A 54,749-nucleotide genomic window follows, 5' to 3' on the forward strand; every position below is an offset into this window, starting at 1 on the left:
CTTCCAGCCACCCAGCTGGGACATACAATCCACTTCGGCCACGGCCGGCCCCGTTTTGTTGCCTCGAGAACAACAATTCTGCCGGGTCGGCCGTGCGCCTCTCTCCCCTCAGTTGGGAGAAGAACCATTTTTTTTGGACGCCTGTGACCGCCGAAAACGAGGGCCGTGGACGGCGTCGCCATCCACGGCCCCGGGCCGGCCTCCGCGCGCGGAGGCCGGCGGTCCTTCGATTGAAGACTGGCTCCGGATGCGCGGCCGGATCACTCCGGGCGCGGCGTGGCCGCCGTGCTCGGCGGCAGCACCGGCACGGTGACCTGCGGCTGGCGGCCGGTCAGCGTCTTCAGGAAGCGGGTGATGGACTCGACCTCGGCCGCGTCGAGCTCATGGCCCAGCTGGCTGCTGCCCATGATCGCCACCGCCTGGCCCAGGTCCCACACCTTGCCGCTGTGGAAGTAGGGCGCGGTCAGCTCGACGTTGCGCAGCGGCGCGGCGCGGAACACGTACTCGTCCGAGGCGGTGTTGGTCACCGCGAAGCGGCCCTTGTCGTCGGCCGGCAGCACGTCGGCGCCCGGGCGCTCGACCACGCCGAACGGGTAATAGGCTTGGCCGCCGAAGTTCGGCCCGGAATGGCAGGCCACGCAGCCCTTCTCGATGAACAGCGACAGGCCGCGCAGCTCGGCCGCGTCCAGGCTGTTCCTGCCAGCCAGGAACTGGTCGAAGCGCGAGTCGGGGGTCAGCAGGGTGGTCTCGAAGGCCTCCAGGGCGCGGGCCATGTTCTCGAAGCTCACCGGCTCGCGCTCGCCCGGGAAGGCGCGCTTGAACGCCTCCACGTAGGCCGGGATGCTGCGCAGGGTGGCCTCCACGCGCTCGGGCGTGTTGTTCATCTCCACGCTGGCCTGCACCGGGCCCTTGGCCTGCTCCTTCAGGTCGGAGGCGCGGCCGTCCCAGAACTGGGCGGCGTTGAGCACGGCGTTGAACACGGTGGGCGAGTTGCGCGGGCCCTTCTGCCAGCCGTGGCCGATCGAAGTCGGCACGTTGTCGGCGCCGCCGGTGGCGACGTTGTGGCAGGTGTTGCAGCTGATCACGTGGCTGCGCGACAGGCGCGGCTCGAACCACAGCGACTTGCCCAGTTCGATCTGCTCGGCGGTGATCGCCTGTCCGCGCACGCTGTCGACCTTCTTCGGGATCGGGCCGAACAGGGCCTTGGCGGTCTCGCGCAGGGAGGCCGCGTCGGGCGTATCGCCGGATGCGGCCGGCGCGGCCTGCAGGCCGGCGCAGGCCAGGGCAAGTGCGGTGGCCAGGGCGATGCTACGGGGACGCATTGGGGGGACTCCTGCTGGGGGGTCCAGGAGTGTTATCTATCAGCACGCGCCCGGGCGCATTGACCCCGATCAAGCCGCCTGGCGGCTATGCTTTTGGCACTGTCGCGCAGGGCTCCGACCCGTTCCGATGACCACGCGTGCCACGCGCCTGCTGCGGATGCTCGACGCGCTGCGCCAGCGGCGCGGGCCGGTGCGTGGCGCGCAGCTGGCCGAGCGGCTGGGCGTGAGCCTGCGCACGGTCTACCGCGACATCGAGGCCCTGCGCGCGCAGGGCGCGCGGATCGACGGCGACCCGGGCGTGGGCTACCGGCTGCGGCCGGGTTTCGTGATGCCGCCGCTGATGTTCCCGGCCGAGGAGCTGGAGGCGCTGGTGCTGGGCGCGCGCTGGGTGGTCGCGCACGCCGATCCGGAGCTGGCTGCCGCGGCCGGCCGCGCCCTGGACCGGATCGGCGGTGTGCTGCCCGGGCACCTGCGCCTGCAGCTGGACACCAGCGGCCTGTTCGCCCCGGAGTGGCGGCCGGCGCAGCCGGAGCCGTGGCTGCCGGCCCTGCGCCGCGCCATCCGCGACGAGCACGTGGTGCGGCTGCACTACGCCGACGCCGAGGGTCGCTGCACCGAGCGCCTGGTATGGCCCTTCGCCATGGCCTTCCTCGAGGACCGGCGCCTGATCGCGGCCTGGTGCGAGCTGCGTGGCGACTTCCGCCATTTCCGGGCCGACCGGGTGCGCGCCCTGGAGAGCACCGGGCGCCGCTACCCGGAGCCGCGCCACCGCCTGCTGCGGCGCTGGGAACAGGAACGCCTGCGCCACCACGAAGGCTGAGGGCGGTCCGCTGCTGACAGGAGCTGTCAGCAGGCACGGCCCACACTGCGCCCACCTCCCACCGACGATGGAGAAGCACGATGGGCAAGACGCTGACCTTCTACACCCACCCGATGTCGCGGGCGCGCATCACCCGCTGGATGCTGGAGGAGACCGGCCTGCCGTACGAGGAGGTCGTGCTCGACTTCGGCGCGCCGATGAAGTCGCCCGACTACCTGGCGATCAACCCGATGGGCAAGGTGCCGGCGATCCGCCACGGCGACCTGGTGGTCACCGAGAACGCCGCCATCTGCGCCTACCTGGCCGACCTGGTGCCGGAGAAGGGGCTGGCGCCGCCGCCGGGCTCGCCGGAGCGGGGCACGTACTACCGCTGGCTGTTCTTCCTCGCCGGGCCGGTGGAGGCCCTGTTCACCGCCAAGTACGCCGGTGCGCTGGCGCCGCCGTTCAGCGCCGGCTACGGCAGCGAGGCCGACGTGCTGCGCGTGCTGGAGCAGGCCGTGGCCGGGCGCACGCACCTGGTGGGCGACAGCTTCACCGCCGCCGATCTGATGATGGCGGCGTTCCTGGGGTATTACATGCGCATCGGCATGCTGGAAAGGCGGCCGGCCTCACAGCAGGGACTTGAGCCGGTACAGCGCCTCCAGCGCCTGCTTCGGGGTCAGCTCGTCCGGATCCAGCGCGGCCAGCGCCTCGTGCACGGCCGAGGGCGTGGCCGAGAACAGCGCGAACTGGCGCGGCTCGTCCAGCGCCTGCGGCCCCACCGCGGCGGCGTGGGTCTCGTGGCTGCGCTGCTCCAGCTCGGCCAGGCGGCGGCGTGCCTGCTGCAGGGTGGCCCTGGGCAGGCCGGCCAGCGCCGCCACCTGCAGGCCGAAGCTGCGGTTGGCCGCGCCTTCCTTGACCGTGTGCATGAACACCAGGCCGTCGCCGTGCTCCACCGCGTCCAGGTGCACGTTGGCGATGCCGTCCACGCCCGGTTCGCCGGCCAGCGCGGTCAGCTCGAAGTAGTGGGTGGCGAACAGGGTCCAGCAGCGGTTGACCATGGCCAGGTGGCGGGCCACCGCGTCGGCCAGGGCCAGGCCGTCGTAGGTGGAGGTGCCGCGGCCGATCTCGTCCATCAGCACCAGCGACTGCGGGGTGGCGTGGTGGAGGATGTAGCTGGTCTCGGCCATCTCCACCATGAAGGTGGACTGGCCGCGGGCCAGGTCGTCGCCGGCGCCGATGCGGGTGAGGATGCGGTCGATCGGGCCGATCACCGCGCGCGCGGCCGGCACGAAGCTGCCGATGTGCGCCAGCAGCACGATCAGCGCGGTCTGGCGCATGTAGGTGCTCTTGCCGCCCATGTTCGGCCCGGTGATCACCAGCATGCGCCGCGACCGGCCATCGCGGTCCTCGTACAGGTCCAGGTCGTTGGGCTCGAACGGCTCCTCGCGCACCGCCTCCACCACCGGGTGGCGGCCGCGCTCGATGCGCAGGCAGGGCGTGTCGGTCAGCTCCGGCTGCGACCAGTCCAGCGCCTGCGCGCGCTCGGCGAAGCAGGCCAGCACGTCCAGCTCGCTGAGCGCGGCGGCGCAGCGCTTGAGCGGCTCCAGGCGCGCGTTGAGCGCGTCCAGCAGCGCCTCGTACAGTGCCTTCTCCCGCGCCAGCGCGCGCTCGCGCGCCGACAGCACCTTGTCCTCGAAGGCCTTCAGCTCCTCGGTGATGAAGCGCTCGGCGCCGGTCAGGGTCTGGCGGCGGGTGTAGTGCACCGGCGCGCGCGCGGCCTGGGCCTTGCTGATCTCGATGTAGTAGCCGTGGACGCGGTTGTAGCCCACCTTGAGCGTGGGGATGCCGGTGGCCTCGCGCTCGCGCGCCTCCAGGTCCAGCAGGAACTGGTCGGCGTGGGTGGACAGCCGGCGCAGCTCGTCCAGCTCGGCGTCGTAGCCGTCGGCGATCACCCCGCCGTCGGCCAGCTTCAGCGGCGGCTGCGGCGCCACCGCGCGGGCCAGCAGCCCGGCGACCTCGCCGTGCTCGCCCAGCTCGGCCATCAGCGTGGCCAGGCGCGGCGAGTCCAGCGGTGCCAGCTGCGCGCGCAGCTCCGGCAGCAGGGCCAGGCCGTCGCGCAGGGTGGACAGGTCGCGCGGGCGTGCCGAGCGCAGCGCCACGCGGGTGAGGATGCGCTCCAGGTCGCCCAGGCCGCGGAAACGCTCGCGCAGGGCATCGTCGGCGCGCTGCTCGATCAGCGTGGCCACGGCGTGGTGGCGCTCGCCCAGACCCTGGCGGTTGCGCAGCGGGCGGTGCAGCCAGCGCCGCAGCAGCCGCCCCCCCATTGGCGTGATGGTGCTGTCCAGCACGCCCAGCAGGGTGTGGCGGTGGGCGCCGTCCACCCGGCTGTCCCGTTCCCGGTGGCGGCGGGTGGCCGCGTTCATCACGATCGCGTCGCCGGCCGTCTCCGCCGCGATCGAGGTCAGGTGCGGCAGGTTCTGCTTCTGCGTCTCCTCGACGTAGCCCAGCAGGGCGCCGGCGGCGGCGATGGCCAGCGGCATGTCCTCGATGCCGAAGCCGGTCAGGTCGTGCACGCCGAAGAAGCGCAGCAGCTGGCGGCGGCCGCTGTCCGGGTCGAACAGCCACGGCGCACGCCGCCGCGTGGCCCCGTCGAACAGCAGCGGCGGCCAGCCTTCCTCGTCCGGAAGCAGCAGCTCGGCCGGTTCCAGCCGGGCCAGCTCGGCATTGAGCGCGTCCTCGTTCTCCACCTGGTTGACCAGGAAGCGGCCGCCGGCCAGGTCGGCCCAGGCCAGGCCGTAGCCGGAGCGGCCGCGCGCCACCGCCATCAGCAGGGTGTCGCGGCGCTCGTCCAGCAGTGCCTCGTCGGTCACCGTGCCCGGGGTGACGATGCGCACCACCTTGCGCTCGACCAGGCCCTTGCTGGCGGCCGGATCGCCGATCTGCTCGCAGATGGCCACCGACTCGCCCAGCGCCACCAGCCGCGCCAGGTAGCTCTCGTAGGAGTGCACCGGCACGCCGGCCATCGGGATCGGCGCGCCGGCCGAGCTGCCGCGCTGGGTGAGGGTGATGTCCAGCAGCCGCGCCGCCTTGCGGGCGTCGTCGTAGAACAGCTCGTAGAAGTCCCCCATCCGGAAGAACAGCAGCAGGTCCGGGTACTCCGCCTTGGCGGCGAAGTACTGCTTCATCAGCGGGGGGTGCTCGGGCGCGGCGGACTTGTCGGAGGTCCTGGTCATCGGGACGCGGAAGGTGCGGGGCCGCCGATTGTAGCGGCCCGCGCCTCAGCGCCGCAGCGCGCGCTGTCCCGGCGGTTCGGGCAGGTCGCCGTCGGCCACGACCACACGGTTGCGGCCGCCGCGCTTGGCCTGGTACATGGCCGCGTCGGCGCGGGCCAGCACCCGTGCGTAGTCGGGGGGGCCGTCCTGCACCGCCACGCCGATGCTGGCGGTCAGCGGCAGGGGGCCGCCGTCGGGCAGCGGCAGCGGGTTCTGCTCCAGGGTGCGGCGCAGGGCGTTGGCGATGGCGACCGCCTCGGTGCGGCCGACCGAGCCCAGCACCACCACGAACTCCTCGCCCCCGTAGCGGAACAGGTAGTCGCTGCTGCGGGTGTTCTCCTCCAGCAGCTGGGCCACGTGCTGCAGGGCGCGGTCGCCGGTCTCGTGGCCGTAGCGGTCGTTGATCGCCTTGAAGTGGTCCAGGTCCAGCATCAGCACGGCGAACTGCCGGCCGGTGTTGGCCTGCAGCGCCACCTCGCGGCGCAGCACGGTCGGCAGGAAGCGGCGGTTGAGCAGGCGGGGCAGGGCGTCGCGGCCGGCCTCCAGGTCGCCGATGCCCTCGAACATCATCGCGACCAGGTGGCGGATGCGCCCGGCCCAGCCGCGCACGTCGTCCAGCAGCGCACGGCGCGCCGCCGCGTCGGCCGCCGGCAGGCGCTGGCGCAGCTCGGCGTCGATGCGCGCGGCCAGCTGCGACACCTCCCGGGTTTCGGCGGTGTCGCCGAAGCTGGCCAGGCCCTTGTGCATGAACCACAGGCCGAACTCCGAGCGGGAGAGCAGCAGCGGCTCCACCGGGCCGGGCTGCTCGGCGGTCAGCGCGTACAGCAGGGCGTTCTCCCACGACAGCAGCAGCGCGCGCTGGCGCTCGCGCTCGGTGCTGACGTTCTGGATCAGCGAGAACAGGCGGAAGGAGCCGTCCAGCTCGGCGGCCGCATCGCGCGAGCTGGCGTAGGAGCGGCCCATCGCCTCCAGGGCCAGGTCCATCAGCGCGTCCACCAGGATCACCGCCTCCAGGGCCTGCCCCTGGTCGCGCGCGCGGGCGCGGATGTCCTCGTACAGGCGCTGCTTGAGCAGGCGCATGCCGCGCCCGACCAGGTCCATCGGGATGCCGATGCGCGCATGCACCTGGCCGACGTGCTCCTGCAGCCGGTGCAGCGCCTCCGCCTCCGCCGGCGGCGAGGCCAGCAGCTGCAGCAGCCAGCGCCGCAGCGAGGGCTTGAGCCGCTCCTGGACCTGCCCGGGGTCGAGGAAGCGGCTGGCGCGCCGGTCGCCGAGCAGCTCGGCGTAGAACAGGTCGACCAGGGCGGGCGCGGTGGCGGTGGTGGCCTCCGCCACCAGCGTGCCGGCCGGCGAGCGCGTGCCGGCGATGTACTGCTCCCACCGGGCGAGCAGGCGCGGGTCGGCCGGAGGGCGTGCTTCGGAGGCTGTGGATCGGGAAGGCATGGCTGGGATTGTCGCCCGTGGCTCCGTCCCAGCGCCTGAACACTCCCCGTGGACGGGCTTGACACGGCAGGGAGCAGGGACCGGCGCGCGCGGCGGATGTAATAGTCTCCGCTGCCCGGATCGCCCATAGTCGCGCCCATGGACCACGACGTTGCCAAGCATCCGCGGCTCCAGGGCGCCGGCGTGCGGCAGGGGCCGGGTGGTTCCGGCCACGGGCACGGCCCCGGTGGCGGTGACCCCCATGACCACCACCACGCGGACGGGGACCACGTCCACGGTGACGGCCAGGCGGGCCACCACCATCACCATCATCATCACCACGGCCTGGGCGGGCACAGCCACGTGCCGGCCGAAATCCGCCACGAGAAGCCGCTGTGGTGGGCGCTGGGCCTGACCGCCACGGTGCTGCTGGCCGAGCTGGCCGGCGGCTGGCTGACCGGCAGCCTGGCCCTGCTGTCGGACGCGGCCCACATGGCCACCGACGTGCTGGCCCTGGCCATCGCCCTGGTGGCGGTGCGCCTGGCACGGCGCCCGCCGGACGCGCGCCGCACCTACGGCTATGCCCGCTTCGAGGCCCTCGGCGCGCTGGCCAACGGCAGCCTGCTGTTCGTGCTGGCCGGCTACATCCTGTGGGAAGCGGTGCAGCGGGTGCTGGAGCCGCGGCCGGTGGCCAGCGTGGGCATGCTGGCGGTGGCGGTGCTGGGCCTGGCCTGCAATCTGGTGGCGATGAGGCTGCTGCACGCCGGGGCGGGGCAGAGCCTCAACCTCAAGGGCGCCTACCTGGAGGTGTGGAGCGACATGCTCGGCTCGCTGGCGGTGATCCTGGCCGCGGTGCTGATCCGCCTCACCGGCTGGTACTGGGTGGACCCGCTGCTGGCGGTGCTGCTGGGCCTGTGGGTGCTGCCGCGTACCTGGGTGCTGCTGCGCGAGGCCGGCAACGTGCTGATGGAGGGTGTGCCACGCGGGGTGGACGTGGATGCGGTCCGCGCCAGCCTGCAGACCCATCCGCAGGTGGACAGCGTGCACGACCTGCACGTGTGGGCGCTGGCCTCGCGCACCCCGGCGCTGACCGCGCACGTGGTGGTGGCTGCCGGCGACCACGAGCGGGTGCGGCGCGAGCTGGCCGGCACCCTGCGCGAGCGGCACGGCATCGCCCACGTCACCCTGCAGCTGGAGTCCGGCCGCGAGGCCTGCGCCGGCTGTGACGGGCACGGGCACTGACCGGCCACCGGGGCGGCACCGGGGGGCACCGGGCAGACAGGCGCCGGCGTTTGGGCTAAAACGGCATGATCCCACCCCGCCCGGTCGCCCCGATGCAAAGCCCTTCCGATGCGCAGCTGCGCCAGCAGGCCCAGGCCCTGGGCGAGCGGCTGCGCGCCGCCCGCGACGTCCTGGTCACCGCCGAGAGCTGCACCGGCGGCTGGATCGCCAAGTGTCTGACCGACATCCCCGGCTCCTCGGAGTGGTTCGACTGCGGCATGGTCGCCTACAGCTACGAGGCCAAGCAGGCCCTGCTGGGGGTGCGCCCGCAGACCCTGGAGGAGCACGGCGCGGTCAGCCGTGAGACCGCCATCGAGATGGTCTCCGGCGCGCTGGTCCACTCCGGCGCCACCGTCGCGGTGGCGGTGACCGGCATCGCCGGCCCCGGTGGCGGCAGCCCCGGCAAGCCGGTGGGCACGGTGTGGATCGCCTGGAAGCGGCGCGGCGGCTACGCCCGCGCCGAGGTGTTCCACTTCGGCGGCGACCGCGAGGCGGTGCGCCGGCAGACCGTCGGCCGTGCGCTGCAGGGCGTGGAGGCGCTGCTGCCGTGAGGCCGCACCGCCGCCGCGGGGAGGTGCGCTGATGTGGGAGAGCCTGGGCACGGTCCGCGACCTGGGGCGCCTGCAGCAGATCGCCTCGGTGCTGGTGGCCTATGGCTTCAGCGACGTGGTCCGCCGCATCGGCCTGGCCGGCGCGCTGGAGCGTGCCGGGCGCATGCTGCACTGGCAGGACCCGGAGGCGCTGGCGCACATGCCGCCGCCGGTGCGGGTGCGCCGCGCGCTGGAAGAGCTGGGGCCGACCTTCGTCAAGCTCGGGCAGATGCTGGCCACCCGCGTGGACCTGCTGCCGCCGGAGTGGACCGCCGAGCTGGGCAAGCTGCAGAACGCGGTGCCGGCGGTACCGTTCGAGCAGATCCGACCGCAGCTGGTCGAGGACCTGGGCGCCGGGCCGGAGGAGGTGTTCGCCCGCATCGAGCAGACCCCATTGGCCGCCGCCTCGCTGGCCCAGGCGCACCGCGCCTGGCTGGCCGACGGCAGCGCGGTGGTGCTGAAGGTCCGCCGGCCGGGCATCCGCGACACCGTCGAGGCGGACCTGCGCCTGCTGGCGCGCGCGGCCGAGATCATCGAGGCGCGCGCCCCCGACCTGCGCCGCTACCGCCCGGCCCGGGTGGTGCACGAGTTCGCCCTGTCGCTGCGCCGCGAGCTGGATTTCGCCGGCGAAGGCCGCAACGCCGAGCGCATCGCCGCCAACTTCGCCGGCCACGACGGCATCGTCGTGCCGAAGGTGTACTGGCAGTGGACCTGCGAGCGGCTCAACGTGCAGCAGTTCCTGGAGGGCATCCCCGGCACCGACCTGGCCGCGGTGGACGCGGCCGGCCTGGACCGCAGGGCCCTGGCCCGCACCGGCGCGGACATCGTGCTGAAGATGGTGCTGGAGGACGGCTTCTTCCATGCCGACCCGCACCCCGGGAACATCTTCTACCTGCCGGACGGGCGCATCGGCGTGATCGACTTCGGCATGGTCGGGCGCGTGTCCGCCGGGCGCCGCTTCCAGATCGTGCAGCTGCTGCACGGGCTGGTGGCGCGCGAGCCGGAGGCGGTGGCCGCGGTGCTCGCCGAGTGGGCCGAGGGCAGCGGCGAACCGGACGAGGCGCGCCTGCAGGCCGACATCGGCGCCTTCGTGGACCAGTACCACGGGGTGCCGCTGAAGGACCTGCACATGGGCCAGATGCTGCTGGACGTGACCGCGATCCTGCGCGAGCACGGCCTGAGCCTGCCGCCGGACCTGGCGCTGATGGTCAAGGCCTTCCTCACCCTGGAGGGCATGGGCCGGCAGCTGGACCCGGACTTCGACATGGCCTCCGCGGCGGCGCCCTACCTGGAGCAGGCGCTGCTCAGGCACTGGCTGCCGTCGGCCGTGTTGCGGCGCGGCCGGCGCGGGCTGCGCGAGGCGCTGGCCCTGGCCGGGGACATGCCGCGCGAGGTGCGCCGGTTGCTGCGCATGGCCCGGCGCGGGCGCCTGCACATGCAGATGGACGTGACCACGCTCAAGGCCTTCGGCGACCAGGGGGACCGGGCCGCCAACCGCCTGACCATGGGCGTGGTCACCGCCGCGCTGGTGATCGGCTCCTCGATCGTGATGCACAGTGCCGGCGGCGGCGTGCCCAGCCGCTGGCTGCTGGCGCTGGGCGTGGCGGGCTTCGTCGGTGCGGTGCTGGCCGGGCTGTGGATCCTGCTGTCCATCTGGCGCAGCGGGCGCGGCTAGGCGGGAAGGGCGGGCTTGCGCGGCGGCGGCGTTAGCAGTATTACTACTAACCATGCAGCTGACCGACACCCAGCAGGCCATCCTGGCCATGATCGCCGAGCGGATCGGGAGCGAGGGCATGCCGCCCTCGCAGGCCGAGATCGCCCGTGCCTTCGGCTTCAAGGGCGTGCGCGCCGCGCAGTCCCACCTGGAGGCGCGGGAGGCCGCGGGGGCCATCGAGCGGCTCCCCGGCCGCGCCCGCGGCATCCGCCTGAAGGGGGCCCCGGTCCCGCCGCAGGGCGAGCTGCCCCTGCCCCAGGCCGCCGCCGACGCCCTGCGCTTGCCGATCCTCGGCCGGGTCGCGGCCGGCGCCCCGATCGGCGCCGACGTGCCCACCGACCTGGCCGAGAGCTTCGTGGTCCTGGACCGGGTGCTGTTCTCCCCGGCGCCGGACTACCTGCTGCGCGTGCGGGGCGATTCCATGCGCGACGAGGGCATCTTCGACGGCGACCTGATCGGCGTGCACCGCACCCGCGAGGCCCGCTCGGGCCAGATCGTGGTGGCGCGGGTGGACGACGAGATCACGGTCAAGCTGCTGAAGATCGGCAAGGACCGCATCCGCCTGCTGCCGCGCAACCCGGACTACGCGCCCATCGAGGTGCTGCCGGACCAGGATTTCGCCATCGAGGGCCTGTACTGCGGCCTGGTCCGGCCCAACCGCTGATGGCGGCGCGGCGCCCCGGCCCGGGATTTTCCGACGCCGCGGCAGGCCGGGCGACGATGGCGCCGGCCCGGCCGGGCGCTCAGGATCCGGTCTGCCGGGCGCCGTCGCAGCCTGTGCGACCGGGACGCCGCACACTTGCTCCCACCTGATCACTGACACCCCGAGGACATCCCGATGGACGAGAACAAGAAGCGCGCCCTTGCCGCGGCCCTGAGCCAGATCGAGAAGCAGTTCGGCAAGGGCTCGGTCATGCGCATGGGCGACCGCGCGATCGAGGCGGTCGAGGTCGTGCCGACCGGCTCGCTGATGCTGGACCTGGCCCTGGGCATCGGGGGCCTGCCCAAGGGGCGCGTGGTGGAGATCTACGGTCCGGAATCCTCGGGCAAGACCACCCTGACCCTGCAGGCCATCGCCCAGTGCCAGAAGCAGGGCGGCACCGCCGCCTTCATCGACGCCGAGCACGCGCTGGACCCGATCTACGCGGCCAAGCTGGGCGTGAACGTGGACGACCTGCTGGTGTCGCAGCCGGACACCGGCGAGCAGGCCCTGGAGATCGCCGACATGCTGGTGCGCTCCGGCTCGGTGGACATCCTGGTGGTGGACTCGGTGGCCGCGCTGACCCCGAAGGCCGAGATCGAGGGCGAGATGGGCGACCAGCTGCCCGGCCTGCAGGCGCGCCTGATGAGCCAGGCCCTGCGCAAGCTCACCGCCAACATCAAGCGCTCCAACACCCTGGTGATCTTCATCAACCAGCTGCGCATGAAGATCGGCGTGATGATGCCCGGACAGAGCCCGGAGACCACCACCGGCGGCAACGCGCTGAAGTTCTACGCCTCGGTGCGCCTGGACATCCGCCGCATCGGCTCGATCAAGAAGGGCGACGAGATCATCGGCAACCAGACCAAGATCAAGGTCGTCAAGAACAAGCTGGCGCCCCCGTTCAAGCAGGTGGTCACCGAGATCCTCTACGGCGAGGGCATCTCGCGCGAGGGCGAGCTGATCGACATGGGCGTGGACGCCAAGCTCGTGGAGAAGTCCGGCGCCTGGTACAGCTACAACGGCGAGCGCATCGGCCAGGGCAAGGACAACGCCCGCACCTACCTGCGCGAGAACCCGGAGCTGGCGGCCAAGCTGGAGGCCGAGCTGCGCGAGAAGTTCCAGCCGGCCCAGGCCGTGCGCGACGAGGACGGCCTGGGCGACGAATGAGGTGCCGGCCCCCCGCCGCGGTGCTGTCAGTGACGCCGCGGCGGGGGGCGGTGCCCTCACTCCGGGCGGGCCGCCGCCGCGCGGCCTGACCCGGCGGGCGGGAAGCTGATGGCCACCGATCCGCGGTTCCTGGAATACGTGCCGGAACAGGCAGCACCGGGCCCGGGCCTGTCGGCCCGGCGCATGTGCGGCGGGCACGGTCTGTACCTGGACGGCCGCTTCGCTGCCGGGGCCGCCGACGCCCCGCTGTTCCTCGGGCCCACGCGCGCCGGCCACGCCCTGCCGCCGGACGCGCCCGGCGCCCGGCCGCACCCCGGCGCCAGGGTTTCCATCCGCAAGCCGGCCGCCGGCCGGCCCCACCGTGGCAGAGCCGCGGCCTGCCGCGCCGTATCCTGAGCCGATGACCGATTCGCCTTCCCGCCGCCGGCCGCGTACTCCGCAGACCCCCGTCCAGCGCGCGCTGGGCCTGCTGGTGCGGCGCGAGCACTCGCGCAAGGAGCTGGCACGCAAGCTGGCCGCGCGCGGGGTGGATGCGGAGGAGGCCAGCGCCGCGGTGGAGCGCCTGGCCGGGGAGGGCTGGCAGAGCGACGAGCGCTTCGCCGAATTCCTGGTGCGCAACCGCGCCTCGGCCGGCTACGGGCCGCGCTACATCCAGGCCGAGCTGGCCACCCACGGCCTGGCCGGGGAGGTGGGCCGGGCCGCGCTGGAGGCCTTCGAGGGCGACTGGACGCAGATCGCCCGTGACCTGGTGGCCCGCCGCTTCGGGGCGGGGCTGGCCGAGGATCCGGTGCGGCGGCGCAAGGCCGCCGACCTGCTGGCCCGGCGCGGCTTCGACGCCGACGCCATCCGCGCCGCCACCCGCTGGGACCCGGACGAGTTCTGAGGGCGACCGCCCGGCCGCCGGCGCGGGCCGTTTCCGCGCGGTTCCGCCGTAGGCGCGCCGCGCTCTGCTACCCTTTGCAGGTCGATTTCATGTTCTTCCGGGCAGGCGCGGGCCGCCGTCCCGGCCGGACCCGTCCCCAGCCGAAGCCAGATGACCCCCACCACCTTCACCACCGCGCGCATCCGCGCCGACTTCCTCGAGTTCTTCCGGAACAAGGGCCACACCATCGTGCCGTCCGCGCCGCTGGTGCCCGGCAACGACCCGACCCTGCTGTTCACCAACTCGGGCATGGTCCAGTTCAAGGACGTGTTCCTGGGCGCGGAAAAGCGCAGCTACGTGCGCGCGGCCGACGTCCAGCGCTGCCTGCGTGCCGGCGGCAAGCACAACGACCTGGACTCGGTCGGCTACACCGCCCGCCACCACACCTTTTTCGAGATGCTGGGCAACTGGTCCTTCGGCGACTACTTCAAGAAGGAGGCCATCACCTGGGCGTGGGAGCTGTTGACCGGGGTGTGGAAGCTGCCGAAGGAGCGGCTGCTGGTCACCGTGTACCACACCGACGACGAGGCCTACGCCATCTGGCGCGACGAGGTCGGCCTGCCCGAAGACCGCATCATCCGCATCGGCGACAACAAGGGCGCGCCCTACGCCTCGGACAACTTCTGGCAGATGGCCGACACCGGCCCGTGCGGCCCCTGCACCGAGATCTTCTACGACCACGGCCCGGAGATCCCCGGTGGTCCCCCGGGCTCGCCGGACGAGGACGGCGACCGCTTCATCGAGATCTGGAACCTGGTGTTCATGCAGTTCGACCGCCAGCCCGACGGCACCCTGGTGCCGCTGCCGGCGCCCTGCGTGGACACCGGCATGGGCCTGGAGCGCCTGGCCGCCGTGCTGCAGCACGTGCACAGCAACTACGAGATCGACCTGTTCCAGGCGCTGATCCGCAAGGCCGCCGAGCTGACCGGCACGACCGACCTGGAGAACAAGTCGCTGCGCGTGATCGCCGACCACATCCGCGCCAGCGCCTTCCTGATCGTGGACGGCGTGCTGCCTTCCAACGAGGGTCGCGGCTACGTGCTGCGCCGGATCATCCGCCGCGCCCTGCGCCACGGCTGGATGCTGGGCGTGCGCCAGCCGTTCTTCCACAAGCTGGTGGACGCGCTCATCGAGCAGATGGGCGAGGCCTATCCGGAGCTGCCGGCCGCGCGCGACATGGTCGTGCGCGCGCTCAAGGCCGAGGAGGAGCGCTTCGCCGAGACCCTGGACTCGGGCATGCGCATCTTCGAGGAGGTGGCCGCGCGCGCCGAGGGCGGCGTGATCCCGGGTGCGGACGTGTTCCGCCTGTACGACACCTACGGCTTCCCGGTGGACCTGACCGCGGACATGGCGCGCGAGCGCGGCATGAGTGTGGACATGGCCGGCTTCGAGGCCGCGATGGAACACCAGCGCGAGGCCGCGCGCGCGGCCGGCAAGTTCGCCAACACCACCGGCCTGCCGGCCGAGCTGGTGGCGCAGCTGACCCCGACCGTGTTCCTGGGCTACGAGCGCCTGGACGCGGACAACCTGCGCGTGGTGGCGCTGCTGAAGGACGGAGTGCCGGTGCAGGCGGTGGACGAGGGCGGACAGGCCGTGGTGATCCTGGACCGCACTCCGTTCTACGCCGAGTCCGGCGGCCAGGTCGGCGACACCGGCGTGCTGGCCGCCTCCGGCGTCGAGTTCGCGGTGGAGGACACGCAGAAGTTCGCCGGCCAGTTCCACGGGCACATCGGCCGCCTGGTGCGCGGCGCGCTGAAGGTCGGCGACCTGCTGGCCGGCTCGGTGGACAGTGCCCGCCGCGCCGCCACCGTGCTCAACCACTCGGCCACCCACCTGCTGCACGGCGCGCTGCGCGGCCTGCTGGGCACGCACGTGGCGCAGAAGGGCTCGCTGGTGGCGCCCGACCGCCTGCGCTTCGATTTCTCGCACTTCCAGCCGGTGGCCGACGGGGAGCTGGCCGAGATCGAGCGCCGGGTGAACGCCGAGGTCCGCGCCAACCACCCGGTGGTGGTGCAGGAGATGGGCATGCAGGAGGCCATCGACGCCGGTGCCATCGCCCTGTTCGGCGAGAAGTACGGCGAGCGCGTGCGCGTGGTGAAGATGGGCCCGTCGGTGGAGCTGTGCGGCGGCACCCACGTGGGCCGCACCGGCGACATCGGCCTGTTCAAGATCGTGAGCGAGAGCGGCGTGTCCGCCGGCGTGCGCCGCATCGAGGCGCTGACCGGCCAGGCCGCGCTGGACCACGTGGCCGCCGAGGAGCGGCGCCTGCAACAGGCCGCCGGCCTGCTGGGCGGCAGCCCGGCCGACCTGGTGGAGAAGATCCGCCAGCTGGCCGAGAAGCAGAAGCGCCTGGAGCGCGAGCTGGAGTCGCTCAAGGCCAAGGCCGCCGCCGGCGCCACCGCCGACCTGGCGTCCTCGGCCGTGGACGTGGCCGGCGTGAAGGTGCTGGCCGCGCGCCTGGAGAGCTTCGACGCCAAGGCCCTGCGCGAAGCGGTGGACCGCCTCAAGCAGCAGCTGGGCGACGTGGTCGTGGTCCTGGCCGGCGCGAAGGACGGCAAGGCCGCGCTGGTGGCGGGCGTGAACGGCAGCGCAACGGGGCGGGTCAGGGCCGGCGAACTTCTGGCCCACGGGGCCGGTCGGATCGGAGGCAAGGGCGGCGGACGCCCGGACCTGGCCCAGGGTGGTGGCGAGGACGGGCCCGCCCTTGCCCTTGCGCTCGAGGAGGTGCCCGGCTGGGTCCGGGAGCGCCTGCAGTAGGGATCGGCGCGACTTGCGACTCTTGTCGGTGCGAGGGTGGGGGCCTTAGGATTCCACCCTTTGCCGGGCACTGCCGGGCAGTCCTTGCGATGGTTTAGCGCGGCTTCCCCCACCGAACCGACGCGCAGCGAGCCGAGGTTCGCCGGCGCCATGGAGACTGACCACAATGCTGATTCTGACCCGCCGCGTAGGCGAAACCCTGATGATCGGCGATTCGATCACCGTCACCGTGCTCGGGGTCAAGGGCAACCAGGTGCGGATCGGAATCACCGCGCCCAAGGACGTGGCCGTGCACCGCGAAGAGATCTACCAGCGCATCCAGCGCGGCGAGCAGCCGGCCTCCGGCGAGGCGGCCGGCGGCAGCGGCGAGTGACAGGAAAGGTTTGCCCGGCGACGCCGCAGCCTGTATCCTTTCGCGGCCCGCGGCGAAGCGCCCGCGGGGCCGATACGGAGTGATGCCCGAGAGGCCGAAGGGGCTCCCCTGCTAAGGGAGTATAGGGCCAAAAGCTCTATCGAGGGTTCGAATCCCTCTCACTCCGCCAGTTCAAGCCTTGAAAGCCCGCAGAGAGATGCGGGCTTTCGGTTTTCCGGGGCGTCCCATCCCACGTTTTGCGCCATGTCCGGCCGGCAGGTCTCCTGCGGCCAGGCCTGTGCCTGGCCGCATGTTCCTGGCCAGGCTGACTCCATGCCGCTGGTTGCAGCGGCTTTTTTGTTGCCCGCGACATGCCCCCTGCGTGGGCGCTGGGCCGTCGCGGTGCCGGTCGTGTCCGCGCGGCACTGCGCCCATCCTGTGCGCGCCTCGCGCAGCACCTGGTCGCCGGTGGCCCGGCCATGGCCGTCGTTGATGGACTCGAGGCGGTCGATGTCGGCGATGGCGACATCGTGCGTGCGCCCCGGCCGCGCGTGGCGCGCCCGACGGACACCCGCATGAGGCAGGCGTGGTTGTGGATGCGGGTCGGCGCGTCGCGCGTGTTCCCTCGTCCAGCCGCGCGTTGCACGAGGCCGGCGGAGCGGCACAGGCGCAGGCAGGGGGCGGCAGCAGCGCGGCGCGACCGGCACCGCGCCGCCTGGGCCCCGCGGCGTGATCCGGCAAGCCGGCGGGGCAAAAAAAAAGCTGCCGACGTTTCCGTCGGCAGCCTTCTGAAAAAGTGGCGCGCCCGGAGAGATTCGAACTCCCGACCGCCTGGTTCGTAGCCAGGTACTCTATCCAGCTGAGCTACGGGCGCGCTGCGAGGATGGAAATTATGCGGGATCCCGTGAGCGTTCGTCAACGGTCTGCGCCGCGGTCCGTGAAAAAAATTCGTGGACCAGTGCCCGGGCCAGGCGGGCCGGCTGCTTCATCCAGCCGAAGTGGTCCGCGGGCACGCCAAGTTTACGTGCATCCAGGTGGATGATCGAGGCCGTTGCCTGCGGCAGCTTGTCCAGCAGCGCCTGCAGCGAGCTGCGCGGGGCCAGCCAGTCGTCCTCCAGCACCACGCCGGCCACCGGCAGGCGCAGGCCGTGCATGCCGGCCTCCAGGTCGGCGTCCAGGCCCGCGGCGGCGTAGTGGTTGGTCAGGCCGACCCTGGCCCAGTCGGCGATCAGGCCGCGCGCCTCGGTGCCGCCGAAGCCGATGCGGCGGCCGTGCAGCGCGCCCTGGCGCCGTGCCAGCCACGGCAGGAAGCGGTAGGCCGCCGGCAGCAGCCAGCGGCGCGGACGCGGGAAACTGCGCCACCACGGGGTGCCGCTGGCCACCAGCCACAGACCGGCGAAGGCCCGTGGATGCTGACCGGCGAAGCAGCAGGCCAGCTGCCCGCCGAGGCTGTGCCCGCCCAGCAGCAGCGGCGCGGCGTCGCCGCCGTCCAGCGCGGCCAGGCTGGCCGGCAGGTCGAGGGCGAGCAGCTCGCGGTAGCCCCAGTCGCATTCGCGCGAGGCGCGCAGCGAGCTGCTGCCGTTGCCGCGCCACTCGTGCAGCCACACGGCGATGTCCAGCGCGGCCAGCGCATCGGCCAGCGGCAGGTAGTGGCGCGCGCCCACGCCCAGTGCCGGCAGCCACAGCAGGCGCGCGCGCGGCTGCCGGGGCAGTCGCGCCAGCAGGGTCCAGCGGTGGCCGTCCGCGGCCCGGACGGCGATCTCCCGGTCCTGTGCGCTCATCGGCCGGGCAGGGTGGCGAAATGGTCGAGCACGGCCACGTCGCCGCGACCGGGGCGGTAGTGGGCGCGCAGCGCGGCATGCACGTAGTCCACCGCGGCGGTGCAGGCCTGGCGCAGGGGCAGGCCGCGGGCCAGGTTGGCCGCCACCGCCGAGGCCAGCGTGCAGCCGGTGCCGTGCGCGTCCAGCGCCAGGCGCGGATGCGCGGTGCGCAGCTCGCCCTCGGCGTCGGCCAGGATGTCCACCACCTCGCCGCCGCCCTGCAGGTGCCCGCCCTTGAGCAGCACGGCCGAGGCGCCGAGCGCACGCAGCGCGGCGGCGGCTTCGGCCATCGCCTCCAGGTCCGGGATCTTCCGGCCCAGCAGCAGCTCGGCCTCGGGCAGGTTGGGGGTGGCCACCGTGGCCAGCGGCAGCAGGCGGGTGCGCAGCGCGTGCAGCGCGTCCTCCTCCAGCAGGCGCGCGCCGGAGGTGGCCACCATCACCGGGTCAAGCACCACGTGCGGCGGGCGGTGCTTCTCCAGCGCGCGGGCCACGGTCTCGATCACCGCGGCGCTGGCCAGCATGCCCAGCTTGACCGCGCGGATGTCGAAGTCCTCGAAGCAGGCGTCGATCTGCGCCTCCAGGAACTCCACCGGCGGCACGTGCACCGCGGTCACGCCGCGGGTGTGCTGGGCGGTGAGCGCGGCCAGCGCGGACAGGCCGTGCACACCGTTGGCGGCGAAGGCCTTCAGGTCGGCCTGGATGCCCGCGCCGCCGCCGGAGTCGGAGCCGGCGATGGTCAGGGCCGAGATCACGGTTGGGGTCTGCATGGCCTCATTGTGCCGCGCCAGGCGCGGATCGTGGGTGGTCCGCGGAGGCGCCGACGATGGACTGGGCCAGTTTCAGGGCGCGGTCGAAGTTGGAGGCCAGGCGCAGGCCGCCGGTCCAGCCCTCCATGCCCATCTGCACCAGCACCCGGTTCGGCTGCTCCTGCAGGCCGGAGACCACCAGCACGATGCCCTCGCGGTGGCAGCGCTCGGCCAGCTTGCGCAGGGCGTGCACGCCGCTGGCGTCGATCACCGGCACCAGGCGCATGCGCAGGATCAGCACCTTCGGCTTTTCGAAGAACTGGTCCAGCAGGCTGTCCAGGCGGTTGGCCGCGCCGAAGAACAGCGGGCCGCCGATCTGGTACGCCTCCACGCCCGGCGGCAGGCGCAGGCGCTGCTGCTCGTCGCGGGCGCGCGCGGCCGCATCGTCCAGGTCGTCGTCGGTGGCGCGCACGCCGGAGCTGATCTCCACCGACTCGGACATGCGGTACATGAACACCAGCGCGGCTACGACCACGCCGGCCTCGATGGCCACGGTCAGGTCGAAGAACACGGTCAGGAAGAAGGTCAGCAGCAGCACCACGCGGTCGCCCCACGGCGCCGACAGGGTGGTGCGGAAGTGCTCGTACTCGCTCATGTTCCAGGCCACCACCAGCAGCACCGCGGCCAGCGCGGCCAGTGGCACGTAGCGCATCAGCGGCGCCAGCAGCAGCATGAACAGCAGCAGGTAGCCGGCGTGCAGCATGCCCGACACCGGCGAGCGCGCGCCGGCACGGATGTTGGTGGCCGTGCGCGCCAGCGCGCCGGTGGCCGGCAGGCCGCCGAACAGCGCCGAGGCCGCGTTGGCCACGCCCTGCGCCACCAGCTCGCCGTTGGAGCGGTGGCGGCCGCCGGTCATGCCGTCGGCGACCACCGCCGACAGCAGCGATTCCACGCCGGCCAGGAAGGCGATGGTGAAGGCGCTGGGCAGCAGCTCGAAGGTGCGCTCGAACGGGATGCGCGGGAAGTCGAAGCTGGGCAGCGCCGAAGGCAGCTCGCCGAAGCGGCTGCCGATGGTGTCGGTGGGCAGGCCGAAGGCGGTGGTGGCCACGGTGCACACCAGCAGCGCGATCAGGAAGCCCGGCCACTTCGGCTTCCAGTAGCGCAGGCCGACGATCACCGCCAGGCCGAGCACGGTCATGGCCACGGTGGCCGGCTGGGTGGTGGCGATGTGCGCGGCGTAGGCGGCCCAGCGTTCGGTGAACTCGGCCGGCACCTGCTCCATCCGCAGGCCCAGCGCGTCCTTGACCTGCGAGGAGAAGATGGTCACGGCGATGCCGGCCGTGAAGCCGGTGATCACCGGCTGCGGCATGTACTTCATCAGCGTGCCCAGGCGCAGCAGGCCGGCGGCGACGAGCATCAGTCCGGCCAGTAGGGTGCACAGGATCAGCCCGCCGTAGCCGAACTTCTGGATGACCACGAACACCACCGGGATGAAGGCCGCGGTGGGACCGCCGATCTGGACCCGCGAGCCGCCCAGCGCGGAGATCAGGAAGCCGGCGATGATCGCCGTGTGCAGGCCCTTCTCCGGCGTCGTGCCCGAAGCGATGGCCAGGGCCATGGCCAGGGGCAGGGCGACGATGGCCACGGTCAGGCCGGCAAGCGCGTCCGCGCGCAGGTGCTGGAGGGTGTAACCCTCGCGCAGGGTGGTCCACAGCTTGGGTTCGAACTGCTGCAGGTAGGTGCGCAGCCGGGTGGCGTCCATTACCCCTCCCGTCGATGTTCCCGTTCCGGGGCGCCGCTGTCGTCGGGCGTGCTGCCCGGCCGGCGCAGCAGACGCAGGGCGTGGTGGCGATAGATGACGTAGCCGATGCCGGTGGCGCCGGTCAGCGCCGCCGGGATGGCCAGGGCGTGGTAGCCGAACGCGCGGAAGCCCCAGGTGCCGAGGATACCGCCGCACAGGAAGCCGCTGATGATCAGGCCGCTCAGCGTCAGCCGGCGCATCGGCAGCGGCAGGCCGCGCAGCAGGTGGCCCAGGCCGATGCCCAGGTCGGTGAACATGCCCGACAGGTGGGTGGTGCGCACCACCGCGCCGCTGTAGGTGGTCACCATCGCGTTCTGCAGGCCACAGGCCATCGCCGCCAGCAGCGCGCCGTTGAGCTGCTGGCGCAGGAACAGCGGGATCGCCGCCAGCAGCAGCGCCGCCTCCAGGGCCAGGGCCACGCCGTAGCGCCGGCCCAGGCGCAGGGTGCTGTCCTGGATGACCAGGCCGCTGAGCATCGCGCCCAGACTGAAGGCGATCAGCACCGCCCACAGGTGACGCACCGCGCGCCAGTTGCCGTCGGCCAGCGCCGTGCCCAACTGCGTGGTGGTGCCGGTGAGGTGGCTAACGGCCAGGTGCTCGAAGCCGAGGAAGCCCACCGCGTTGACCATGCCGGCGATGCCGGCGAGGGTGATCGCACCCACCCACACCCAGCGTGGCAGCCGCGTGTTCATGCCTGTGCGAGAGCCTGCCGGCGCATCAGGCCGGGTCCTTGAGGCGCACGCCGCGACCGCGGCCGGTGCTGGGCTGGTCCTCGCCGATCAGTTCGATGCCGGCGGCGTTGAGCGCGCCGACCACCTTGGTCAGGGTGTCGACCACGCCGCGCACGGTGCCGGTGCTGGCCTCCATGCGCTGGATGGTGGGCAGGGACACGCCGGCAGGCGGCGCTGGTCGATGCCGAGCAGGGCACGGGCGGCTCGCAATTGGGCGGCGGTGATCATGGCCGGACTTCCAAGCCGGCCATTATCCGGCCGCAGCCCTGGTGATGCAAGCAGAAGACATCACCAATGATGTTTTTGACATCAAGTACCCGTCACAGCACCTCGGAGGCGAAATCCGCCAGGCGCGAGCGCTCGCCGCGGCGCAGGGTCACGTGGGCGCTGTGCGGCCAGGCCTTGAAGCGGTCCACGGCGTAGGTCAGGCCGGAGGTGGTCTCGGTCAGGTAGGGCGTGTCGATCTGCTCCACGTTGCCCAGACAGACGATCTTGGTGCCCGGGCCGGCACGGGTGATCAGGGTCTTCATCTGCTTGGGCGTGAGGTTCTGCGCCTCGTCCAGGATCAGGTAGCGCGACAGGAAGGTGCGGCCGCGCATGAAGTTGAGCGAGCGGATCTTGATCCGGCTGGCCAGCAGGTCGTTGGTGGCCGCGCGTCCCCACGAGCCGCCTTCCTGCGGATGGGTGAGCACTTCCAGGTTGTCGGTCAGCGCGCCCATCCACGGGGTCATCTTCTCCTCCTCGGTGCCGGGCAGGAAGCCGATGTCCTCGCCGACGCTGACCGTGGCGCGGGTCATGATGATCTCGCGGTAGCGCTGCTGGTCCATGGTCTGGGCCAGGCCCGCGGCCAGCGCCAGCAGGGTCTTGCCGGTGCCGGCGGTGCCCAGCAGGGTGACGAAGTCGATGTCCGGGTCCATCAGCGCGTTGAGCGCGAAGTTCTGCTCGCGGTTGCGCGCGGTGATGCCCCACACCGCATGCTGGCCGGTGCGGAAGTCGTCCACCAGGGTCAGCACGGCCTTGCCGTCGGCCACGCTGGCCACGCGCAGCTCGACCTCGTCCTCGCCGGGCAGGTACAGGAACTGGTTCGGGTGCCAGGCCTCGTCCTCGCGCAGGGCCACCTCGTAGCAGGTGCGGCCGCGCTCGGACCAGGAGCGCAGGTCGCCGGCGTGGCGCTTCCAGAAGTCCTCCGGCAGCTCGGTGGCGCCGGTGTAAAGCAGGCTGAAGTCGTCCAGCGCGCGGTCGTTCTCGTAGTCCTCGGCCACCAGGCCGCAGATGGCGGCCTTGATCCGCAGGTTGATGTCCTTGGACACCAGCACCACCGGCACCCCGGCGCGCGACTCGCGCAGGGCCAGCACCGCGGCCAGGATGCGGTTGTCCGGCAGGGCGCTGCCGAAGCCGTTGCCGTTGCCCGTGCCGCGGGTCTGGAAGAACAGCCGGCCCGGTGCCTTGCCGGAGCGGCGCAGCTGCAGCCCCTGCGGATGCACCAGCGGGATGCCCGACTCGATCTGCTCGGCGCCGGCGCCCTCGATCAGCTCGTCGAGGAAGCGGCTGACCTGGCGCGCGTTGCGGCTGACCTCGGAGGTGCCCTTCTTGGCACTGTCCAGCTCCTCGATCACCTGCATGGGCAGGTAGACGTCGTGTTCCTCGAACCTGAAGAGCGCGGTGGGATCGTGCATCAGCACGTTGGTGTCCAGCACGTAGATGCGCTTGCCTCGGGTCATCGTGGCTTCCTGGTCGGGAGGGCGGGGCGCGGCACCGCGGGGAACGCCGCGCAGGGGCGAACCGTCGCGGCCTGCGGGGCAGGGCGACGGCGCGGAGGGGCGGTGCGGAAGGTCACTGGCGGCGCGCTTCCTTGAGGGCGTCGAGCACGGCCTGGGCGTGGCCGGCCACCTTGACCCCGCGCCAGGCGCGGGCGACGCGGCCGTCGGGGGCGATGAGGAAGGTGCTGCGCTCGATGCCCAGCACCTTGCGCCCGTACATGTTCTTCTCGCGGATCACGCCGAAGGCCTGGCACAGCTTCTCGTCGGCGTCGCTGACCAGCGGGAAGCGGAAGCCCTGCCGGGCGCAGAAGTTGTCGTGCGAGCGCACCGAGTCGCGCGACACGCCCAGCACCGCCGCGCCGTTGCGCTTGAACTGCGCCAGCAGGGTGTTGAACTCCAGACCCTCGGTGGTGCAGCCGGGCGTGGAGTCCTTGGGATAGAAGTACAGCACCAGCCACTGCCCGGCGTAGTCGGCCAGGCGCGCCTGCGCGCCGCCGGACAGGGCCAGCGGCAGGTCAAGGGTGGTGCGGTCGAGCTGGTCGCCTTCGCCGATCATGCGTGCGGCTCCGGGGGGTGGCTGCGGGCGGTGGGGTGCGCGGCTGCCTGCATCGCCGCCTCAGAACTTCATCGGGTCCATGATCGCGTCCAGGTTCAGGTGGTCGCAGAACTCGAGGAAGTCGTCGCGCAGGGCGGCGATGTGCATGTTCGAGGGCACGCCAATGGTCACCTGGGCCGAGAACATCTCCGCGCCGGTCTGCATGGCCCGGTAGCGGGTGCTCTGCAGGTTCTCGATGGTGATGCCCTGGCGATCGAAGAAGTCGGCCAGCTGGAACAGGATGCCCGGCTTGTCTGCGGCCACCACCTCGACGATGTACGGCAGCAGGTTGGACTGCTGCTGTTTGGCGGCGGTGCGGTACCAGTTCAGGCGCAGGCCTTCCTCACGCTCCAGGCGGGGGAGCATGGCTTCCAGCTTGGCCACCGCGTCCCAGGAGCCGACCGCGAGCGCGGTCATGGACACGTCGCGCCCCACCGTGGCCAGCCGCGCGTCCACCAAGTTGCAGCCGCTGTCGGCGATCCGCCGCGTCACCGCGAGCAGCGGCGACTCCGGATGCGTCGTGTAGGCGTTGATCAGGAGGTGGTTTTCGTTCGGCGAAGGCCGGGGCTTGTTGTCGGTCAAGGAGACTTCCGGCATTTGCGGGAGGCTGAATGGCTGGCGGCCGAAGGGCCGTTTTGCCTTGTCCAGCATACTTGCCCGTGCTTTCGGGCCGCAAGTATGATCCTCCGTCCCCCGAGGCGGTCCGCGGCACGCGCGAACCGCAGGAAAAAAAGAGCGTCCGCCTTGCACCTCACCGGCCTCATCACCGCGCTCGCGACCCCGTTCACCGAGGCCGGCGCGCTCGACCTCGACGCCTGGCGCCGGCTGCTGGACCGGCAGCTGGCCGCCGGCGTGGACGGGCTGGTCGTGGCCGGCTCCACCGGCGAGGCGGCGATGCTGGACGAGGGCGAGTACGACGCGCTGCTGGAGACGGCCGTCGCGGCCGCCGCCGGCGCGGTGAAGGTGCTGGCCGGCACCGGCCAGTCGGGCACCGCGCGCACCATCGCCCTGACCCGGCGCGCCGCCGCCATCGGCGCCGATGCCGCCCTGGTGGTCACCCCGCCGTATGTGCGGCCGACCCAGGAGGGCCTGGTGGCGCACTACCGCGCGGTGGCCGAGCAGGGCGGGCTGCCGGTGGTGCTGTACAACGTGCCCTCGCGCACCGGCGTGGACATGCTGCCGGAGACGGTGGCGGCCCTGGCCGGGCACGGGAACATCGTCGGCATCAAGGAGGCGCTCCCGGACTCCGCGCGCATCGCCGCGCTGCTGGCGCTGCGCGGGCCGGGGTTCGCCGGGCTCGGTGGCGGCGACGCCACCGCCGCGCGCGCGCTGCTGGCCGGCGCCGACGGCCTGGTCTCGGTCGGCTCCAACGCCGCCCCGGCGGCCTACAAGCGCCTGTGCGAGCTGGCCCGCCGTCGCGAGGCCACCGCCGTGGCCGACTGGGACGCGCGGCTGGCGCCGCTGCACGCCTTCTGCGCAGTGGAGCCGAACCCGATCCCGGTCAAGGCGCTGCTGCAGCGCCTGGGCTTCGGCCACGGCGTGCGCCTGCCGCTGCTGCCGCTGCCGGAGCGGCACCACGACGAGGCCGCACGCATGGCCGCGCTGGTCCGCGAACTCGAACACCTGTGTGGCCGCCCGCCGGCCTGACCCATCCCAACGTCTGACGGAGATTGCCGATGTCCGTGTCTTCCCGCGTCGCCCGCGCTTCCGCGGCCATCCTCATGGCCATCACCGTGACCGCGTCGCTGGGAGGCTGCTCCTGGTTCCGCAAGGGGCCGCGCGGCGACTACGCCCTGGTCCAGGAACAGCGTCCGCTGGAAGTGCCGCCGGACCTGACCCTGCCGGACACCTCCGGCGCCATGGCCCTGCCGCCGGCCGCCGGCGGGCAGGCGGCGCAGCGTCCGGCCGCGCCGGCGCCCACCGCCTCGGCCAGCGGCTTCGTCGTCCGCGGCACCCGCGACGAAGTGTTCGAGCGCGTGGGCCCCGCCCTGGCGGGCATCGCCGGCGTGGCCATCGCCACCCGCGCCCAGGTGCTGGGCAGCTACGACGTGTCCTACCGGGGCAGCGACTTCCTGGTGCGGGTGAGCGAGGTCGAGGGCGGCGCCTACGTTTCCGCGGTGGATCCGCGCGGCGTGCCGGCCACCGGCGAGGCCGCGGTGCAGCTGATCGCCGCGCTGCAGGCGGCCCTGGCCGACTGAGCCGTCCCGCCCGCCGCACATAGCAGAAGGCGCCCGCGGGGCGCCTTCTTCGCATCCGCGCGCGGGAACATCCCCGGCGCCGGCTCAGCGCTCCAGCAAAGGCAGCTTGTTGGGCTTGCCGTCCCATTCGGCCGCGTCCGGCAGCGGCTCCTTGCGCGCGTTGATCACCGGCCAGACCTTGGCCAGCTCGGCGTTGAGCGCCACGAACGGCTCCTGGCCGGCCGGCACGTCGTCCTCCGGGAAGATCGCCTTGGCCGGGCATTCGGGCTCGCACAGGGTGCAGTCGATGCACTCGTCCGGGTCGATCACCAGGAAGTTCGGCCCCTCGTGGAAACAGTCGACCGGGCACACCTCGACGCAGTCGGTGTACTTGCACTTGATGCAGTTTTCGGTGACGACGAAGGGCATGGGGAGGATCTTTGTGCCTGAGACGGCGCGCCATTCTAATACCAGCCTCCATCGCGCGTCCTGCCCGTGATCAATGCGCCGCGGCGGCCGCGTGTCCCCGCGCGGCCCCGGCTGCGTGCGCGTGGGCGCCTGCATGTCCGGCAGCGCGAGGCATCCGCCGCCCGCGGGCGGGCAGGCGGCCAGGCCGGGAGGGGCCCGCCGCCGCCGGGCCGACGGTGGTCGCCCGGCGGGCCTGCGGCGGTGCCGGAGCGGCCGGCGGCGCCTGCTGCGGTGCGGCATGGGAGGCACTTCAAAACCGCCGAAGTTAGCGCTAACGTCCGCGTCGCGGCCGCGGGGAGCTTTGGAACGGCCGCCTACAACCCAAGACGATTCGCCAACAGTTTCTGGAGGGGGAGCTGAATGTCGAAGTGCCACGACCGCGCCACACGCGCTGGGACAGTACGTCCGTATCCGTCTTTCCGCATGCACCGTTCCGCGCTGGCGCTCGGCGTGGCCCTGGCGCTGGCTGCCGGCGGCGTGCAGGCCCAGGACCCGGGCTCCGGCAGCGGGCCGGACGCCGTCGAACTGGACACCGTCGAGGTCAAGGGCCTGCGCGGCAGCCTGATGCGGGCCCAGGACCTGAAGCAGGAGGCCGAGCAGATCATCGATTCGGTGACAGCGCAGGACATCGGCGCGCTGCCGGACCGCAGCGTGACCGAGACGCTCAAGCGCATCAGCGGCGTGACCGTCACCGGCTTCGCCGCGCGCAACGACACCGACCACTTCTCGGCCGAGGGCACCGGCGTGATGATCCGCGGCCTGACCTTCGTGCGCGGCGAGCTCAACGGCCGCGACGTGTTCAGCGCCAGCGGCGGCCGCGGCATCGGCTTCGAGGAGGTGCCGGCCGAGCTGATGGCCGGCGTGGACGTGTACAAGAACCCCTCGGCCGAGATCATCGAGGGCGGCCTGGGCGGCACCGTGAACCTGCGCACGCGCAAGCCGTTCGACGAGCCGGGGCGCAAGATCGCCGGCAGCATCGACTTCAACCAGGGCGACAAGGCCAAGGACATCCGGCCTTCGGCCTCGTTCCTGTTCAGTGACCGCTGGGACACCGGCATCGGCGAGATCGGCCTGCTGGCCAACGTGTCCTACTCGGAACTGGCCACCCGCTCGGACGGCATCCAGGTCCAGCCGTTCGTGCGCCGCGGCCGCTACCCGGCCGAGCAGCCCGAGGGCGAGGATGGCGGCTGGTACTACGACTGGGAGCTGGACACCTGGATGCCCAACGAGTCCCAGCGCGAGGCGCTGCTGGAGGGCACCGACTTCGACCACGTGTTCGTTCCCGGTGGCGCGAACTGGCGCCGGACCGACTTCGACCGCAAGCGCCAGGGTGGCGCGCTGGCGTTCCAGTGGCGGCCGAACGCGGACACCGAGGTCCATGCCCAGGTCATCACCTCCAAGTACGACCTGGCCTGGCGCGAGCACTTCATGGAGTGCTGCGGCAGCATGGAGAAGAACAACGACGACCTCTGGAGCGGCGACCCCAACCAGTTCCACCCGGTGTGGGACGACGGCCTGGCCGACAAGACCAACAACGTGGTGCCGATGCCGGGCACCCGCTTCGAGTACGACCGGTACGGCCGCTTCATCCGCGGCACCTTGCGCCAGGGCGGCTGGCGCGGCCAGCCCAGCGACGGCCCGGCCAACATGTACCAGCGCCCGGGCATCCAGTTCGCCGCGGGCAACCGCTACAACGTGCAGTCCTCGCAGACCACCGACTGGTCGGCCGGCATCCGCCACTACATCACCGACGACCTGGTCGTGCGCGCCGACTTCCAGTACGTGAAGTCCAGCAACGACAACGTGGATTTCTCGGTGCACACCTCCACGCTGCTGGACGAGGTGACCCTGGACCTCAGCGGCAAGTATCCGTCGCTGACCATCGCCGACCCGGCCACCGCCCGCGACCAGACCCGCTACTTCTGGCGTTCGGCCATGGACCACCTGGCCGACAACGAGGGGCGCGAGCGCGCCGGCCGCGTGGACGTGGAGTACAACTTCCGCGACAGCGACTGGCTGCGCCTGGTGCGCGTGGGCGCGCGCGTGGCCGACCGCGAGTACCTGAGCTACTCCACCCACTGGAACTGGGGCCCGATCAGCGACGACTGGCGCCGTATCGCCAACCCGCCCGACCCTGACCGCCCGGCCGTGGCCTGGCTGGACCAGTTCTTCCCGGACCAGTCCATGCTGTACTCCATGTCGGGCTTCTTCCGCGGCAAGGTCAACGTGCCGACCCAGTTCTGGACGGCGAAGGACGCCATGGTCACGCGCGAGGCGGTGCTGGCCACGCTGTCCACCATTCCCTCCACGGGTGAGACCTGGTCGCCGGTGGAGTACGGCCCGGAGCATGCCAACCGGCAGAACGAGCGCACCCAGGCCGCCTACGGCGTGCTGTACTTCGGCAACGAGGACCTGCGCCGTCCGGTGGACGGCAACATCGGCGTGCGCGTGGTCAAGACCACCGTGGATGCCGAAGGCGGCGGCCAGCTGCCGGACATGAGCGGCTGGGGCGACGTGATGAAGCCCGAGACCCTGGCCCGCTACAACGGCCAGGTGTTCCACAGCAGTTCGCGTGCCTCCTACACCGACGTGCTGCCCAGCCTGAACCTGCGCGTGCGCTTCGACCACGGCCTGCAGTGGCGCTTCGCCGCCTCCCGCGCCATCGCCCGCCCGGAGTTCAGCCTGATGCAGCCGTGGGTGGTGCTGTCGGCCGACGCCTCGGCGTGCAACCGCGCGCTGCAGGACGGGCTGCGCACCGAGCTGTGCGGCGAGGACGACCTGAGCTACAGCGGCAGCGGCGGCAACCCGGCGCTCAAGCCGATGCGCGCCAACCAGTTCGACACCGCCCTGGAGTGGTACTTCGGCCCCGGCGACAGCGTGTACCTGACGCTGTTCCACAAGGACGTGAAGGACTACTTCGTCACCGCGCTGGCCAACGAGCTGATCGACGGCCACGTCTACCAGATGACCCGCACCCGCAACCTGGACAAGGGCACCATCCGCGGCTTCGAGGTCGGCTACTCGCAGTTCTTCGACTTCCTGCCGGGCCTGGGTGTGCAGGCCAACTTCACCTTCGTCGACAGCAAGGGCGGCACGAACGTGGACATCGAGCCGCCGGGCGGCAGCAACAACTCGCCGCTGCCGGGCGCGGTGCCGCTGGATCTGCCGCTGGAGGGGCTGTCGCGGCGCAGCTACAACCTGACCGGCATCTACGAGCGCGGTCCGGTGTCGCTCCGTCTGGCCTACAACTGGCGTTCGCGCTACCTGCTGACCAGCAGCGACACCATGCCGGCCATGCGCATGCCGGTGTGGAACGACGACTACGGCCAGCTGGACGGTTCGTTCTTCTACAACCTCAACGCCAACGTGCAGATCGGCGTGCAGGCCAACAACCTGACCAACTCCATCACCAAGCTGCTGATGGGTCCGCGCGGCTACCGCCGCGACGGCTTCATCGACGAGCACCTGTACAACCGCGCCTGGTTCGAGAACGACCGCCGCTACTCGGTGGTGCTGCGGGCCAGCTGGTGACGGCACCGGGGGACGGCCCGCGCGGGACCCGCGCGGGCCGCGTCCCCCCGGACGGGGAGGTGAGCGCTCCCATGGGCGCCGGCGCGCGGTAAAGTCGCCGGGTCGTCGTCGCCCCGGGAGGGACGCGGGGCACCCGCAACGAGGGCCGGCCGGTGCCGGTGCGAACGAACCTGAGGAGGTTGCATGAGCAGTACCACCACCGCCGTTGCGACGGCCAACGACGAGAACACCCGGTTCATCGTCCTCATCAGCCTGGTGGCGACGCTGGGCGGCTTCCTGTTCGGCTACGACAGCGGCGTGATCAACGGCACCGTGGACGGCCTCAAGCAGGCCTTCCGCTCCGATGCCGCGGTGACCGGCTTCAACGTGGCCTCGATGCTGCTGGGCTGCGCGGTGGGCGCGTGGTTCGCCGGCACCCTGGCCGACCGCTACGGCCGCCGCACCATGCTGCTGTGGGCGGCGGTGTTCTTCCTGGTCTCGGCCTGGGGCTCGGGCATCGCCAACGGCTCGGCGGAATTCGTGGTCTACCGGGTGCTGGGCGGCCTGGCGGTGGGCGCGGCCAGCGTGATGTCGCCGGCCTACATCGCCGAGGTGGCCCCGGCGCGCTACCGCGGCCGCCTGGCCACGGTGCAGCAGATCGCCATCATCTGCGGCCTGTTCGGTTCGTTCCTGAGCAACTGGTGGCTGGCGCGCATCGCCACCTCCTCGCTGTCGGAGCTGTGGTTCGGCTTCGCCGCCTGGCGCTGGATGTTCTGGGCCGAGATCGTGCCGATCCTGGTGTTCGGCGTGGCCCTGCTGTTCATCCCGGAGAGCCCGCGCTACCTGGTGGCCCGCGGCCTGCGCGAGCGCGCCCAGGGCGTCCTGACCCGCCTGTACGGCCAGCAGGCCGGCCTGCGCAAGCTGGAGGAGATCGATGCCTCGCTGGCCGCCGACCACCACCGGCCGCGCCTGTCGGACCTGATCGACCGCGCCCGCGGCCGGATCCGGCCGATCGTGTGGGTGGGCATCGGCCTGGCCACCTTCCAGCAGCTGGTCGGCATCAACGTGGTCTTCTACTACGGCGCGGTGCTGTGGCAGGCGGTGGGCTTCTCCGAGGCCGACGCCCTGCTGATCAACGTCATCTCCGGCGGCGTCAGCATCTCCGCCTGCCTGGTCACGGTGATGCTGATCGACCGCGTCGGGCGCAAGCCGCTGCTGTGGATCGGCTCGGTGGGCATGGCCGTGTCCCTGGGTGTGGTGGCCTGGGCCTTCTCCACCGGCCAGCTGCAGGAGGGCAACCACCTGGTGCTGAGCGATTCCATGGGCGTGGTGGCCCTGGTGGCGGCCAACGTCTACGTGGTGTTCTTCAACGCCTCGTGGGGCCCGGTGATGTGGGTGATGCTGGGCGAGATGTTCCCCAACCAGATCCGCGGCTCGGCGCTGGCGGTGGCCGGCCTGGCGCAGTGGACCTCCAACTTCCTGATCACCTGGACCTTCCCGATGCTGCTGGCCGGCATCGGCCTGGCGGCGGCCTACGGCCTGTACACGGCCGCGGCAGTGCTGTCGGTGTTCTTCGTGCTGCGCTACGTGCACGAGACCAAGGGCAAGGAGCTGGAGCAGATGCAGGGCTGAGGCCCGGGCCCCGGCGCCGCGCGCCGGGGCCTTCCGGCCCGGCGCGTACGCACGTGCGTGCGTGCGCGCAAACGAAAAAACCCCGCGCAAGCGGGGTTTTTCGTGTCGCATCACCTCACCGGGTGGCGCTCCCTAGGGGACTCGAACCCCTGTTTTAGCCTTGAGAGGGCCACGTCCTAACCGCTAGACGAAGGGAGCGTTGCTTGGATGTTCCCAGCGAAGGCGCGCTAGTATATGCATGCCACCGGCGGGGTGCAACAGTCCCCCTCCACCTGGTCTGTCACGGAAGCACACCCATCGAACCGCAAGCCCTGCCACAACCCGTCCTGCGCTCCATCCCCCGCGACCAGCACCCGATTTCGCGCAAGGACATAAGCCCCAACGCCCTGCGCGTGCTGTACCGGCTGCGCGAGGCCGGCTTCGGCGCCTTCCTGGTCGGCGGTGCGGTCCGCGACCTGCTGCTGGGGCGCCATCCCAAGGACTTCGACGTGGCCACCGACGCCACGCCCGAACAGGTCCGCCAGCTGTTCCGGAACTGCCGCCTGATCGGCCGCCGCTTCCGCCTGGCGCACGTGGTGTTCGGGCGGGAGATCATCGAGGTGGCCACCTTCCGCGCCAACAGCGACGACGGCAGCGGTGGCCGCGAGGTCGAGGACGGCCGCCTGGTCCGCGACAACGTCTACGGCACCATCGAGGAGGACGCGGTCCGCCGCGACTTCACCGCCAACGCCCTGTACTACGCCATCGAGGACTTCTCGGTGCGCGACTACGTGGGCGGCTTCGAGGACGTGCAGGCGCGTGTCCTGCGCCTGATCGGCGATCCGGCCACCCGCTACCGCGAGGACCCGGTGCGCATGCTGCGCGCGGTGCGCCTGGCGGCCAAACTCGGTTTCACCATCGACCCGGCCACCGCCGCGCCGATCCCGGAACTGGCACCGCTGCTGGCCGAGGCCGCCCCGGCGCGCCTGTTCGAGGAGATGCTCAAGCTGTTCCTGGCCGGCCACGCGGTGGCCAGCTTCGAGGGCCTGGAGCGCTTCGGCCTGCTCGACGTGCTGATGCCGGACACCGCCCGCGCCCTGCGCAGCAACCGCAGCGGCGCCCTGCGCCGGATGCTGGTGGAGGGCCTGCGCAACACCGACGCGCGGGTGGCGGCCGACGAGCCGGTCTCGCCGGCGTTCCTGTTCGCCCTGCTGCTGTGGCCGGCCTACTGCCGGGCCCTGGCTGAGCTGCAGGCCCAGGGCATGCCCTCGGAGGAGGCGCAGCGCCGCGCCGCCGACCGGGTGACCCTGCGCCAGGTGCAGCCCATCGCCCTGCCCAAGCGCTTCCCCCTGCCGATGCAGGAGATCTGGCTGCTGCAGTCGCGCTTTTCCCCCCGCCAGCGCAAGCGCGTGTTCCGCCTGCTGGCCCATCCGCGCTTCCGCGCCGCCTACGACTTCCTGGTGGTGCGCCTGGCCGCCTCCGACTCGCACGCCGCCGACGTGGAATTCTGGCGCCACGCCCAGCAGGTGCCCGGCGACGAGCTGGCCGCCAGCCTGGGCGCGGCCGCCGCGGCCGGCGAGCCGGAGATGCTGCCGTCCCGGCGCCGCCGCCGGCGCCGCCGGCGCGGAGGCGGCAACGGGGGTGGGGCGGGCGAAGGCCAGGCCGGCGAATGAGTGCGCCGGCCCGCGCCTGCGTCGGCCTGGGCGGCAACCTGGGCCGGCCCGAGGAGACCCTGCGCCGCGCCGCCGCGGCGCTGGACGCGCTGCCCGGGACGCGCCTGGTGGCACTGTCGCGCCTGTACCGCACCCGCGCCTGGGGGCGCACCGACCAGCCCGACTTCGTCAACGCCGCCGCGCTGCTGGAGACGGCCCTGGCGCCGGAGGCGCTGCTGGCGGCGCTGCTGGAGATCGAGCGCCAGGCCGGGCGCGAGCGCGCCGCGGAGGAACGCTGGGGCCCGCGCGTGCTGGACCTGGACCTGCTGCTGTACGGCGATGCGCGCATCGAGCGGCCCGGCCTGCGTGTGCCGCATCCGCACCTGCACGAGCGCGCCTTCGCCCTGGGGCCGCTGGCCGAGGTGGCGCCGGAGGCGCTGGTGCCCGGGTACGGCACGGTGGCGGCGCTGCTGCGCACGCTGGACACCTCCGGCGTCGAGCCGCTGGACGGTGCCTGAGCCGGAAAGCTGCGTGGCGCCGGCTGCACCGGCACGCGCGGCGAATTGGGCGATAATGTCCCGCTTGTCGAACCGGAAAGCCCCATGAGCGTACACGCCGAGCAGAAGCCGTGGACCGTGCCCGCGCTGGCCGAGGCCAAGCGCCAGGGCCGCCGGCTGGCGATGCTGACCTGCTATGACGCGGGCTTCGCCCGCACCCTGGACCGGAACGGCGTGGACCTGGTGCTGGTGGGCGACTCCCTGGGCATGGTGGTGCAGGGGCATGACTCGACCCTGCCGGTCACCGTGGCCGACATGGCCTATCACACCGCGGCCGTGGCCCGGGTCCTGCGCCAGGCGCTGCTGGTGGCGGACCTGCCGTTCCAGGCCGACGCGACGCCCGAGCGCGCGCTGGACGCCGCCGTGGCGCTGCTGCGCGCCGGCGCGCAGATGGTCAAGCTGGAAGGCGCCGGCCCCAAGCTGGAGGTCATCCGTTTCCTGACCGAGCGCGACATCCCGGTGTGCGCGCACCTGGGCCTGACCCCGCAGTCGGTGCTCAAGCTGGGCGGCTTCAAGGTGCAGGGCCGCGAGGAGGCCGCCGCCGCGCGCCTGCTGGAGGACGCTCGGGCGGTGGCCGCCGCCGGCGCCTCGCTGCTGGTGCTCGAGTGCGTGCCCACCGGCCTGGCGCAGAAGATCACCGCCGCCGTGGACATCCCCACCATCGGCATCGGTGCCGGCCCGCACTGCGACGGCCAGGTGCTGGTGCTGCACGACTTCCTGGGCCTGGACAGCGGCCACCGCCGGCCGCGCTTCGTCAAGGACTTCCTGGCCGAGGGCGGCTCGGTCGCCGGCGCGGTGCGCGCCTATGTCGAGGCGGTCCACAACGGGACCTTCCCCGATGCCGGCCATGCCTACGCCTGAGGCCTGCCACCCATGATCGAAACCATCACCGACCTCGACCGCCTGCGCGAGCGTGTCCGCGGCTGGAAGCGCGAGGGCCTGCGCGTGGGCTTCGTCCCCACCATGGGCAACCTGCACCCGGGCCACTTCTCGCTGGTGCAGCTGGTGCGCCAGCACGCCGACCGGGTGGTCTCCAGCGTGTTCGTCAACCCGACCCAGTTCGGCCCCAACGAGGACTTCACCCGCTACCCGCGCACGCCCGACGCCGACACCCGCGGCCTGGAGGCCGCCGGCTGCGACGTGCTGTGGCTGCCGACGGTGGAGTCGATGTACCCGTTCGGGGTGGAGCTGGCCGGCCGCGTGCACATGCCCGGCGTCAGCGCCGTGCTCGAGGGCGAGTTCCGTCCGGGCCACTTCGACGGCGTGTGCACCGTGGTCGCGCGCCTGTTCAACCAGGTGCAGCCGGACGTGGCCGCCTTCGGCAAGAAGGACTACCAGCAGCTGGCGGTGATCCGGCAGATGGTGGCGGACCTGCACTTCCCGATCCGGATCCTGGCCGGCGAGATCGTGCGCGAGGCCGACGGCCTGGCGATGAGCTCGCGCAACCAGTACCTGTCGGCCGGGGAGCGCCCGCGCGCGGCCGAGATCCACCGCACCCTGTGCGCCATGCGCGACGCCCACCTGGCCGGCACCCCGCGCGCCGAGGTCGAGGCCCTGGGCCGGCGGCGCCTGGCCGAGGCCGGCTTCGCGGTGGACTACGCCGTGGTCCGGCGCCCGGACCTGGGCGAGCCGGCCGACGGCGAGCCCGGCCCGCGCGTGGCCCTGGTCGCCGCGCGCCTGGGCAGCACCCGCCTGATCGACAACCTCGAATTCTGAGCCGGGGCCGCCGCGGGCGGCCCGCTCCCGTTGCGCGCGCAACTTTTTGCGCGTTGCTACCATCCCCGCTGCAAGAGCCACCTCCGATGCACCTGTCCCTGCTCAAAGCCAAGATCCACCGCGCCACCGTCACCCATTCCGAGCTCAACTACGAAGGTTCGGTGGCCATCGACGGACTGCTGCTGGATGCCTCCGGCATCCGCGAGTACGAGCAGGTGCATGTCTGGAACGTGACCAACGGCGCCCGCTTCACCACCTACGCCATCCGCGCCGACGAGGGCAGCGGCATCATCTCGCTCAACGGCGGCGCGGCGCGCCACGTGCAGGTCGGCGACCTGGTGATCATCGCCGCCTTCGCCTCGGTGGACGCGGCCGAGGCCGACGCCTTCCGGCCGACGCTGGTGTACGTGGACGGCGCCAACCGCATCACCCACACCAACCACTCGATACCCAAGCAGGCTGCCTGATGACAGTATCCGCTTCCGGTTTCAAGGTCCTCCAGGAACACGCCACCCGCCTTGCCCGCACGGGCATCGCCGAGTTGCTGGGATCAGAGCCGGAGCGGGTATCGGCGCACGCGCTGCAGGTGGGCCCGCTGTACGCGAACTTCGCCCGCCAGCGCTACGACCGCCAGGCCTGGGAGGCGCTGCTGGCCCTGGGCCGGGAGCGCGACCTGGCCGGCGCCTTCCGCCGCCTGTTCGACGGCGAGACGGTCAACCCGACCGAGGGCCGCGCCGCGCTGCACACCGCCCTGCGCGGCGACCTGTCGCAGGCCGCCGCCGCGCGCGAGGCCTACCGCACCGCCAGCCAGGTGCGCGCCCGCATGGGCGCGCTGGTGGCGGAGCTGGCGGACAGCGAGGTCACCGACGTCGTCAGCGTCGGCATCGGCGGCTCGGACCTGGGCCCGCGCCTGGTGAGCGATGCCCTGCGCGGCCCGCTGCCGGGCCGCTTCCGCGTGCACTTCATCTCCAACGTGGACGGCGCCGCCGCCCAGCGCGTGCTGGCGCCGCTGGACCCGAAGCACACCGCGGCGGTGTTCATCTCCAAGACCTTCGGCACCCAGGAAACCCTGCTCAACGGTGCCATCGTGCGCGACTGGCTGGGTGGCAGCGGGCGCATCTACGCGGTCAGCGCCAACCCGGAGCGGGCCACCGCCACCTTCGACATCGCCGCCTCGCGCGTGCTGCCGATGTGGGACTGGGTCGGCGGGCGCTACTCCCTGTGGTCGGCGGTGGGCTTCCCGATCGCCCTGGCGATCGGCTTCGACCGCTTCGAGGAGCTGCTGGCCGGCGCCGCCGAGTTCGACCGCCACGTGCTGGAGGCGCCGCTGGAGGCCAACCTGGCCGGGCGGCACGGCCTGACCGCGGTGTGGAACCGGAACGCCCTGGGCCTGGCCTCGCACGCGGTGCTGACCTACGACCAGCGCCTGGCGCTGCTGCCGGCCTCCCTGCAGCAGCTGGGGATGGAGTCGCTGGGCAAGCGGGTGCAGGCCGACGGCAGCCCGGTGCAGGCCGACACCGTGCCGGTGTGGTGGGGCGGGGCGGGCACCGACGTGCAGCCCAGCTTCTTCCAGGCCCTGCACCCGGGGACCGGCGTCGTCCCGGCCGACTTCATCGGCACCGTGCGGGGCGACGACCCGTACGCGCAGAACCACGAGGCGCTGCTGTCCAACCTGCTGGCGCAGACCGAGGCCCTGGCCAACGGGCAGGCCAGCGACGACCCGCACCGTGCCTATCCGGGCGGCCGGCCCAGCACCACCATCCTGCTGGAGTCGTTGACCCCGCGCTCGCTCGGCGCGCTGCTGGCCATGTACGAGCACAGCGTGTACGTGCAGTCGGTGGTGTGGGGCATCAACGCCTTCGACCAGTTCGGCGTGGAGCTGGGCAAGCAGCTGGCCAACCGCCTGCTGCCGGCGCTGCGCGGCCAGGCCCAGGCCGAGGACCCGGTCACCGCCGAGCTGGTCCGGCGCCTGCGCGGCTGAGGCACGCGGCCCGGCACCCGGGCCGCGCGCTCAGCGGATCAGGATGAGCGTGGCCAGGCCGAGGAAGCAGAAGAACCCCATCACGTCGGTCACCGCGGTGACCACCACGGTGCCGGCCACGGCCGGATCGATGTTCATGCGCCGCAGCAGCAGCGGCAGCAGAACGCCGGCGCAGGCCGCGGCGCAGAAGTTGATCACCAGGGCCAGGGCGATCACCAGGGACAGCACCAGGTCGTGGTACCAAACCAGGGCGATCAGGCCGACGATGCCGCCGATCAGCACGCCGTTGATCAGCGCCACGCGGATCTCCTTCCACAGCAGGATGCCGGCGTTGCTGGAGCCGACCTGGCCCAGTGCCAGGCCGCGCACCATCAGGGTCAGCACCTGCACCGCGGCGTTGCCGCCGATGCCGGCCACGATCGGCATCAGCACCGCCAGCGCCACCACCTTCTCCAGGGTGCCCTCGAACTGGCCGATCACGCCGGCGGCCAGGAAGGCGGTGAACAGGTTGATGCCCAGCCACACCACGCGGCCGCGCACGGCACGCCTGACCGGCGAAAACAGGTCCTCGTCCTCGTCCAGGCCGGCCGCGCCCAGGGCCTGGTGCTCGGCCTGGTCGCGGATGATGTCCACCACGTCGTCGATGGTGATGCGGCCGAGCAGGATGTTGTTCTCGTCCACCACCGGCGCCGAGACCCAGTCGTGGTCGGAGAAGCGGCGGGCCACCTCCTCGGCGCTCTCGCCCACGTAGATGGCCGGCTGCTCGTCGTCGATCAGACGGTTGATCGGGGTGGAGACCTCGTGCGTCACCAGCGCGGCCAGCGGCACGCGGCCCAGGTACTGGTGGCGCCGGCTGACCACGTACAGGTGGTCGGTGTGCTCGGGCAGCTCGCCGCGCAGGCGCAGGTAGCGCAGCACCACGTCCACGGTCACGTCGGCGCGCACCGTGACCACGTCCGGGTTCATCAGGCGGCCGGCGGTGTCCTCCGGGTAGGAGAGCACCTGCTCCAGCCGCTCCCGGTTCTCCCGGTCCATGGACTTGAGGACCTCGTCGATGACCGTGTCCGGCAGGTCCTCGACCAGGTCGGCCAGGTCGTCGATGTCCAGGTCCTCGACCGCGGCGATGATCTCGTCCGGGTCCATCGCCGCCAGCAGGCTCTCGCGCACCTCGTCGCCGACGTGCAGCAGCACCTCGCCGTCGTCCTCGGCGTCCACCAGGCCCCAGACCACCTCGCGCTTGCCCGGCGGCAGCGACTCCAGCAGGTTGCCGATCTCGGCCGGGGAGAGGGTGTTGACCAGCCGTCGCACCGGGCCGAGCCGGCCGCTGTCCAGGGCGTCGGACAGCATGCGCAGCTGGCGCGCGGTCTTGTCGTGGCGGACGGCTTCTGCCATGCGCGTCTCCGGGATTTGGTTGTAGGCCGCGACCCCGACGGACGCGCGGCGGTTCAGATGTCCATGGCGTGGATTATCGCTTGGGGCAGCGGCGCCAGCCTACCGTGGCCGTGCCGGGAAGCACCCCGGCGCCCCGTCCGGGGAGGGAAGGGCGGTGCATTCTCGCAGCCGCACCGGCCCGTGGGAACCCCGCTCAGCCGCGGCGGGCCTCGGCCAGCCAGCGTTCGATGGCCTGGCGGTCGCGGGCCTGGAGCAGCTGCTCGGACCTGGCCAGCAGCCGGCCCAGATCGCATTCGCGGATGGCCCGGCGCAGCTCCAGCAGCTTGCCCGGGTGCAGGCTGAACTCGCGCAGCCCCAGGGCCAGCAGCAGCGGCGCCATCCACGGGTCGCCGGCCATCTCGCCGCACACCGCCACCGGGATGCGATGGCGGGTGCCGGCGCGGATCACGTGCGCCAGCAGGCGCAGCACGCCGGGGTGCAGGGGCGAGTACAGGTCCGAGAGCGCGTCGTTGTTGCGGTCCACCGCCAGCAGGTACTGCACCAGGTCGTTGGTGCCGATGGAGAAGAACTCCACCGCGTCGGCCAGGCTCTCGGCGCCGATCGCCGCGGCCGGCACCTCGATCATCACCCCCAGCGGCGGGGTGGCCACCTCCACGCCGCGGCGGCGCACCGCGGCCACGGCGCGGCGCAGGCGGCGGCGCACGATCACCACCTCCTCGCGGCAGCTGACCATAGGCACCAGCACCCGCACCGGGCCGTAGGCGGCGGCGCGGGCGATGGCGCGCAGCTGGGTGTCGAACACCGCCTCGTGCAGCAGCGACAGGCGCAGGCCGCGCACGCCCAGGGCCGGGTTGTCCTCGTTGCCCAGGCTCAGGCCGGTACGGTCGGCCTTGTCCGCGCCCAGGTCGAGGGTGCGGAAGGTGACCGGGCGGCCGCTCATGCGCAGCACCGCGTCGCGGTAGACATGGAACTGCTCGTCCTCGTCCGGCAGGGCGTCGCGCTGCAGGAACAGGAATTCGGTGCGGAACAGGCCCACCCCGGCCGCGCCCAGGGCGTGGGCGCGGGCCAGGTCCTCGGCCGACTCGGCGTTGGCCAGCAGGGTGATGTCCACCCCGTCGCGGGTGCGGGTGGGCTTGCTGCGCAGCCGCTCCAGGCCGCGCCGCTCGCGCGCCTCCTCCTGGCGGCGCTGGCGGTAGGTGCGCAGGTCGTCGGCGTCCGGCTCCAGCACCACCCGGCCGGCCTCGCCGTCGACCATGACCACGTCGCCGTCGTTGATCCGGGCCAGGGCCTCGGCCGCGCCCACCACCAGCGGCATGTGCAGGCTGCGGGCGAGGATGGCGGCGTGCGACAGCGGGCTGCCGGCGGCCGAGACGATGGCCACCACGCCCTGGGCCTGCAGCTGGGCCAGCTCCGACGGGGCCACGCTGTGGCACACCAGCACCTCGCCTGCGGTGCCGCGCGGCACCGGGTTGTGGCGGTGCAGGTGGGCGTGGATGCGCCCGATGACGTGGTCCAGGTCGTCCAGCCGGCTGCGCAGGTACGGGTCGTCCATGCGCTCGAACACCGCGGCCAGGCGGTCGCGCTGCGCGCGCAGGGCGTAGCCGGCCGAGTAGCGGTGCTGGCGGATCAGTTCCTCCAGCGCCGGGCCCAGCTCCGGATCGTCCAGCAGCAGGGCGTGCAGGTCGATGAACTCCAGCGCGTCCTGCGACAGCGCGCCGTGCAGCTTCTCGCGCAGGGCGCGCATCTCGGCGCGGGCGGCCTCCAGGGCCGTGCGCAGGCGCACGATCTCCTCCTGCACGCGCGCGGCCGGCACGTGCTGCTCGACCACCTCCAGCGCGTGCGCCTGGCGCACGCGGGCGCGGCCGAGGGCCATCCCGCGGGATGCGCCATGGCCGGCGAACACGTGCCTCATGGGTGGCGGTCCTTCCGCGGGCGCCGGCGCGGCGGGGTCGGGCGGGCCGGCGCCGGCATGCTCAGGCGTCCTCGTCGAAGCGCCGCTCGAACAGCGACACCACCGCCTCCATGGCGGCGGCCTCGTCATCGCCGTCGGTGCGCACGGTCACCGGGGTGCCCTGGCCGGCGGCCAGCAGCATCACGCCCATGATGCTCTTGGCGTTGACCTCACGCCCCTTGGCCGCCAGCGTGACGGTGCAGCGGAAGGGTGCCAGCGCCTGCACCAGCTTGGCGGTGGCCCGGGCATGCAGGCCCAGGCGGTTGGGGACGGTGAGTTCACGTTCAAGCATCGTCGATGATCGCTCCATTGCGCGTGCCCGCCGCCGCGGTGGCGGACAGCTCGTCCAGTCCCTGTTCCGGATAGTTCATGACCCGCAGCAGCATGGGCAGGCTCAGCGCGGAGACGCGCCGGACGCGCGTGCCCAGACGGGCGACCTTCGCCGCCAGGTTGCTCGGGCTGGCGCCGTACAGGTCGGTCAGCACCAGCACCCCGTCGCCCCCGTCCACCCGGCGCAACGCGGCCGAGGCGGCGGGCAGCAGCTGTTCCGGATCGGCGTCGAACGGCACCTCGAAGGCCTCCGCCCGCAGCGGCAGGTTGCGCAGCAGGGAGGTGGCCGCGGCCAGGACCGCGGTGCCGACGCCGGGATGCGTGATCAGGAGAATGCCACAGGCCATGACCGAAAGTTAACAGACCGGTCGCCACCTGCGACAGCGCGGCGCGCGGTTTTTTCACGGCGGCATCACGCCCGCCGGGCGGCCCGGGCGGGCGGCGGCTCAGTCCTGCTCGCGGTGGTAGGTGGCCACCTCGTCCCAGCCCTGCTGGCGGAAGTGGGCGGCCAGGCGCTCGGCCAGGTAGACCGAGCGGTGCTTGCCGCCGGTGCAGCCGAAGGCCACGGTGACGTAGGCGCGGGTGTCGTTGCGCAGGCGCGGCAGCCAGGTGTCGAGGAAACCGGCCACCTGGCGGACGTAGGTGGCCACCTCCGGCTGCGCGTCCAGGTACTCGCGCACCCGGGCGTCGCGCCCGGTCAGGGGGCGCAGGTCCGGCTCCCAGTGCGGGTTGGGCAGGACCCGGGCGTCGAACACGAAGTCGGCCTCCACGGGCACTCCGCGCCGGTAGGCGAAGGACTCGAACAGCAGGGACAGGCCCGGGCTCTGGCCCAGGGCGTGCTCGGTGGTGACCAGGCGCCGCAGCTGGTGCACGTTCAGCGTGCTGGTGTCGATCACCGCGTCGGCCTCCTCGCGCAGCGGCCGGGTCATCTCGCGCTCGCGGGCGATGGCCTGCGGCAGCGACAGGCCCAGGCGGCTGAGCGGGTGGCGCCGGCGGGTGTCGGCGTAGCGGCGCAGCAGCACCTCGTCCTCGGCCTCGAAGTAGAGCAGGCGCACGTCCATGCCCAGGTCGTGGGCGGCCTTGCGCCACTCGGCCAGGCGCGACAGGTCGCCGTGGCGGCTGCGCACGTCGATGCCCACCGCCAGGCGCTCGGGCAGGCCGTCGTCGCGCAGCAGCCGGCGCACGAAGTCCGGCAGCAGCTCGACCGGCAGGTTGTCGACGCAGTAGTAGTCCAGGTCCTCGAAGGTCTTCAGCGCCACCGACTTGCCCGAGCCGGACAGGCCGCTGACGATGACCATGGCGTGCTGGGCGTTCATGGGCCGCGGCGCTCCAGCAGGCTGCTGTGCCGGGCGATGAACATCGCCGCCGGGTCGATGCCCTTGGTGCGCAGGATGTGCAGGCGGGTGGCGGCCTCGGTGAGCACCGCCAGGTTGCGGCCGGGCATCACCGGCAGGGTGATCAGCGGCACCTCCAGGTCCAGCACCTGGCGCGTGCCGGAGTCGCCGGTCAGGCGCTCGTAGCCGTGCGGCGAGGGCTCGGTCATCGGCCGGGTCAGGTGCACGATCAGGCGCAGGTACTTGTTCCGCTTGACCGCGGTGTCGCCGAACATCTCGCGCACGTTGAGCACGCCCAGGCCGCGCACCTCCAGCAGGTCCTGCAGCAGCTCCGGGCAGGTGCCGTCCAGCACGTCCGGGGCGATCTGAGTGAACTCGGGGGCGTCGTCGGCCACCAGGCGGTGGCCGCGGCTGAGCAGCTCCAGGGCCAGCTCGCTCTTGCCCGAGCCGGCCTCGCCGGTGATCAGCACGCCGATGGAGTAGATCTCCATGAACACGCCGTGCAGGGTCACCCGCGGGGCGAGGGTGCGGGCCAGGTGGTAGGACAGGTGGTTGAGCAGTTCATGGCCGCGCCTGGGCGAGACCCACAGCGGGGTGTCGCTCTCCTCGGCGGCGGCGCGCAGGTCCTCGGGGCAGGACTGGTTCTTGCTGATGACCAGGGCCAGCGGCCGGGCCTGGATGATCTTCTCGATGGTCTCCCAGCGCTGGCGCGGGTCCAGCGAATCCAGCCAGGCCAGCTCCTCGCTGCCCAGGATCTGGACCTTGTTGGGGTAGACGGCGTTCAGGTATCCGGCCAGCGACGGGCGGCGGGCGTTGGTACCGCCGGATTCGATCTCGCGGTTGCCCCCGTTCTGCCCGGCCACCCAGCGCAGGCCGAGCTTCTCCTGCTGCTGCTCGAACAGCTCGCGAGCGGTGATGCTGGCGTTCCACATGCGGCCCGGCCTCGGCTGTGGGTAGGTAGGGTCGCGGGATTGTCGCCGAAACCGGCGGCGCGTGGGCACCGCCGGCCGGCGGGGGGCGTCACATGGCGTCGGGGACGTCCCGGGGCACGTACTGCTGCTGCTTCTCCTTGTGCTTGACGATCAGCCGGTCCAGCTTGTCGACCAGCAGGTCGATGGCCGCGTACATGTTCTCGGCGTCGGTCTCCGCGTGCAGGGTGCGGCCGGGCACGGTGATGGTGGCTTCGACGTGGTGGGAGGGCTTGCGCAGCCCGAGCTGGACCCGCGCCTCGATGGGCTGGTCGAAACGGCGCTCGATGCGTCGCAGCTTGGTCTCCACGTACTCGCGCAGGGCCGGCGTGACCTCGAGCTGCTGGCCGTAGATGTCAATGCGCATTGTGTACCTCCTTGGTCGTTGCCGCGGGGTGGGGCTCCGCGATGCGGATCCGGAGGCCTTCAGCCGATGCGGACCCGCTCGTGCGAAGCCGGAATGTTCATGGCCTCACGATACTTCGCCACGGTGCGCCGCGCCACCGGGATTCCCCCCACCTTGAGCAGCTCGGCCAGCTTGGCGTCCGACAGCGGCTTGCGCGGGTTCTCGTTCTCGATGAGACGCCGGATCATCGCCTGGATGGCGGTGCTGGAGGCCTCGCCGCCGCCGGTGTCGATGCCCGAGGCGAAGAAGGTCTTGATCGGCAGCGTGCCGCGCGGGGTGCGCACATACTTGCGGGCGATGGCGCGGGAGACGGTGGATTCGTGCAGGCCAACCTCGGCGGCCACCTCGCGCAGGGTCAGCGGGCGCAGGGCCTGCTCGCCGAACTCGAGGAAGCCGGCCTGCTGCCGCACCAGGCAGCGCATCACCTTCAGCAGGGTCTCGCCGCGCGCCTCCAGGCCCTTGAGCAGCCAGCGCGCCTCCTGCAGCTGGCTGCGCAGGTAGCTGGCCTCCTGCTCGCTGCAGCGGCGGATCATCTGCTCGTAGCCGCGGTGGATGGTCACCTTCGGCAGGGCGTGCTGGGACAGGGCCACCTTCCACAGGCCGTGCTGGCGCCAGACCACGCAGTCGGGCACCACGTAGCTGTCCGGGTCCAGCTCGCCCAGGCGCTTGCCCGGGCGCGGGTCCAGCGAGCGCAGCAGCTGCACCGCCTGCGCGGCCTCCTCCGGGCTGCAGCGCAGCTCGTGGGCGATGCCCTCGATGCCGCTGCGGGGCAGGCGCTCCAGCGGGCCGTCCACGATGCGCAGCGCCAGGGCGTGGCCGGGCGTGGCCGGGTCCAGCGCCTCCAGCTGCAGGTGCAGGCATTCGCCCAGGCTGCGCGCGGCCACGCCCACCGGGTCGAAGTGCTGCAGCTGGTGGAGGACGGCCAGCACCTCGTCCTCGCCGACCACCTCCGGCAGCAGGGTCTCGACGATGGCCGACAGCGGCTCGCGCAGGTAGCCGTCCTCGTCCAGGGCGTCGATCAGGGCCACGCCGATGCGGCGGTCGCGCTCGGACAGGTGCGACAGGTGCAGCTGCCACAGCAGGTGGTCGGACAGGCTTTCCGGCTCGGCGGCGCGCTCGGCGTAGCCCTCGCGCTCATCGTCGTCGAAGCCGCCCGGGCGCTCCCGGGACGGCCCTTCGTCCGCCCAGTCGTCCGCGGGCCCGTCCGGGTCGCCGTCGCCGGCGGCCCCGGCGGCCTCATCGGCCGGGCCGTCGCCGGCGGCGTCCGGCTCGGCCTCGTCGGCCCATTCCAGCAGCGGATTGGCCTCGATCGCCTGGGCCACCTCGGTGCGCAGTTCCAAGGTGGACATCTGCAGCAGCCGGATGGCCTGACGCAGCTGGGGCGTCATGACCAGGCTCTGTCCCAGCGATGTCTGCAGCCGTGCCTTCATGTCCCTGTCCGTGGGGGCGGCGACGGGGCTGCCGGCCGGGGCGCTACAGCCGGAAGGTCTCGCCGAGGTACACCCGGCGTACATCCGGGTTGGCCAGCAGCGCGTCGGGCGCCCCCTGAGCCAACACGCTTCCTTCGGCGAGGATATACGCCCTGTCGCAGATTCCCAAGGTCTCGCGGACGTTGTGGTCGGTGATCAGCACGCCGATGCCGCGGTTCTTCAGGTGGGTGACGATGCGCTGGATCTCGCCGACCGAGATCGGGTCCACGCCGGCGAAGGGCTCGTCCAGCAGCATCAGCCGCGGCCTGGCGGCCAGGGCGCGGGCGATCTCGCAGCGGCGGCGCTCGCCGCCGGACAGGCTGGCGCCCAGCTGGTCGGCCACGTGGGTGATCTGCAGCTCCTCCAGCAGCGAGGACAGCTCGCGCTCGATGCCGTCGCGGTCCAGGTCCTCGCGCAGCTCCAGCACCAGGCGGATGTTGTCGGCCACCGTGAGCTTGCGGAACACCGACGGTTCCTGCGGCAGGTAGCCCACGCCCAGGCGTGCGCGGGTGTACATCGGCTCGTTGGTGATGTCGCGGCCGTCGAGCACGATGCGGCCGGCGTCGGTCTCGACCAGGCCGACGATCATGTAGAAGCAGGTGGTCTTGCCGGCGCCGTTGGGGCCGAGCAGTCCCACCACCTCGCCGGCCTCGAGGGTGAGGCCGAACTCGCGCACCACCTCGCGCTGCTTGTACTTCTTGCGCAGACCTTCGGCGACCAGCATCACTCGTCCCCGTCCGTGGCCCGGTCCTGCTGCGCGCGCGGCTGGATCACCGTGCGCACGCGGCTGCCGTCGCCGCCGCTCTGCATCTGCCCGCTGGCCATGTTGTAGACCATCTTCTGGCCGCTGTTGCTGCCGCGCGGGGACTCGACGTGGTAGTTGCCGGTGAGGGTCAGCTGCTCCTTGTCCGGCTCGTACACGATGCGGTCGGCGCGCGCGCTCATGGTGCTGCCGTCGTCCATCTGCTGGCGCATCCGCGCCTGCCGACCGGTGAGCACGATCTGTCCGATGTTGCCGTCGCGGCGCTGCACCTGGGCACGGTCGGCGTTGATCTCCAGGGTGCCCTGGACGATCACCACGTTGCCGATGAAGGTGCAGGTGCCGGCCGCGTCGGTGAGGTTGCAGTCGGAGGTGTCGGCGTCCACCGTCATCGGCTGGTTGCGGTCCGAGGTCCGGGCCAGCGCGCCCGTGGCCAGCGCGGGCACCAGCGCCAGCAGGAGGATCGCCCGGCCGGTCCGGGAGCTAGCGGCGCGCGGAAGGTTCATAGCGGGTCTTGACCTGGGAAAGGAGGCGGTACCGCCCCGTGCGGAGGTCGGCCTGCAGGCCGGTGGCGGTCTGGATGATACCGGGTTGGGTCAGTCGCACCGGCTGGTCGGTGCGGGCCAGGTTCTGCCCGGGGACCAGCTCCAGGCGGGTGGTGCGGAAGGCGGTGGGCGCCGGTGCGGCCGGGTCGCTGTCGCCTTCCACGTTGCCTTCCAGACGGGCCAGTTCGCCGTCCGGGCTGACCCAGGCGCGGTCGGCGCGCAGCCGCCACGGCCCCGGCTCGCCGGGCACCAGGAACAGCGGCTGCCCGATGTCCAGGCTCTCGTCCTGGCGGCTGCGCTGCAGCACCGGCGCCCGCAGGCGCACCGACTCGCTGCCCTCCCTGTCCAGCACCACCAGCTCGAAGTCGCGCAGCACGTAGTCCGAGCGCTCGGCCGCGGCGGCCGTCGGCGCGGCCCGGTCGCGCATGCGCCAGGCCGACCAGCCGCTGACCACGGCGGCCACCAGCAGCACCACGCCCAGGGCGACGCGCCAGTTCATGCCTGCCGTCCGTCGCGGGCGGCGCGGCCGCGCAGCAGGGTCTCCACGTGGCCCTGGGCGGCCAGCAGCACGTCGCAGACCTCGCGCACGGCGCCTTCGCCGCCGCGGGCGCGTGTGATCCAGTGCACCCGCTCGGCGATCCACGGGTGGGCGTTGGCCGGGGCCACCGCCAGGCCCGCCGCCAGCAGGCAGTCCAGGTCGGGCATGTCGTCGCCGACGAAGCAGGTGCGTTCGCGGTCCAAACCATGGCGCGCGGCCAGCGCGTCCATGCAGGCCAGCTTGTCGTGCACGCCGATGTGTGTCTCCAGGCCCAGCTCGGTGCCGCGCTTGAGCGCCACCAGGCTGTGCCGGGCGGTGATCAGGGCCACGTGGAAGCCGAAGCGGCGCAACAGGGTGAGCCCCTGGCCGTCGAGCACGCTGAAACTCTTCAGCTCGGTGCCGTTGGCGTCGAAGTACAGCCGGCCATCGGTCAGGGTGCCGTCCACGTCCAGGCACAGCAGGCCGACGCGGGCGGCGCGCCGGCGGATGTCTTCGTCGATGTGGGCGAGGGGGTCGTAGGCCATGGACCAGCGGTTAAACCACGCGCGCGCGCAACAGGTCGTGAATGTTGAGGGCGCCGACCGCGCGGCCGTCCTCGTCCACCACGATCAGGCCGTTGATCTGGTGCTGCTCCATCAGGTGTGCGGCCTCGGAGGCCATCTGCCGGGCGTCGATGGTGCGCGGGTTGCGGGTCATCACCTCGGCGATGCGGGTGCCGCGCACATCCACGCCGCGGTCCAGGGCGCGGCGCAGGTCGCCGTCGGTGAAGATGCCCGACAGCCTGCCGTCCGGCCCGGCCACCGCGGTCATGCCCAGGCGCTTGCGGCTCATCTCCACCAGCGCCTCGGCCACGCTGGCATCCTCGCCGACCAGCGGCAGGGCCTCGCCGCCGTGCATCACGTCGGTGATCCGCAGCAGCAGGCGGCGGCCCAGGCTTCCGGCCGGATGCGAGCGGGCGAAGTCGTCGGCGGTGAAGCCGCGCGCCTCCAGCAGCGCCACCGCTAGCGCGTCGCCCATGGCCAGCGAGGCGGTGGTGGAGGAGGTGGGGGCCAGGTGCAGCGGGCAGGCCTCGGCCGGGACGCTGACGTCCAGGTGCACGTTGGCCTCGCGCGCCAGGGTCGAGTGTGCGCGCCCGGTCATGGCGATCACCGTGTTGCCCTGGCGGCGCAGGGCCGGCAGCAGCATCAGCACCTCGTCCGACTCGCCCGAGTAGGACAGGGCCAGGACGATGTCGGCGTCGGTGATCATGCCCAGGTCGCCGTGGCCGGCCTCGCCCGGGTGGACGTAGAACGCCGGGGTGCCGGTGGAAGCCAGGGTGGCGGCGATCTTGCGCGCCACGTGGCCGGACTTGCCCATGCCAGTGGCGACCACCCGGCCGCGGCAGGCCAGGATCAGGCGGCAGGCCTCGGCGAAGGCCGCGCCGACGCGGGCGCCGACGGCCGACAGGGCCTGCGATTCGATGTCGAAGACGCGGCGACCGCTGGCGATCAGGCTGTCGGCATCGGTGGCAGGCTGGGCGGCGGCGGGCATGTTCGGGGTCCGGACGGCGCGGATTCGCTAGACTATGGCCCTTCATTCTAGGCCAAAGCGCTCCATGGACGCCGAAACCATCCGCCGCATGATCGAGGCCGGCCTGCCCGGCGCGCAGGCCCGGGTGCAGGGTGACGACGGCGTGCACTTCGAGGCCACGGTGGTCAGCGAGGCCTTCCGCGGCAAGCTGCCCCTGGCCCGGCACCGCATGGTCTATGCCACCCTGGGCGACCTGATGGGCGGGGCCATCCACGCCCTGGCGCTGAAGACGCTCACCCCCGAGGAGGCGGGCGGACCGGCCTGAGCCGGCCCACCCACCGCACACCCTTCCGAGTCCCGCCTCATGCAGAAGATCGTTGTCAGCGGCGGCCAGCCGCTCCACGGCGAGGTCACCATCTCCGGTGCCAAGAACGCCGTCCTGCCCATCCTGTGCGCCACGCTGCTGGCCGACGCGCCGGTGGAGGTGCTCAACGTCCCGCGCCTGCACGACGTGCTCACCACCGTCCGCCTGCTCGGCGAGCTGGGGGCGGGGGTGCAGTTCGACGAGGGCAGCCGCCTGGTGGTGGACCCGCGCACGGTGGACCAGCACGTGGCGCCCTACGAGCTGGTCAAGACCATGCGTGCCTCGATCCTGGTGCTGGGCCCGCTGCTGGCGCGCCACCGCGCGGCCGAGGTGTCGCTGCCGGGCGGCTGCGCCATCGGCGCGCGCCCGGTGGACCAGCACATCAAGGGCCTGCAGGCGCTGGGCGCCGAGATCACCGTGGAGAACGGCTACATCAAGGCGCGCGCGCCGCGCCTGAAGGGCGCGCGCTTCGTGTTCGACATGGTGACCGTCACCGGCACCGAGAACGTGATGGCCGCGGCCACCCTGGCCGAGGGCACCACGGTGCTGGAGAACGCGGCCATGGAGCCGGAGGTCGCCGACCTGGCAGCCTGCCTCAACGCGCTGGGTGCGCGCATCGAGGGCGCCGGCACCTCGTGCATCACCATCCACGGCGTCGAGCGCCTGTCCGGCGGCCGCCACACGGTGCTGCCCGACCGCATCGAGACGGGCACCTTCCTGGTGGCCGCGGCCATGACCGGCGGCCGGGTGACCACGCGCAACGCCCGCCCCGGCACGCTGCAGGCGGTGCTGGACAAGCTGGTGGAGGCCGGCGCCCGCATCGAGACCACGCCCGACAGCATCACCCTGGACATGGAAGGCCGCCGGCCGAAGGCGGTGAACCTGACCACCGCGCCGTACCCGGGCTTCCCCACCGACATGCAGGCGCAGTTCATGGCGCTGGACTGCGTGGCCGACGGCGTGGGCGTGATCAGCGAGACGATCTTCGAGAACCGCTTCATGCACGTCAACGAGCTGCTCCGCCTGGGCGCGGACATCCGCGTGGATGGCCACACCGCCGTGGTGCGCGGCGTGGAGCGGCTCAGCGGCGCCCCGGTGATGGCCACCGATCTGCGCGCCTCGGCCTGCCTGATCCTGGCCGGCCTGGTGGCGCGGGGCGAGACCACCATCGACCGCATCTACCACCTGGACCGCGGCTACGAGAACATCGAGGCCAAGCTCGGCGCGCTGGGCGTCAGCATCCGCAGGATCGAGGCATGAACCAGGTCCGCCCCCGCTTCTCGCCGCGCCGGCGCGGCCTGCTGGCCGCGGTGCTGGCGCTGATGGCGCTGATCGGCTGGGCCAGCTGGCAGGGCCTGGCCATCACCCGCGGGATCGAGACCCGCGACATGGACTGGAACGGCGACGGCATCGTCGAACAGCGCGAGATCTGGGAGGCGTTCTACGCCGTCACCGCCGAGCGCTCCCGCGAGGGCGGCCGCGAGTGCACCACCTTCCGCCGCTACCGCAGCGGCGAGGTCATCCGGGTGGACTGCCGCACGGTGTTCGAGACGGAGGACGCGGCCGCGAAGTAGGGGCGGCCGCGCCGGCGCTCAGTCGACGGACTTGAGCACCAGGTCGACGGTGTCCTGGCCGCCCTCGCGCTGCAGGATGCGCGCCGGGACCGGGATGCCCGGCACGATCCAGGCGATGGTCTCGCGCTTCTCGTCGCGGCGCACCACGCGGGTGGCCTGGTGGGTCTTGCCGGCCACGGTGACCGGCTCCTGGCCTTCCACCTGGTAGCGCAGCGTGCGTGCGCGGCCTTCCTCGACCATGCGGTAGGCCGGGGTCCGGCCGGCGGCCACGTCGCGCGCCACCGCAAGGTTCACCAGCAGCGCGTCCATGTCGCCCGGCTGCAGTTTCACCGGGCCGCGCCGGTCGGGCTTCACGTCGCCGCTCCAGGTGGCCACGCCGCGCTGCCAGTCGTAGGTGCCTTCCACGTTCTTGCGCTTGATCAGCAGCAGCGAACGGTCGCTGCTGGACAGCGGGCGCAGCCGGCCCTGGTGCTCCTCGAACACCGTGACCTGGCTCAGGTCGGCCACCTGGTTGCGCACGTTGAGGCTGTACTTCCAGCGGTTGCCGGACTCGCGGGCCAGGGTCATGGTGCCCTCGGCCTGCATGCCCATGTAGCTGGCCTGGTAGCGCGCGCTGAACGGCGCCAGGGCCGCGGCGTGCGCGCCCGCGGCGGCCACCAGCAGCACGGCGGCCATCAGGCCGGACAGGAACGCGGTGCGCTTGCTCGTCATCATTCAGGCTCCTTCGTAGGCCACCAGCCGCAGGTCGATCTCGTCCTGGCCGTCCTTGCGTTGCAGGATGCGGACCGGGGTCGGCACGCCGGCGGCGACCCAGAACACGGTCTGGTCGCCATCGGCCTGGTTGCGCGCCACGCGCAGGGCTTCGTAGCCCATGTCGCCCACCATCACCGTTTCCGGCTCGGTGGCCACCTCGTACACGTACTCGCGCACCCGGCCGCCGTCGACGAAGCGGTAGTGCAGGATCGCACCCGGACGGGCGTCGCGGATGACTGCCAGATTGATCAGCAGTCCGCTCATGTCGCCTTCACGCAGTGGCACCGGGCGGCGGCGGTCCTTCTTCAGGCTGCCGTCCCAGCGCGCCTGCATCGCGTTCCAGTCGTAGGTGCCGGTCACGCGGCGGTCGAACACCAGTGCCTCGCGCACGGTGCTCTGGCTCAGCGGGCGGTACTGCCCGCCGACCTCCTCGAACACGGTGCTCTGGTGCACGCTCAGGCGGGCCAGGCCGGCCAGGCCGCGATCGCCGCGGATGACCAGGTCGGCGCGCCAGCGCCCGCCCTCGCGCACCAGGCGCATGGTCGCGTCGCCGGCCTCGCGGCCGCGGTACCAGGCCGCGTAGGTCGCGGTGAACGGCTCCAGCAGGTGGGGGCCGGCCGATTCCCAGACCGGGACCGGAGCGGGTTCGGCAGGGGCGGGCACCTGGGCCGGCGCGACGGGCGCGGCCAGGAACAGGAGGAGGGGGGCGAGGGAGCGGAGGATTCGGGTCATGGGGCACGCGGTTGGAGCGTCCAGGGTGCCCGGGAGCGGGTGTCAGTCGCGTGAGGCGGCCGACAGGACGCCATCGGAGCCTAGTTGCAGGGGTCTAAACAGGCACTGACCATCCACCCGGGCCTTGCCGTCGCGTTCAGCCAGGCGGCCGGCCCCCGCCAGCTGCATGACCGCCACGACCAGCCGGTGCTCCTGCGGCAGCAAGCGCTCGGCCAGGGTCTCCGGGGTGTCGCCGGGCAGGATGGGGATGCGCGCCTGCGCCACCACCGCGCCGCCGTCCAGCTCGGTGTTGACGAAGTGCACGCTGGCCCCGTGCTCGGCGTCGCCGGCGGCCAGCGCCCGCGCATGGGCGCGCAGGCCCTTGTACAGCGGCAGCAGCGAGGGGTGGACGTTGAGCAGGCGGCCGGCGAAGCGTTGCACGAAGTCCGGGCCGAGGATGCGCATGTAGCCGGCGCAGAAGATCCAGTCCGGGCGGCAGGCGGCCACCGCCCCGGCCAGCTCCGCGTCGAAGGCGGCGCGGTCCGGGAAGGCGCGGGCGTCGGCGCTCCAGCGCAGCTCCGCCGGCACCCGCTGCAGCGCCGGGGCGTCCGGACGGTCGGAGAACACGCCCGCGACCTGGGCCGGCAGGCGGCCGTCGGCGATGGCGTCCAGCAGGGCCTGCAGGTTGCTGCCGCGGCCGGAGACGAGGACGGCGATGCGGGGAAGCGGCATGCTTGGATCCGTGGGGCGGGCGTGCGCGCGGCGACGGCCGCGCACGGGATCAGCCGATACGGACGCGTTCGCCGGCGCCGGCACGCACCACCTGGCCGATCGGGCGGTGGGCCAGGCCCAGCGCGTCCAGGCCGGCGCCGATGGCGGCGGTGGCCGCCTGCGGCACCAGCAGGACGAAGCCGATCCCGCAGTTGAAGGTGCGCCACATCTCGGCGTCGGCCACAGCGCCCTCGCGTTGCAGCCACTCGAACACCGGCGGCAGGACGATGGCCGAGGCCTCGATCTCCAGGCCCAGGCCCTCGGGCACCACGCGGATGATGTTCTCGGTCAGGCCGCCGCCGGTGATGTGGGCCATGGCGTGGATGGCCTCGCCATGCTCGCGCAGCAGCGCCAGCACCGGCTTCACGTACAGGCGGGTGGGGGCCATCAGCGCGTCCACCAGGCGCACGCCGCCGCCCAGGTCCAGGTCGGCCGGGCGGCCGGCGCGGTCGTAGATGCGGCGGATCAGCGAGTAGCCGTTGGAGTGCGGGCCGGAGGAGGCGATGCCGATGAGCACGTCGCCCTCGCGCACCTTCGAGCCGTCCAGCAGCCGCGACTTCTCCACCGCGCCGACGGTGAAGCCGGCCAGGTCGTACTCGCCCGGCGGGTACATGTCCGGCATCTCGGCGGTCTCGCCGCCGATCAGGGCGCAGCCGGCCTCCTCGCAGCCGCGGGCGATGCCGCCGACCACGGCGACGGTGGTCTCCACGTCGAGCTTGCCGGTGGCGAAGTAGTCCAGGAAGAACAGCGGCTCGGCGCCCTGCACCAGCACGTCGTTGACGCACATGGCCACCAGGTCGATGCCGATGGTGTCGTGGCGGTTCAGCTGCTGGGCCAGCTTGAGCTTGGTGCCCACGCCGTCGGTGCCGGAGACCAGCACCGGTTCGCGGTACTTGCCCGACAGGTCGAACAGCGCGCCGAAGCCGCCCAGGCCGCCCATGACCTCCGGGCGGAAGCTGCGCCGCACCAGCGGCTTGATCCGCTCGACGACCTCGTTGCCCGCATCGATGTCCACGCCCGCGTCGCGGTAGGTGAGGGGGGCGGGCGTCGGTTTCTGGCTCACGGTGGGGCCTGCATCGGCTGGAAACGGAGGCGGCAATTCTAGCAGCCCCGCCTGCCGCGGACCGGGATCGCGGCAGGCGGCGCGGGGACTCCGGCGCCGCGATTGGCGCGCCGGTGGCATTCGCGCAACAATTCCGGCCATGTCCCGCCCCGTGTGCCCGCGAAGGAGCCCCATGCGCGCCTGTTCCGGCCTGATCCTGTTCCTGGCCCTGTGCCTGGCCATGCCGGCATGGGCGCAGGCCGGCCTGCGCACCGAGGGCGACGTGGCCGCCGCCCAGGGCGTCTACGACGCGGAGGTGCCGGTCAGCAGCCAGACCGACCAGGCCCGCGAGGGCGGCTTCGCCCGCGCCCTGGCCCAGGTGCTGGCCAAGCTGTCCGGCGACGAGGGCGTGCTCAACCGTCCCGGCGTGGCCCAGGAGCTGCGCAACGCCGCCAGCTACGTGGACGGTTACGACTACCGCCAGGACCAGGGCACCTCGCCGGGCGGCGCACCGACCTTCCGCACCACCCTGGTGGTGCGCTTCGTGCCGGAGATGGTGGACGCGCTGGTGTCGGCCCTGGGCCTGCCGGTGTGGCCGCAGCCGCGGCCCAAGCCGGTGGTGTGGCTGGCCATCGACGACGGCACCGGTGCCGGCCCACGCCTGCTGGGCACCGGCCAGGTCAACGCCGCCCGGCCGCTGCTGGACCGCGCGCTGGAGCGTGGCTTCCGCCTCGGCCTGCCCTCGGGCAGCGCGGCCGAGCAGGCCGCGGTCGGCGCGATCTGGCGCAAGGACCCGGCCGCGGTGGCCCGGGCCTCGGCCCGCTACAGCCCGCCGATGCAGCTGATCGGCAAGATGTACCGCGGCGGTTCCGGCTGGACTGCGGAATGGACCTTCGTCGACGC

The 54,749-nt window shown here is 72.4% G+C and carries 53 protein-coding genes, 3 tRNA genes and 1 pseudogene (1 of these 57 running past the window's edge); 26 read left to right on the plus strand and 31 right to left on the minus strand.

Translation table 11 applies throughout. The annotated features are described in order from the left end of the window. Positions 1–260 precede the first annotated feature (260 nt). Positions 261–1,322 carry a cytochrome-c peroxidase gene (locus CR938_RS02330; protein ID WP_162123471.1) on the minus strand — a complete coding sequence of 354 codons (1,062 nt, stop codon included), beginning with the start codon at positions 1,320–1,322 and terminating at the stop codon, positions 261–263. A 127-nt stretch (positions 1,323–1,449) separates the two neighbouring features. Here CR938_RS02330 and CR938_RS02335 point away from each other — a divergent pair, with 127 nt between their 5' ends. Further along, complete coding sequence (locus CR938_RS02335) at positions 1,450–2,142, plus strand: helix-turn-helix transcriptional regulator (protein WP_162123472.1); 693 nt, start codon at positions 1,450–1,452, stop codon at positions 2,140–2,142. An 80-nt stretch (positions 2,143–2,222) separates the two neighbouring features. Next, a pseudogene (locus CR938_RS02340) lies at positions 2,223–2,750 on the plus strand (glutathione S-transferase family protein); the annotation flags it as partial. Here CR938_RS02340 and mutS read toward each other — a convergent pair. Further along, entirely contained in the window at positions 2,751–5,357 is a 2,607-nt protein-coding gene (gene mutS, locus CR938_RS02345) for a DNA mismatch repair protein MutS (protein WP_246190938.1), read from the minus strand. It lies immediately after the preceding pseudogene. A gap of 45 nt (positions 5,358–5,402) precedes the next feature. Next, positions 5,403–6,839, minus strand: coding sequence for a GGDEF domain-containing protein (locus tag CR938_RS02350; protein WP_162123473.1), 1,437 nt, complete (start codon positions 6,837–6,839; stop codon positions 5,403–5,405). A gap of 138 nt (positions 6,840–6,977) precedes the next feature. Here CR938_RS02350 and CR938_RS02355 point away from each other — a divergent pair, with 138 nt between their 5' ends. The 10 genes from CR938_RS02355 to CR938_RS02400 all read left to right on the plus strand — a co-directional run bounded on the left by CR938_RS02355 (position 6,978) and on the right by CR938_RS02400 (position 16,494). After that, positions 6,978–8,060: a cation diffusion facilitator family transporter gene (locus CR938_RS02355; RefSeq protein ID WP_211365156.1), complete on the plus strand. Its 1,083-nt coding sequence runs from the start codon at positions 6,978–6,980 to the stop codon at positions 8,058–8,060. 92 nt (positions 8,061–8,152) lie between these two features. Beyond that, positions 8,153–8,650 carry a CinA family protein gene (locus CR938_RS02360; RefSeq protein ID WP_162123474.1) on the plus strand — a complete coding sequence of 166 codons (498 nt, stop codon included), beginning with the start codon at positions 8,153–8,155 and terminating at the stop codon, positions 8,648–8,650. 31 nt (positions 8,651–8,681) lie between these two features. Further along, positions 8,682–10,364, plus strand: a complete 1,683-nt coding sequence (gene ubiB, locus CR938_RS02365) for a 2-polyprenylphenol 6-hydroxylase (RefSeq protein ID WP_162123475.1) — start codon at positions 8,682–8,684, stop codon at positions 10,362–10,364. Positions 10,365–10,416: 52 nt separating this feature from the next. Beyond that, positions 10,417–11,067, plus strand: coding sequence for a transcriptional repressor LexA (gene lexA, locus CR938_RS02370; protein WP_162123476.1), 651 nt, complete (start codon positions 10,417–10,419; stop codon positions 11,065–11,067). A gap of 174 nt (positions 11,068–11,241) precedes the next feature. Further along, entirely contained in the window at positions 11,242–12,273 is a 1,032-nt protein-coding gene (gene recA, locus CR938_RS02375) for a recombinase RecA (protein WP_162123477.1), read from the plus strand. Positions 12,274–12,381: 108 nt separating this feature from the next. Continuing rightward, a complete protein-coding gene (locus CR938_RS02380) occupies positions 12,382–12,669 on the plus strand; it encodes a hypothetical protein (protein ID WP_162123478.1) in 288 nt (95 codons plus the stop codon). A 4-nt stretch (positions 12,670–12,673) separates the two neighbouring features. Then, positions 12,674–13,156, plus strand: coding sequence for a recombination regulator RecX (recX, locus tag CR938_RS02385; protein ID WP_162123479.1), 483 nt, complete (start codon positions 12,674–12,676; stop codon positions 13,154–13,156). Between the two features lie 150 nt (positions 13,157–13,306). Next, positions 13,307–15,952 carry an alanine--tRNA ligase gene (gene alaS, locus CR938_RS02390; RefSeq protein WP_162123480.1) on the plus strand — a complete coding sequence of 882 codons (2,646 nt, stop codon included), beginning with the start codon at positions 13,307–13,309 and terminating at the stop codon, positions 15,950–15,952. A gap of 166 nt (positions 15,953–16,118) precedes the next feature. Continuing rightward, a complete protein-coding gene (gene csrA, locus CR938_RS02395) occupies positions 16,119–16,325 on the plus strand; it encodes a carbon storage regulator CsrA (protein ID WP_162123481.1) in 207 nt (68 codons plus the stop codon). Positions 16,326–16,401: 76 nt separating this feature from the next. Further along, positions 16,402–16,494 (plus strand) — tRNA-Ser (locus tag CR938_RS02400). 607 nt (positions 16,495–17,101) lie between these two features. On the opposite strand, the gene CR938_RS02405 is transcribed toward CR938_RS02400, so the two are convergent. The 9 genes from CR938_RS02405 to CR938_RS02445 form a co-directional block, all read right to left on the minus strand. Then, positions 17,102–17,178 (minus strand) — tRNA-Arg (locus CR938_RS02405). Positions 17,179–17,194: 16 nt separating this feature from the next. Beyond that, the gene (locus CR938_RS02410) at positions 17,195–18,085 is read right to left on the minus strand and encodes an alpha/beta fold hydrolase (protein WP_162123482.1); all 891 of its coding nucleotides are present in this window, start codon (positions 18,083–18,085) and stop codon (positions 17,195–17,197) included. After that, entirely contained in the window at positions 18,082–18,891 is an 810-nt protein-coding gene (thiD, locus tag CR938_RS02415) for a bifunctional hydroxymethylpyrimidine kinase/phosphomethylpyrimidine kinase (RefSeq protein ID WP_162123483.1), read from the minus strand. The genes CR938_RS02410 and thiD overlap by 4 nt, the downstream gene beginning before the upstream one ends. A gap of 4 nt (positions 18,892–18,895) precedes the next feature. Then, entirely contained in the window at positions 18,896–20,632 is a 1,737-nt protein-coding gene (locus CR938_RS02420; protein ID WP_162123484.1) for a SulP family inorganic anion transporter, read from the minus strand. Continuing rightward, positions 20,632–21,363, minus strand: a complete 732-nt coding sequence (locus CR938_RS02425; protein ID WP_162123485.1) for a YoaK family protein — start codon at positions 21,361–21,363, stop codon at positions 20,632–20,634. Before CR938_RS02425 ends, CR938_RS02420 begins: the two co-directional genes overlap by 1 nt. 25 nt (positions 21,364–21,388) lie before the next feature. Continuing rightward, a complete protein-coding gene (locus tag CR938_RS02430; RefSeq protein WP_246190939.1) occupies positions 21,389–21,562 on the minus strand; it encodes a hypothetical protein in 174 nt (57 codons plus the stop codon). Positions 21,563–21,722: 160 nt separating this feature from the next. Next, a complete protein-coding gene (locus tag CR938_RS02435) occupies positions 21,723–23,123 on the minus strand; it encodes a PhoH family protein (RefSeq protein WP_162123486.1) in 1,401 nt (466 codons plus the stop codon). A 112-nt stretch (positions 23,124–23,235) separates the two neighbouring features. After that, the gene (locus tag CR938_RS02440) at positions 23,236–23,718 is read right to left on the minus strand and encodes a peroxiredoxin (protein ID WP_211365157.1); all 483 of its coding nucleotides are present in this window, start codon (positions 23,716–23,718) and stop codon (positions 23,236–23,238) included. A 60-nt stretch (positions 23,719–23,778) separates the two neighbouring features. Beyond that, positions 23,779–24,354 carry a glycine cleavage system transcriptional repressor gene (locus CR938_RS02445; RefSeq protein WP_211365158.1) on the minus strand — a complete coding sequence of 192 codons (576 nt, stop codon included), beginning with the start codon at positions 24,352–24,354 and terminating at the stop codon, positions 23,779–23,781. A gap of 147 nt (positions 24,355–24,501) precedes the next feature. Between CR938_RS02445 and dapA the strand changes: the two genes are divergently transcribed. Together dapA and CR938_RS02455 are read left to right on the plus strand one after the other, a co-directional pair. After that, entirely contained in the window at positions 24,502–25,404 is a 903-nt protein-coding gene (gene dapA, locus CR938_RS02450) for a 4-hydroxy-tetrahydrodipicolinate synthase (protein WP_162123488.1), read from the plus strand. 29 nt (positions 25,405–25,433) lie between these two features. Next, a complete protein-coding gene (locus CR938_RS02455) occupies positions 25,434–25,955 on the plus strand; it encodes a hypothetical protein (RefSeq protein ID WP_162123489.1) in 522 nt (173 codons plus the stop codon). Positions 25,956–26,039: 84 nt separating this feature from the next. On the opposite strand, the gene fdxA is transcribed toward CR938_RS02455, so the two are convergent. Continuing rightward, positions 26,040–26,363: a ferredoxin FdxA gene (gene fdxA, locus CR938_RS02460; protein WP_162123490.1), complete on the minus strand. Its 324-nt coding sequence runs from the start codon at positions 26,361–26,363 to the stop codon at positions 26,040–26,042. Between the two features lie 399 nt (positions 26,364–26,762). Here fdxA and CR938_RS02465 point away from each other — a divergent pair, with 399 nt between their 5' ends. Together CR938_RS02465 and CR938_RS02470 are read left to right on the plus strand one after the other, a co-directional pair. After that, entirely contained in the window at positions 26,763–29,933 is a 3,171-nt protein-coding gene (locus CR938_RS02465) for a TonB-dependent receptor (protein ID WP_162123491.1), read from the plus strand. 183 nt (positions 29,934–30,116) lie between these two features. Next, complete coding sequence (locus CR938_RS02470) at positions 30,117–31,544, plus strand: sugar porter family MFS transporter (protein WP_162123492.1); 1,428 nt, start codon at positions 30,117–30,119, stop codon at positions 31,542–31,544. A 123-nt stretch (positions 31,545–31,667) separates the two neighbouring features. Here the strand turns inward: CR938_RS02470 and CR938_RS02475 are convergent. After that, a tRNA-Glu gene (locus CR938_RS02475) sits at positions 31,668–31,742 on the minus strand. 74 nt (positions 31,743–31,816) lie between these two features. On the opposite strand from CR938_RS02475, the gene pcnB reads away from it, so the two are divergent. The 6 genes from pcnB to pgi all read left to right on the plus strand — a co-directional run bounded on the left by pcnB (position 31,817) and on the right by pgi (position 37,429). Further along, positions 31,817–33,196: a polynucleotide adenylyltransferase PcnB gene (gene pcnB / locus CR938_RS02480; RefSeq protein WP_162123527.1), complete on the plus strand. Its 1,380-nt coding sequence runs from the start codon at positions 31,817–31,819 to the stop codon at positions 33,194–33,196. Continuing rightward, entirely contained in the window at positions 33,193–33,693 is a 501-nt protein-coding gene (gene folK / locus CR938_RS02485) for a 2-amino-4-hydroxy-6-hydroxymethyldihydropteridine diphosphokinase (RefSeq protein ID WP_162123493.1), read from the plus strand. Before pcnB ends, folK begins: the two co-directional genes overlap by 4 nt. A gap of 84 nt (positions 33,694–33,777) precedes the next feature. Further along, positions 33,778–34,593, plus strand: coding sequence for a 3-methyl-2-oxobutanoate hydroxymethyltransferase (panB, locus tag CR938_RS02490; RefSeq protein ID WP_162123494.1), 816 nt, complete (start codon positions 33,778–33,780; stop codon positions 34,591–34,593). 12 nt (positions 34,594–34,605) lie between these two features. After that, complete coding sequence (gene panC / locus CR938_RS02495; RefSeq protein WP_162123495.1) at positions 34,606–35,448, plus strand: pantoate--beta-alanine ligase; 843 nt, start codon at positions 34,606–34,608, stop codon at positions 35,446–35,448. An 86-nt stretch (positions 35,449–35,534) separates the two neighbouring features. Then, positions 35,535–35,915: an aspartate 1-decarboxylase gene (gene panD, locus CR938_RS02500; protein WP_162123496.1), complete on the plus strand. Its 381-nt coding sequence runs from the start codon at positions 35,535–35,537 to the stop codon at positions 35,913–35,915. After that, complete coding sequence (gene pgi, locus CR938_RS02505) at positions 35,915–37,429, plus strand: glucose-6-phosphate isomerase (RefSeq protein ID WP_162123497.1); 1,515 nt, start codon at positions 35,915–35,917, stop codon at positions 37,427–37,429. Before panD ends, pgi begins: the two co-directional genes overlap by 1 nt. 30 nt (positions 37,430–37,459) lie before the next feature. Here the strand turns inward: pgi and mgtE are convergent, their stop codons facing one another. The 13 genes from mgtE to CR938_RS02570 form a co-directional block, all read right to left on the minus strand. After that, a complete protein-coding gene (gene mgtE / locus CR938_RS02510; RefSeq protein ID WP_162123498.1) occupies positions 37,460–38,821 on the minus strand; it encodes a magnesium transporter in 1,362 nt (453 codons plus the stop codon). 193 nt (positions 38,822–39,014) lie between these two features. Beyond that, a complete protein-coding gene (ptsP, locus tag CR938_RS02515; protein WP_162123499.1) occupies positions 39,015–40,733 on the minus strand; it encodes a phosphoenolpyruvate--protein phosphotransferase in 1,719 nt (572 codons plus the stop codon). 61 nt (positions 40,734–40,794) lie between these two features. Continuing rightward, positions 40,795–41,064: an HPr family phosphocarrier protein gene (locus tag CR938_RS02520; RefSeq protein WP_162123500.1), complete on the minus strand. Its 270-nt coding sequence runs from the start codon at positions 41,062–41,064 to the stop codon at positions 40,795–40,797. Then, positions 41,057–41,449, minus strand: coding sequence for a PTS sugar transporter subunit IIA (locus CR938_RS02525; protein WP_162123501.1), 393 nt, complete (start codon positions 41,447–41,449; stop codon positions 41,057–41,059). Before CR938_RS02525 ends, CR938_RS02520 begins: the two co-directional genes overlap by 8 nt. Before the next feature lie 99 nt (positions 41,450–41,548). Beyond that, entirely contained in the window at positions 41,549–42,418 is an 870-nt protein-coding gene (gene rapZ, locus CR938_RS02530) for an RNase adapter RapZ (protein WP_162123502.1), read from the minus strand. Further along, on the minus strand, positions 42,415–43,368 hold the full coding sequence (gene hprK / locus CR938_RS02535) for an HPr(Ser) kinase/phosphatase (RefSeq protein WP_162123503.1): 954 nt from the start codon (positions 43,366–43,368) through the stop codon (positions 42,415–42,417). The genes rapZ and hprK overlap by 4 nt, the downstream gene beginning before the upstream one ends. A gap of 88 nt (positions 43,369–43,456) precedes the next feature. Continuing rightward, complete coding sequence (gene hpf, locus CR938_RS02540) at positions 43,457–43,771, minus strand: ribosome hibernation-promoting factor, HPF/YfiA family (RefSeq protein WP_162123504.1); 315 nt, start codon at positions 43,769–43,771, stop codon at positions 43,457–43,459. Positions 43,772–43,830: 59 nt separating this feature from the next. Next, the gene (locus CR938_RS02545) at positions 43,831–45,240 is read right to left on the minus strand and encodes an RNA polymerase factor sigma-54 (RefSeq protein ID WP_162123505.1); all 1,410 of its coding nucleotides are present in this window, start codon (positions 45,238–45,240) and stop codon (positions 43,831–43,833) included. A gap of 43 nt (positions 45,241–45,283) precedes the next feature. Continuing rightward, positions 45,284–46,003 (minus strand): LPS export ABC transporter ATP-binding protein, encoded by a 720-nt coding sequence (lptB, locus tag CR938_RS02550; protein ID WP_162123506.1) that lies wholly within the window; start codon positions 46,001–46,003, stop codon positions 45,284–45,286. Then, positions 46,003–46,545, minus strand: coding sequence for a lipopolysaccharide transport periplasmic protein LptA (lptA, locus tag CR938_RS02555; protein WP_162123507.1), 543 nt, complete (start codon positions 46,543–46,545; stop codon positions 46,003–46,005). Before lptA ends, lptB begins: the two co-directional genes overlap by 1 nt. Next, the gene (gene lptC, locus CR938_RS02560) at positions 46,523–47,083 is read right to left on the minus strand and encodes an LPS export ABC transporter periplasmic protein LptC (RefSeq protein ID WP_162123508.1); all 561 of its coding nucleotides are present in this window, start codon (positions 47,081–47,083) and stop codon (positions 46,523–46,525) included. The genes lptA and lptC overlap by 23 nt, the downstream gene beginning before the upstream one ends. Then, entirely contained in the window at positions 47,080–47,646 is a 567-nt protein-coding gene (locus CR938_RS02565; protein WP_162123509.1) for a KdsC family phosphatase, read from the minus strand. The genes lptC and CR938_RS02565 overlap by 4 nt, the downstream gene beginning before the upstream one ends. A 10-nt stretch (positions 47,647–47,656) precedes the next feature. Then, complete coding sequence (locus CR938_RS02570; RefSeq protein ID WP_162123510.1) at positions 47,657–48,652, minus strand: KpsF/GutQ family sugar-phosphate isomerase; 996 nt, start codon at positions 48,650–48,652, stop codon at positions 47,657–47,659. A 64-nt stretch (positions 48,653–48,716) separates the two neighbouring features. Here CR938_RS02570 and CR938_RS02575 point away from each other — a divergent pair, with 64 nt between their 5' ends. From CR938_RS02575 to CR938_RS02585, 3 genes are read left to right on the plus strand one after another with little or no spacing between them, the layout of a single operon-like run. Then, positions 48,717–48,956: a BolA family protein gene (locus CR938_RS02575; RefSeq protein WP_162123511.1), complete on the plus strand. Its 240-nt coding sequence runs from the start codon at positions 48,717–48,719 to the stop codon at positions 48,954–48,956. A 39-nt stretch (positions 48,957–48,995) separates the two neighbouring features. Further along, complete coding sequence (gene murA, locus CR938_RS02580) at positions 48,996–50,255, plus strand: UDP-N-acetylglucosamine 1-carboxyvinyltransferase (protein WP_162123512.1); 1,260 nt, start codon at positions 48,996–48,998, stop codon at positions 50,253–50,255. After that, positions 50,252–50,569 (plus strand): hypothetical protein, encoded by a 318-nt coding sequence (locus tag CR938_RS02585; protein WP_162123513.1) that lies wholly within the window; start codon positions 50,252–50,254, stop codon positions 50,567–50,569. Before murA ends, CR938_RS02585 begins: the two co-directional genes overlap by 4 nt. Positions 50,570–50,587: 18 nt before the next feature. On the opposite strand, the gene CR938_RS02590 is transcribed toward CR938_RS02585, so the two are convergent. Genes CR938_RS02590 through purM form a run of 4 tightly spaced genes read right to left on the minus strand, consistent with a single transcriptional unit; the run spans position 50,588 to position 53,867 of the window. Beyond that, complete coding sequence (locus tag CR938_RS02590; protein WP_162123514.1) at positions 50,588–51,283, minus strand: DUF3108 domain-containing protein; 696 nt, start codon at positions 51,281–51,283, stop codon at positions 50,588–50,590. After that, positions 51,284–52,054, minus strand: coding sequence for a DUF3108 domain-containing protein (locus CR938_RS02595; protein WP_162123515.1), 771 nt, complete (start codon positions 52,052–52,054; stop codon positions 51,284–51,286). It abuts the gene before it with no gap. Between the two features lie 42 nt (positions 52,055–52,096). Next, positions 52,097–52,765 (minus strand): phosphoribosylglycinamide formyltransferase, encoded by a 669-nt coding sequence (purN, locus tag CR938_RS02600; protein WP_162123516.1) that lies wholly within the window; start codon positions 52,763–52,765, stop codon positions 52,097–52,099. Positions 52,766–52,814: 49 nt separating this feature from the next. Beyond that, positions 52,815–53,867 (minus strand): phosphoribosylformylglycinamidine cyclo-ligase, encoded by a 1,053-nt coding sequence (purM, locus tag CR938_RS02605; RefSeq protein ID WP_162123517.1) that lies wholly within the window; start codon positions 53,865–53,867, stop codon positions 52,815–52,817. Between the two features lie 172 nt (positions 53,868–54,039). Here purM and CR938_RS02610 point away from each other — a divergent pair, with 172 nt between their 5' ends. Further along, on the plus strand, positions 54,040–54,749 hold the 5' portion of the coding sequence (locus CR938_RS02610) for a DUF2066 domain-containing protein (protein WP_162123518.1). Its footprint extends 364 nt past the window's final position; the window shows 710 of its 1,074 coding nt (coding positions 1–710); the start codon lies at positions 54,040–54,042; its stop codon lies off the right edge, out of view.

It is taken from the genome of Pseudoxanthomonas taiwanensis (genome assembly GCF_010093135.1).
Taxonomy (GTDB): domain Bacteria; phylum Pseudomonadota; class Gammaproteobacteria; order Xanthomonadales; family Xanthomonadaceae; genus Pseudoxanthomonas; species Pseudoxanthomonas taiwanensis.

What these genes read in the sequence shown, in the direction of transcription:
- lexA (WP_162123476.1), top strand. Translation starts at nt 10,417, where the DNA reads ATGCAGCTGACCGACACCCAGCAGGCCATCCTGGCCATGATCGCCGAG.
- fdxA (WP_162123490.1), bottom strand. Translation starts at nt 26,363, where the DNA reads ATGCCCTTCGTCGTCACCGAAAACTGCATCAAGTGCAAGTACACCGAC.
- CR938_RS02425 (WP_162123485.1), bottom strand. Translation starts at nt 21,363, where the DNA reads ATGAACACGCGGCTGCCACGCTGGGTGTGGGTGGGTGCGATCACCCTC.
- murA (WP_162123512.1), top strand. Translation starts at nt 48,996, where the DNA reads ATGCAGAAGATCGTTGTCAGCGGCGGCCAGCCGCTCCACGGCGAGGTC.
- lptB (WP_162123506.1), bottom strand. Translation starts at nt 46,003, where the DNA reads ATGCTGGTCGCCGAAGGTCTGCGCAAGAAGTACAAGCAGCGCGAGGTG.
- mutS (WP_246190938.1), bottom strand. Translation starts at nt 5,357, where the DNA reads ATGACCAGGACCTCCGACAAGTCCGCCGCGCCCGAGCACCCCCCGCTG.
- ptsP (WP_162123499.1), bottom strand. Translation starts at nt 40,733, where the DNA reads ATGAGGCACGTGTTCGCCGGCCATGGCGCATCCCGCGGGATGGCCCTC.
- panC (WP_162123495.1), top strand. Translation starts at nt 34,606, where the DNA reads ATGATCGAAACCATCACCGACCTCGACCGCCTGCGCGAGCGTGTCCGC.
- CR938_RS02470 (WP_162123492.1), top strand. Translation starts at nt 30,117, where the DNA reads ATGAGCAGTACCACCACCGCCGTTGCGACGGCCAACGACGAGAACACC.
- recX (WP_162123479.1), top strand. Translation starts at nt 12,674, where the DNA reads ATGACCGATTCGCCTTCCCGCCGCCGGCCGCGTACTCCGCAGACCCCC.
- lptA (WP_162123507.1), bottom strand. Translation starts at nt 46,545, where the DNA reads ATGAACCTTCCGCGCGCCGCTAGCTCCCGGACCGGCCGGGCGATCCTC.
- CR938_RS02545 (WP_162123505.1), bottom strand. Translation starts at nt 45,240, where the DNA reads ATGAAGGCACGGCTGCAGACATCGCTGGGACAGAGCCTGGTCATGACG.
- CR938_RS02590 (WP_162123514.1), bottom strand. Translation starts at nt 51,283, where the DNA reads ATGATGACGAGCAAGCGCACCGCGTTCCTGTCCGGCCTGATGGCCGCC.
- CR938_RS02465 (WP_162123491.1), top strand. Translation starts at nt 26,763, where the DNA reads ATGTCGAAGTGCCACGACCGCGCCACACGCGCTGGGACAGTACGTCCG.
- CR938_RS02575 (WP_162123511.1), top strand. Translation starts at nt 48,717, where the DNA reads ATGGACGCCGAAACCATCCGCCGCATGATCGAGGCCGGCCTGCCCGGC.
- CR938_RS02440 (WP_211365157.1), bottom strand. Translation starts at nt 23,718, where the DNA reads ATGATCGGCGAAGGCGACCAGCTCGACCGCACCACCCTTGACCTGCCG.
- hprK (WP_162123503.1), bottom strand. Translation starts at nt 43,368, where the DNA reads ATGTGGAACGCCAGCATCACCGCTCGCGAGCTGTTCGAGCAGCAGCAG.
- CR938_RS02595 (WP_162123515.1), bottom strand. Translation starts at nt 52,054, where the DNA reads ATGACCCGAATCCTCCGCTCCCTCGCCCCCCTCCTCCTGTTCCTGGCC.
- CR938_RS02335 (WP_162123472.1), top strand. Translation starts at nt 1,450, where the DNA reads ATGACCACGCGTGCCACGCGCCTGCTGCGGATGCTCGACGCGCTGCGC.
- csrA (WP_162123481.1), top strand. Translation starts at nt 16,119, where the DNA reads ATGCTGATTCTGACCCGCCGCGTAGGCGAAACCCTGATGATCGGCGAT.
- lptC (WP_162123508.1), bottom strand. Translation starts at nt 47,083, where the DNA reads ATGAACTGGCGCGTCGCCCTGGGCGTGGTGCTGCTGGTGGCCGCCGTG.
- panB (WP_162123494.1), top strand. Translation starts at nt 33,778, where the DNA reads ATGAGCGTACACGCCGAGCAGAAGCCGTGGACCGTGCCCGCGCTGGCC.
- folK (WP_162123493.1), top strand. Translation starts at nt 33,193, where the DNA reads ATGAGTGCGCCGGCCCGCGCCTGCGTCGGCCTGGGCGGCAACCTGGGC.
- CR938_RS02360 (WP_162123474.1), top strand. Translation starts at nt 8,153, where the DNA reads ATGCAAAGCCCTTCCGATGCGCAGCTGCGCCAGCAGGCCCAGGCCCTG.
- CR938_RS02330 (WP_162123471.1), bottom strand. Translation starts at nt 1,322, where the DNA reads ATGCGTCCCCGTAGCATCGCCCTGGCCACCGCACTTGCCCTGGCCTGC.
- CR938_RS02350 (WP_162123473.1), bottom strand. Translation starts at nt 6,839, where the DNA reads ATGCCTTCCCGATCCACAGCCTCCGAAGCACGCCCTCCGGCCGACCCG.
- CR938_RS02585 (WP_162123513.1), top strand. Translation starts at nt 50,252, where the DNA reads ATGAACCAGGTCCGCCCCCGCTTCTCGCCGCGCCGGCGCGGCCTGCTG.
- CR938_RS02565 (WP_162123509.1), bottom strand. Translation starts at nt 47,646, where the DNA reads ATGGCCTACGACCCCCTCGCCCACATCGACGAAGACATCCGCCGGCGC.
- CR938_RS02420 (WP_162123484.1), bottom strand. Translation starts at nt 20,632, where the DNA reads ATGGACGCCACCCGGCTGCGCACCTACCTGCAGCAGTTCGAACCCAAG.
- pgi (WP_162123497.1), top strand. Translation starts at nt 35,915, where the DNA reads ATGACAGTATCCGCTTCCGGTTTCAAGGTCCTCCAGGAACACGCCACC.
- CR938_RS02355 (WP_211365156.1), top strand. Translation starts at nt 6,978, where the DNA reads ATGGACCACGACGTTGCCAAGCATCCGCGGCTCCAGGGCGCCGGCGTG.
- thiD (WP_162123483.1), bottom strand. Translation starts at nt 18,891, where the DNA reads ATGCAGACCCCAACCGTGATCTCGGCCCTGACCATCGCCGGCTCCGAC.
- CR938_RS02520 (WP_162123500.1), bottom strand. Translation starts at nt 41,064, where the DNA reads ATGCTTGAACGTGAACTCACCGTCCCCAACCGCCTGGGCCTGCATGCC.
- purN (WP_162123516.1), bottom strand. Translation starts at nt 52,765, where the DNA reads ATGCCGCTTCCCCGCATCGCCGTCCTCGTCTCCGGCCGCGGCAGCAAC.
- CR938_RS02445 (WP_211365158.1), bottom strand. Translation starts at nt 24,354, where the DNA reads ATGCCGGAAGTCTCCTTGACCGACAACAAGCCCCGGCCTTCGCCGAAC.
- panD (WP_162123496.1), top strand. Translation starts at nt 35,535, where the DNA reads ATGCACCTGTCCCTGCTCAAAGCCAAGATCCACCGCGCCACCGTCACC.
- CR938_RS02410 (WP_162123482.1), bottom strand. Translation starts at nt 18,085, where the DNA reads ATGAGCGCACAGGACCGGGAGATCGCCGTCCGGGCCGCGGACGGCCAC.
- ubiB (WP_162123475.1), top strand. Translation starts at nt 8,682, where the DNA reads ATGTGGGAGAGCCTGGGCACGGTCCGCGACCTGGGGCGCCTGCAGCAG.
- CR938_RS02435 (WP_162123486.1), bottom strand. Translation starts at nt 23,123, where the DNA reads ATGACCCGAGGCAAGCGCATCTACGTGCTGGACACCAACGTGCTGATG.
- CR938_RS02380 (WP_162123478.1), top strand. Translation starts at nt 12,382, where the DNA reads ATGGCCACCGATCCGCGGTTCCTGGAATACGTGCCGGAACAGGCAGCA.
- alaS (WP_162123480.1), top strand. Translation starts at nt 13,307, where the DNA reads ATGACCCCCACCACCTTCACCACCGCGCGCATCCGCGCCGACTTCCTC.
- recA (WP_162123477.1), top strand. Translation starts at nt 11,242, where the DNA reads ATGGACGAGAACAAGAAGCGCGCCCTTGCCGCGGCCCTGAGCCAGATC.
- mgtE (WP_162123498.1), bottom strand. Translation starts at nt 38,821, where the DNA reads ATGGCAGAAGCCGTCCGCCACGACAAGACCGCGCGCCAGCTGCGCATG.
- CR938_RS02525 (WP_162123501.1), bottom strand. Translation starts at nt 41,449, where the DNA reads ATGGCCTGTGGCATTCTCCTGATCACGCATCCCGGCGTCGGCACCGCG.
- hpf (WP_162123504.1), bottom strand. Translation starts at nt 43,771, where the DNA reads ATGCGCATTGACATCTACGGCCAGCAGCTCGAGGTCACGCCGGCCCTG.
- rapZ (WP_162123502.1), bottom strand. Translation starts at nt 42,418, where the DNA reads ATGAACGCCCAGCACGCCATGGTCATCGTCAGCGGCCTGTCCGGCTCG.
- CR938_RS02570 (WP_162123510.1), bottom strand. Translation starts at nt 48,652, where the DNA reads ATGCCCGCCGCCGCCCAGCCTGCCACCGATGCCGACAGCCTGATCGCC.
- CR938_RS02455 (WP_162123489.1), top strand. Translation starts at nt 25,434, where the DNA reads ATGTCCGTGTCTTCCCGCGTCGCCCGCGCTTCCGCGGCCATCCTCATG.